Source organism: Aestuariivirga sp., assembly GCF_020252405.1.
GTDB lineage: Bacteria > Pseudomonadota > Alphaproteobacteria > Rhizobiales > Aestuariivirgaceae > Aestuariivirga.
Genome location: NZ_JADCDA010000041.1, coordinates 1 through 57007, shown reverse-complemented (window position 1 = coordinate 57007; position 57007 = coordinate 1). Strand labels below are relative to the sequence as shown.

Below are 57007 nucleotides of genomic sequence, written 5' to 3'. Positions count from 1 at the left end.
GGTCGACAAGATGGCATCGCGGGGCTTTCCCGCGATCGGGGGGCCATCATGGACACAGCACTTGCCGGCGTGCGGGAGGATTACGAGTTCACCAACAGCTGGTTCGACGTCGCCCGCGGCGTCTGGTCGGCGCTGATCCCGCAGATCAAGCCCAGGCGCATCCTTGAGATCGGCTCCTATGAGGGGGCCAGCGCCTGTTTCCTCATCGATCTTCTGGGCCAGACTCAGCCGCTCGATCTCCACTGCATCGATACCTGGGACGGCGGCATCGAGCACAAGAACTGGCAGATCGACATGCCGGCCGTGGAGAACCGGTTCCGCCGCAACATTCAGAAGGCCGTCGGGCGGGCCGCGCACCCGGTTGCGGTGAGAACCCTCAAGGGCTCCAGCCACCTCGAACTCGCCAAGCTGATTGCCGAGGCAAATTCCTACGACTTCATCTATATCGACGGCTCGCACCAGGCGGCGGATGTGCTGACCGACGCCGTGATGGCCTTCCGGCTTCTGCAAACCGGCGGGGTCATGGCGTTCGATGACTATCTGTGGGCCGAAGCCCTGCCCACCGGCGTCGACCCGCTGCGCTGCCCGAAGCCCGCGATCGACGCCTTCACCAATATCTTCTGCCGCAAGCTGAGAATCCTCAGCGCCCCGCTCTACCAGCTCTATGTCCAGAAGATCGCCGACTGAGAGATCTTCCGCACAGCGCATGTTCCGATCAGTTGGAATCACCTGATCGGGCGGAACATGCGCCAGATCATATGCCGGAGCATGAAGCCTTGCGGACCCCGCGGGCGGAGATGGTGACGGCGGTCACGCCGCGGATCGGCATGTGACGTCAGCGGATTCAGCCGAGGCGGCGGCCATCCGCGCCGAACAGGTGGAGGCGCGCGGGATCGAGCGCCACATGGGTGCGGTCACCTGTCTTCAGGCCTGTCTCGCCCCGGATTTCGGCGATCGCGACAGCACCGGAGGCAAGCCGCAGATGGACGAAGCCGGTCTCGCCAAGGCGCTCCACGAGATCGACCGTGGCGGGAAGGCGAAGCCCGCCTTCGCCCGCCGCAATCCTCATATGCTCCGGGCGGATCCCCAGCGTGACGTGCGCGCCTGGCGCCGTGCCGGGCGGGAGCGGCAGCGAGATGAGGCCATCAGCGCCGAGACCGACACCGCCGGCGACCGCCTCACCCTTCAGGAAATTCATGGCGGGCGAGCCGATGAAGCCCGCGACGAAGAGATTGGCGGGGCGGTAATAGAGGTCGAGCGGCTTTCCCTGCTGCTCGATGCGGCCGTGGTTCATGACCACGATCTTGTCGGCGAGCGTCATCGCCTCGACCTGGTCATGCGTGACATAGACGATGGTGGCGGCGAGCATCTTGTGGAGCCTGGCGATCTCGACCCGTGTGTTGACGCGCAGTGCCGCATCAAGGTTGGACAGCGGCTCGTCGAACAGGAAGACCTGGGGCTTGCGCACGATGGCGCGGCCGATGGCGACGCGCTGGCGCTGGCCGCCCGACAGCTCGCGCGGGCGGCGCTTCAAGAGCGGTTCGAGCTGCAGGATGCGGGCAGCCTCCTGGACGCGGGCCGCGATTTCCGCCTTTGGAGCGCCTGCGAATTTGAGACCGAAGCCCATGTTGGCGGCCACATCCATGTGCGGATAGAGCGCATAGGACTGGAACACCATGGCGATGCCGCGCTGGGCGGGTGCGAGGCCGTTCACCTCGCGGCCGCCGATCGAAATGGACCCGCCGGTGACGGGCTCCAGACCCGCGATGGAGCGCAGCAGCGTGGACTTGCCGCAGCCCGAGGGGCCGACGAGCACGACGAAGGACCCGTCCTCGACAGCCAGGTCGATGTCCTTCAGCACCTCGACGGCGCCGAAGGATTTGCTGAGCTTCCCGATCACGACTTCGGCCATGGGCGCCTCACTTGACCGCGCCCGAGGTGAGACCCCGGATCAGCTGGCGGGAGAAGATCACGTAGAGAAGAAGCACCGGCACGATGGCCGTCGACAGGGCTGCAAGCACGGCGTTCCAGTCGGTGATGTATTGCCCGAGGAACTGCTGGACGCCGAGCGTGATGGTCTGCCTGCCGCCGGCGGGGGCAAGCAGCAGCGGAAACCACAGGTCGTTCCATACCGGGATCATGGTGAAGACCGCCACGGTGGCCATGGCCGGGCGGATCAGCGGCAGGATGACGTGGAAGAAGATGTTGTATTCCGACAGCCCGTCGCAGCGCGCCGCCTCGCGGAGATCCTTCGGGATCTGGGCGATGAATTCGGAGAGGATGAAAATGGCGAGCGGAAGGTTCTGCGCGGTGTAGACGAGGATCAGCGCCGTGAGCGTGTTGATCAGGTTCAGTTCCGCCACCAGCTGGATGATGGCGACGGAACCGAGCCTGATCGGCACCATGATGCCGATGGACAGGAAGAGGGCGAGCAGCGTGTTCCAGCGGAACTTGTATTCGGTGAGCGCCCAGGCGGCCATGGCCCCGAAGAGGAGCGTGAGGATGATGGCGCCCGCCGTCACCGTGATCGAGTTCAGATAATAGAAGGCAAGCGAGCTGTCGCCGAACACACGCGCATAGCCGACGGGATCGAAATTCGCGGGCGACGGCGGGTGGAGCGGCGTGTTGAAGATGGCGCGCCTGGCCTTGAAGGAGTTCATCACCACCAGCACGATGGGGAACAGCGCCAGCAGCGTGTAGAGCCCCAGTATGGCGTGGACGGCGAAGGCTGAAAGGGGCTTCCTCATCAGAAGCTGTACCTCTGGATGCGGCGCTGCACGAGGAAGAGATAGGCCATGACGCCGATCAGGATGATGATCAGCATCATGGTGGCAATGGCCGAGCCCATTGCCGGATTGCCCAGCTGCAGCTGGTTGCCGAAGAAGGTGCGGTAGAACAGCGTGCCCATGATGTCGGTCGAGAAATTGGGCCCGGCAAGCGCCCCCTTCATCGCATAGATCAGGTCGAATGCGTTGAAGTTGTTGACGAAGGTGAGGATCGAGACAAGCCCGATGGTGGGCCAGATCAGCGGCAGCTTGACCCACATGAAGGCCTGGAACTGGTTGAGGCCGTCGACGGTCGCCGCATCGATCAGTTCATCGGGAATGGCGAGAAGCGCGGTGTAGATCAGGATCATCGGGATGCCGACGAACTGCCAGACGGAGATGAGCGAGACGGTGATGAGCGCCGATGATTCAACGCCGAGCCACGGCGCGAAGAGGAAGCCGAGGCCGAAGAAGTTCAGAAACATCCTGGCGATGCCCCAGAGCGGCGAGAGGATGAGCTGCCAGACGAAGCCGATGACCACGACCGAGAGCATGGTGGGCATGAAGATGAGCGTGCGGTAGGTGGCGCGAAACCTGAGGCGCGGCAGGCTGAGCAGCGCCGCGAGCAGCAGGCCAATGGGGTTCTGCACGCTCATATGGATGAGAAAGAAGATGACGTTGTTCTTCAGCGCGTTCCAGAAGGGGCCGGACCAGGTGGGGTCCAGCAGCAGCGTGTGGAAATTGCCGAGGCCCGCCCAGAGGTGGCTGCCGTCGGACTGGCGGCTGTAGAAGGAGTTGAGAATGGTGGCGAGCAGCGGGTAGATCGAGAACAGCGTGTAGACCAGCACCGCCGGACCGAGGAAGAACAGCAGAAGCCGCAGGTACGCGCCCTGCGGCATGCCGGCCGGTCCGCTGTGCTGTTCCTGCGCCATCCACGAAGACAGAGGGGCCGCGCGCCTGCCCGCGGCCCCTTGCGTCAGCCTACTTCTGCTGCGGGGCGTACCACTTGGCGAGGCCGTCCTGAAGCTGCCTGGCCGCGGCATCCGGAGTCATGGCGCCGTTGATGACCTGGGCCGAGACGTTCCACATCTCGTTTTCGAGGTTCGGCGTGCCGCGCGACAGGATCTGGTAGGAGTTGCGGATCGTCGACTTGCACTCAGCCCGCCAGTTGACGAAGGTCTGTGCCACGTCGTCGCTCAGCGTCACCTTGGCGTTGGAGAGCGGGAAGAAGCCCGGCAGCTCGTTGCCGAGGATGTTGGCGAACTCCTCCGAGCCGATCCATTCCAGGAACACCTTGGCGTCGCCCGGGTTCTTGGTCTTGGCGTTCATGCCGATGCCGATGTCGGTGTGGTCCGAGATGTAGCATTCGGCGGCCCCGGCGGGCAGCGGCGGCTTGAAGGCGCCCATGTTGACCTTCTGGGCGCGGAAGGTGGAGATGTCCCACGAGCCCGCCGCATAGATCGCGCCCTTGCCGAGGCCGAAAAGGTTCTGGCTGTCCGGATAGGTCTGGGCCTTGAAGCCGTCACCCAGATAGGGGGCCCATTTGGCGAGCGTGGCGAAGGTCGAGACATAGGCGGGGTCGGTGAGCCTGCCCGTGCCGGCGATCAGCGCCTTGCGGCCTTCCTCGCCCTTCCAGTAGTTGGGGCCGATGTTCTGGAAGCCCATGGTGGCGGCTTCCCACTGGTCGTTGGTGCCGAGCACGAGGGGCACATAGGCGCCATTGGCCTTGATCTTCTCGAGGACCGCGAAGAACTCCTCCTCCGTCCTGGGCTCGGTGAGGCCCAGTTCCTTAAAGATGTCCTTGTTGTAGATGAAGCCGTGGATCACCGAGGCCATGGGCACGCAGAAGGTGGTCTTGCCGTCATCCGTCGTCCAGGCGCTCCTGGCGACGTCCGAGAAATTGCCCATGGTCGATAGATCGTTGAGCGGGACGAGGAAGCCCTTGTTGAAGAGCTCGAGGGAGGCATCGAAGGGGCGGCAGGTGATGATGTCGCCCGCCGTGCCGCCTTCGAGCTTGGCGTTGAGCGCGGCGTTGTATTCCTTCGGCGCCGTCGGCGTGAACTCGATCTTGATGTCCGGATGCGCCTTCTCGAAGGCGGGGATGATCTTGTCCTTCCAGATCTGGGCATCGTCGTTGCGCCAGCTCTCGATGGTCAGCGTGCCGGCCGAGGCCGCACCCGAAAGTGCGATGGCGGCGGCGGCGCCAAGCAGCAGTGCCTTCAGTCCCTTGATGAGCATTTTGGTCCTCCCGTTTGAAGTTTTCTGGCGGTCATTATGCATCGCGAATGCGCGACATTGCCAGACGTAAGTTGCCGTTTGCGGCGGCGAGCAGCCGCTGCGCCGCAGCAATGCCTTTCGCACCCGCACACAGCAGCACGGCCGGCTTCACGTGGCCCTGGGCAGCTTCGAGCGCGGCCGCGGCGCGCGCCTCGTCCACCTGCGCAATCGTGGCGATTATCCCCGCCGCGCGGCGGCGGAGCTTGGTGTTGCCGGTCCCGACATTGACCATCAGGCCATCATGCACCGCACCCAGCTTGATGTGGGTGAGGGTGGAAAGAAGGTTCAAGGCCGCCTTCTGGGCCGTTCCGGCGCCGAGGCGGGTGGACCCGGCAATCACCTCCGGACCGGACGGCAGGAGAATTTCGAGGCTGGCAGCGGCGGCAAGCCTCGAGCCGGGATTGTTCACCACCGCGATGACGAAGACGCCCTTCTCACGCGCGCGCTTCGCGGCGGCGACCGTGAAGGGCGTGGACCCCGATGCGGCGACGGCGATCATGGTGTCGGCGGAGGTGAGGCCATCGGCCTGCGCGGCGCCGTCCGCAGCGTCATCCTCGGCATCGGCCAGCGTGTCGAACATGGCAGGCCGGCCACCGGCGATGAGATAGAGGATCTTCGCCTCCGGCATGCCGAAGGTGGCGGGAAGCTCGGCGCCGTCCTGCACCGCAACGCGGATCGAGGCGCCCGCACCCGCATAGGCGAGACGGCCGCCGGCGGCGAGGCGTTGCGCGAGCATGGTTGCAGCCCCGGCAATGGCGGGTGCTGCCTGCCGCACCGCGGCGATGGCGCGCGCCTGGCCGTCCGCCAGCGCATCGAGGATGCGCGCATCGGGCCAGGTGTCGATGCCGGTATAGCTGCCCGATTGCTCGGTCTGACGTTCTGCCATGCGCGCCATTAGAGGAGCGGATGGCCGTCCAGGTCAAGGCGCTTTGCCCCGGCATATGATCTGGCGCATGTTCCGATCAGGTGATTTCACCTGACCGGGACATGGGCTAGCATGGACCGCATGAGCACAGGTCCCTTCTTTCTCGGCATCGACGGCGGCGGCAGCCGCTGCCGGGCGCGCATCAGGTCCGCCGGCGGCGCGCTGCTGGGCGAGGCGGTGGGCGGGGCCTCCAACATCTACCAGGATTTCGCGGGCGCCCTCGGCGCCATCATGGAGACCTCACGCGAGGCGGCGAAGCTGGCGGGGCTGACAACCGGGCAGATCCATGCCGGCATGGGCATTGCCGGAATCGTGACCTCGGTGGGGGCGGAGAAGATCGTCGATGCCGCCCTGCCCTTCGCCAGCGTGACGGTCGACAATGACGCCTATGCGGCCTGTGTCGGCGCCTTCGGCGGCGGTGACGGCGGCATCGTGATCGCCGGCACGGGCTCGATCGGCTTTGCGCTGGTGGGGGATGAGCGGCACATGGTGGGCGGCTGGGGATTTCAGCTCGGCGACCATGGCTCGGGCGCCTGGATTGGGCACCATGCGGTGCGGCGCGCGGCCCTCGCCCTCGACGGCTTGCTGCAGCCGACGCGGCTTGTGACCGAGGTGCTGTCACGCACGGGGGCCAATCGCCTGGATCTCTCGCGCTGGTCGGAACAGGCGAAGCCGGTGGATTACGCGCAATTTGCACCGCTGGTGTTCGACTGCGCGGCACAGGGCGACGTGCAGGGCATGATGATCGTGATCGAGGGGGCGGCGGCGATCTCCAACCTCGGCCGGGCGCTGCTGGCGCGGGGGGCCCGCCACATCTGCCTGCTCGGCGGCCTGTCGAAGGTCTATCCGCCCTATCTCGACGCCGACGTGAAGCTGGCGCTCTCCGCGCCTCAGGCTGACGCCATGGACGGCGCCATCATGATGGCGCGCCGGACGCAAGGCCTGGCGGAGCGCTGGTCATGAGCCTGATGGCCGCGGAGGCGGCGGAGGCTCCGCAAGCCGTGGCGCGCTTCCTCGCGTGCAATGCCCGCGCGCTGCGGGAACTGGGCGCGGGACTGCGGCAGGCGCCGCCGCCGGTGATACTGACCTGTGCGCGCGGCAGCTCCGACAATGCGGCGGGCTATTTCAAGTATCTCTGCGAGATCGTGACGGGTGTGCCCTGCGCCTCCGTGGGAGCGTCGGTCGTGTCGGTCTATGGCGGCAAGCTGAGGGCCGAGGGTGCGCTGTGCCTCACCATCTCGCAGTCGGGCCAGAGCCCGGACATCGTGGCGCTGCAGGAGGCCGCGAGGCAAGCGGGCGCGGTGACGGTGGCGCTGGTGAATGTGGAAGACTCCCCCGTCGCGCGGAATGCGGGCATCCGCCTCGCCCTTCATGCCGGGGCTGAAAACAGCGTGGCGGCGACCAAGAGCTTCATCGTGTCCTGCGCGGCGGCTGCGGCGATCGTGGCGCAGTGGTCGGGCGATGCGGCGCTGCTGGCGGCGGTGGAGCGCTTGCCGCAGAGCCTCGATGAGGCCGTGCGCCTTGCATGGCCTGGCTTCACCGGCTTCGCGCGCGATGCCGCCTCGCTGTTCGTGCTGGGTCGCGGGCCCGCCTACCCGATTGCGCAGGAGACCGCGCTGAAGCTGAAGGAGACCTGCGCCATCCATGCCGAGGCCTGTTCGGTGGCGGAGGTGATGCATGGGCCGTGGGAGCTGATGGGGCAGGATTTTCCGGTGCTGATCTATGCGCCCGGCGATGCGGCGCGCGCCAACACGGCGGAGGCCGCCGCCAGGATGCGTTGCACGGGGGCGGAGGTGCGGGTGGTGGGCGACGACCTGCCCTTCGCCGCCACCGGGCACCCGCTGCTCGACCCCATCAGCATGATCGCCACCGCCTATATGGAGATCGAACGCCTGGCCGTGGCGCTGGGCCGCGACCCGGACAGGCCGCGGCTGCTCAGGAAGGTGACGGAGACGCTGTGATGGCCATAGCACTCACCGGCGCGCGTATCTTCACCGGCGACACGTTTCTCGATGGACATGCGGTGGTGATCGAGGGCGCGCGCATCCTGCGCGTGGCGCCCGAGGCGGAGACCGGACGTGCCGAACGGCGCGACCTCGGCGGCGGGCTGCTGGCGCCGGGCTTCATCGACGTGCAGGTGAATGGCGGCGGGGGCGCGCTGCTGAACGACGCGCCAACCGTCGGGACGGTGCGCACCATCGCCACCTCGCACCGGCGCTTCGGCACGACGGGAATGCTGCCGACGGTGATCACCGATGCGCCGCAGGTGATCGCCAGGGCGGTGACGAGTGTGGCGCGCGCCATGGCGGAAGCTGTTCCCGGCGTGCTCGGCATACACATCGAGGGGCCCTTCCTCGACGTTGCACGGAAGGGCGCGCATGCGGCGCGCTTCATCCGCGGCATGGAGGAGGCCGATGCCGATGCCATCGCCGGCTTTGCCATGTATTGCCCGGTGATGCTGACGCTTGCGCCAAACCGCGTGAAGCCCGCGCTGGTGCAGCGCCTGGCGCGGGCGGGCGTGCTGGTGAGCCTCGGCCATTCCGAGGCGAGCTACGCGGAGGCGGTGCAGGCGCTGGCTGTGGGCGCACGCGCCATCACGCATCTCTACAATGCCATGAGCCAGATGACGGGGCGCGAGCCCGGCCTGGTGGGCGCGGCACTGACGGATGCGGAGAGCTATGTCGGCATCATCGCCGACGGTTGCCATGTGCACGATGCGGCATTGAAGGCGGCATTCGCGGCGAAGCCCGCCTCCCGCATGATGCTGATCACCGATGCGATGCCGTCGGCGGCCGGCGGACCCGACTGCTTCGAGTTGCAGGGGCGCACCGTGAGACGCGAGAATGGACGGCTGTCGCTGGCCGATGGCACGCTCGCGGGCTCCGACCTCACCATGGACGCCGCCGTGCGCCATTGCGTGGAGGGGCTGGGGATGGAACTTGGCGCCGTGCTGCGCATGGCCTCGCTCAACCCGGCCTCCTTTCTGCGCTGCGAGCATGAACTGGGCCGCATCGCGCCCGGCCATCTTGCCAGCCTGGTGCTGCTGGGCGAAGACTTGCACGTCAGGCAAACGTGGATCAACGGACAATGAAGACCATAAAGGTGCTCGTCGTGGGGCTCGGCAACATGGGGCTGAGCCATGCGCGGGCCTACAAGGCGATCGACGGATTCGGGATCGCGGGGCTGTGCAGCCGCGGCATCGCCGAGCGGGAGGATTTGAAGGCGGAATTCCCCGACGTGCCCCGGTTCAACGACTGTGCGGAGGCGCTGGCGGCGCTGAAGCCCGATGCCGTGTCGATCAACACCTGGCCGGACACGCACGCGGCCTATGCGCGCATGGCGCTCGAAGCCGGGGCGCACGTCTTCATCGAGAAGCCGCTGGCCGAAACGGTGGCGGAGGCGGAGGAGATCGCGGCACTCGCCAGGCGCAAGGGCCTCAAGCTGGTGATCGGCTATATCCTGCGCGTGCACCCCTCCTGGGTGAAGTTCGTGGAGGTGGGGCGGACGCTGGGCAAGCCCCTCGTCATGCGCATGAACCTCAATCAGCAGTCTTCCGGCGCGCAGTGGCAGGTGCACCGGCACCTGATGAATTCGATCAGTCCCATCGTCGACTGCGGCGTGCACTATGTTGACGTGATGTGCCAGGTGACGGGGGCGAAACCGTTGAGCGTGCATGCGGTGGGGGCGCGGCTCACCTCCGAGATCGACGCCAGTATGTATAATTACGGCCACCTGCATGTGAGTTTCGATGACGGCTCGGTTGGCTGGTACGAGGCGGGCTGGGGGCCGATGATGAGCGAGACGGCCTTCTTCGTGAAGGACATGATCGGGCCCAGGGGCGCCGTCTCGATCGCCATGGAAGAGTCGAAGACGCCGTCGGCCGATGTGGACAGCCACACGAAGACCTCCGCCCTGCGCCTGCACCATGGACTGCTGAACCCCCAGGGCCAGTTCGTGACGCCCGACGAGATCATCCGCATGGATGACGAGCCCGGGCACCAGGAGCTGTGCAACCGGGAGCAGTCGCTCTTCCTCGACGCCATCCGCAATGACCGCAACATGGACCGGCATGTCGAGGACGCCATCAACTCGCTGCGTATCGTGCTGGCGGCGGACCACAGTGTCAGGACCGGCGAGGTGGTGAGGCTGTGAGGCTCATCGGCGCGGTGAGCGAGGGCAGCGGCGCCGTCAACGAGGACGGGCTCGGCTGGCTGGGACCGCGCGATGACGTGACCGCCGCGTGGATCTTCGATGGCGTCACCGGCATCAACCGGCGGAATTACCTTGGCGAGGACACGGATGCGCGCTGGCTGGTGTCGAAAGCCCATGCACGGCTGATGGCGCTGGCCGCTGAGGACATGCCGCCCGCTGCGCTGCTTGCGGCGCTGGTTGCGGGGCTGATCCGGGATTTCGGGGAGGCTTCGGCCGGCAAGGCGATCCCCGCCGACTATGACCCGCCCGCTGCCTGCCTCGTGCTGGTGAAGCGCTATGGGGCGGACTGGCAGGCGCTGCGGCTGGGCGACTCCTGCCTCATCGCGCGCGATGGCGCCGGTCAACACAGCATCCATGCAGCATCGCCCAACACTGTGCTGGACCGCTGGCTGACGCGCGAGGCGAAAAAGCGCCGCGATGCGGGCACGCCCGACGGCAAGGCGCTGCTCGCCGATTTCGCGCCGCAGCTGAAGCAAGGCCGGGCGAAGCGCAACAGGCCGGGCGGCTATTCGATCCTGGAAGCGAGCGCCGATGCGCTGGCCATGCCGGAGACCGTCGATCTCGGACGGCCGGACCGGATTCTCCTCTGCACGGATGGCTATTACCGTGCGGTCGATCACTATGGACTTCATGACGATGCGGGGCTTCTGGACGCCAGCCTGCGCGGCGTCGGAGAGGTTGTGGCCGCGTTGCGGGCGGCGGAGGCGGCCGATCCGGCCTGCGAGCGCTACCCGCGCTTCAAACCGGCGGATGACGCCACCGCCGTGATGCTGGCGCGCTGAGCCGGCCTGCCGATGGCGGCAGCAGGGGTTCACGAGACGAAGATTTCTGTGGATGGACGTGCTGCGACGCCTTTTCTGACGCGCACGGCATCCGGCGGCACTTTCTTTTGCGCGCGGTTCGGTCAAATTTGCTCGCGTGGACGAACAACCGGCAGACGATTCTTCGCCCCTGCTGAACCGCACCGAACTTGTCGGCGCGGCGGCGGCGGCGGCAGCGGTGGGCATTGCCGCCATGTTTCTGGCGCCGCCGCTGGCTGCGCTGGCCACTGCCGTGCTGGCTCTGCTGATGGGGCTGATCACGCTGATCGACTTCCGGCATTTCATCATCCCCAATGCGTTGTCCTACCCCGCCGTGCCGCTCGGCATCGCCGCCAATATTGCGCTGTTCCACCCCGGAGACTGGACGGCGGGGCTGACCGAGAGCCTGCTGGGAGCGGCGCTGGGGGGAGGCATCTTCTTCCTGATGCGCGCCCTGTGGTTCCGCCTGCGCGGCATTGAAGGCTTGGGACTGGGAGACGTGAAGCTGGCAGCCGTCGCGGGGGCATGGCTCGGCCCTGCCCTGTTGCCGACAGCCTGTCTCGTTGCATCCCTGGCTGGGCTTTGCGGCATCATGGTGATGAAATTGATGGGACGCCGTGTCGGGCTGACCGACGAGATCCCGTTCGGCAGCTTCATCGCGCCGGTCATCCTGCTCGTGTGGATCGGGCGGGTCGCAGCGGACGTGCCATTCTGGTGAACCGCACAACCCTTCATTAAGGGTTTGCTTACCGAATCGACGCATAGGATTCACCGATCATTAGGTTTTTCGTCACCGGTCAGGGCCAATGGACCCAGGCCGCAAGGAGTAACGCTTTGCCTCCGGTCGGCCTTCTTCAGGGACTGAGATTGCGCGCATCCGGCCTTCGAGGCGCCACCCTGCTGGGATGCGCCGGGCTTCTGCTTGCATCCTGCCAGGCGCCCACGGCCGGGCTCGAAAGCACGAACCAGATCGATCTCACCGCCAGATCGCCGCAGAAAGTCACCAACCGCGGCGGTGGCCCGGTGATGAAGCCAGCCGCCCAGGCGGCGCGCTATGAGGTGTTTCCCGGCGTCAGCCCCGCACCGGGTGAGGACGGCAGCGAACCGCCGGCGGGGGTGGGCGAGCAGAACGATGGCAAGTTCACCGTCAACCTCGACGGCGCCTCGGTGGCCGAGGCGAGCAAGCTGATCCTGGGCGAGACGCTGGGCTACAACTACACGATCGACCCCAACCTGCAGGGGTCCATCACCATGGTGAGCAACCGGCCGCTCAGCGCGCGCCAGTTGCTCGACGCCTTCGAGGCGTCGCTCAAGATGGCGAATGCCGCCCTCGTTCAATCCGACGGCAGCTTCAGGGTGGTGCTGCTGCAGGCCATGGAGAGTGACGCCAGCAACCTCGACATGGGCAGGAACGTCTCCGCGGGCTATGGCGTGAGCGCGGTGCCGCTGCGCCATGTGGCGCCTTCGGCAATGGTCAACCTGCTCGACGGTTTCATGCAGCAGCTGGGGTCCGCCCGGGCGTGGAACGTCGGCAACATGATTCTGATCCGCGGCCCCGCCTCGCAGCGCCGGTCGCTTGTGGAGGTGGTGACCAACTTCGACATCGACACCATGAAGAACCAGACCTTCGGCATGGCCGCGCTGGAGAATGGCCGCGCCGAGGACATTTCCGCCCAGGTGATGAAGGTCTTTGCCCAGGACAGTGCAAACGCGGGGCCGAACAGCCTCAAGATCATTCCCGTGCCAAGCCTCAACAGCCTGATCATCATCGCCAACGACCAGGCCAAGGTGCGGCGCGCCATCACCTGGGTGAAGCGGCTCGACCGCGAGAACCTCGATGCGCCGAAGTCCTATGTCTATGCCGTGCAGAACGGCAATGCGACGGAGCTGGCGAAGATCCTCAGCGCCACATACGGCGCGGGGGGCGGGGGCGGCACGACGGCGGAGGTGGCGCCCGACAGCCAGCAGATGGACGTCTCGATCGACAGCGGTGGCCAGGACCAGCAGGGACAGAATCAGCAGCCGGGCGACATGGGCGGCATGCCGCCCCAGCCGCCGATGCAACCTGGTCAGCCGGAAAGCGACCCCACCGCAACCTCCAGCACCGCGCAAACCGCGGCCCCGGGATCCGCCAGCACGGGCGGCGCCACGGGTTTTTCCGGCAGCGGCATCCGCATCACGCCGATTGCGGCCAACAACACCCTGCTGATCCGCGCGTCGCCGAAGGACTACCGGGAGATCCTCTCGACCCTGGCGCAGATCGACCAGCCTTCGACGCAGGTGCTGATCAGCACGACCATAGCCGAGGTGCAGCTGAACGACACCCTGCGCTATGGCGTGCAGGCCTATTTCGAAAGCGGAAACTTCAGCTTCATCCTGACCGACCAGACCTCGACCACCGGGCCTGTGATCAGCCCCAAGCTGCCGGGCATGAATTTCGTGGTGGGCGGCATCTCCAGCCCGCAGCTGGTTGTGGACGCGCTGTCGAAGGTCACCAATGTGCGCGTCGTCTCGTCGCCGTCGCTGCTGGTGATGGAGAACGAGACCGCCACCATCAAGGTGGGCGACCAGGTTCCGATCCAGACCCAGACGGAGACCACGCAGGGCGGCCAGACGGTGAATTCCTTCGAATACCGCGACACCGGCGTGGTGCTGAAAGTGAAGCCGCGCGTCAGCGCCAACGGCGCGGTGATGATCGACCTGGGCCAGGAACTCTCCGCCGTGCAACAGGAAACCGGCATCGGCGGACAGCCGAAATTCACCCAGCGCACCATCAACAGCAAGGTTTCGGTGAACGACCAGCAGACGGTGCTGCTGGGCGGCCTCATCAATGGCACGGAGGACCGCAGCCGGGTGACGGTGCCGGGCGCCAACCAGCTGCCGCTGCTGGGCCGCCTGATCGGCACCACGGGCGGCATCGCCACGCGCAACGAAATGCTGGTATTCATCACGCCCACCATCGTGCGCAATGGCCAGGAGGCCTCGCGCATGTCGCAGGACCTGCGCGCCAAGATGAAGAACCTCAACTTCGACTGAGGCCCCGTTGCGCGACAGCATCGTGCGCGCAGGTGGAACCGCTTGCGCCGCGAAAGATGCTCGAACATATGATCCGGCGCATGTTCCGACCGGGTGCTTCCAACTGATCCGAACATGCGCCAGCGGGCTTCTGTAAACGCTTCGATTTGGAATATGGTCTCGTCGTAAAACCGGTTCCAGTTTTGCGACAAGACCATGCTCTATGGAGCGATTGTTCCTGTCCCGCGGGTGTCCGCCGCGCGAAGTTTCCGGTAGGACCGTACGCTGACCGGTATCAGCGCCAGATAGGCGATGCTGACGATCGTAAGAAATTCCCACGGATAGGACATCAGCATCACCACCGCCAGCACCGTGAGGCCGAGCACGGGGAGCACCATGTCGCCCCTGATGCGGCCCATGTGCTTGCCGGAGAAGGTGGGAACGCGGCTGATCATCAGCATGGCAATGACCACCACATAGGGCCCGACTGCGAGCGCCCAGCCATGGCCCTCGTCGATAATGCCGAGGAAGCCGAGGTAGAAGGGCAGCAGGGCAAGCCCCGCGCCGGCCGGCGCCGGCGCCCCGGCGAAGAAACGGTTGGCCCAGGCGGGCTTGTCCGGGTCGTCCAGCGTGACATTGAAGCGGGCAAGCCGCAGCGCGCAGCAGATGGCGAGGACGAGACAGATCACCCAGCCCAGCGTGTGCAGCGCGTTGAGCGACCAGACATAGAGCAGGACGGCCGGCGCCACGCCGAAATTCACGAAGTCGGCGAGCGAATCAAGCTCGGCGCCGAAGCGCGAGGTGCCCTTGAGCAGGCGCGCCAGGCGGCCGTCCACCGCATCGAGGATGACGGCGAGCATGACGCTGGCCACGGCGAGCTCATAGCGATCCTCGAGGGCGAAGCGGATCGCGGTGACGCCGCTGCACAGGGCGAGCAGCGTGATCATGTTGGGCAGCAGGTAGCGCACCGGCACCATGCGGAAGCGGCGCTGGTTCCCGCCGGAGGCCACCGCCTTGTCCAGGCCGCCAGGCGCGCGTTCCATCAGCTGATGCGCCCCTGGCGCTCAGGCTCGCGGGCATCGAGGTCGGCCAGCACGGTCTCGCCTGCGACGGCGCGCTGGCCAAGGCAGGCGAGCGCCTTCACACCGCTTGGCAGGTAGACGTCCACCCGGCTGCCGAAGCGGATCAAGCCGAAGCGCTGGCCGGCGGAGAGGTGTTCGCCCTCGTTGACGAACTTCACGATACGGCGCGCCACGAGGCCCGCGATCTGGACAACGCCGATGCGTAGGCCATCGGCGCGCTCCAGCGTGAAGGCCTGGCGCTCGTTGTCGAGCGAGGCCTTGTCGAGATCGGCATTGAGGAAGAGGCCCGGCACATAGCCGATGCGGCGGATCGCGGCATCGACCGGCGCACGGTTCACATGCACGTCGAAAACGTTCATGAACACCGAGATGCGGGTGACGGGCTCACGCGGGAGATCGAGCTCGACGGGCGGGATCACGTCCTCGATGGCGCTGATGCGGCCGTCGGCGGGGGAGACCACGAGGCCGTCGCGCAGCGGCGTCACGCGTTCGGGATCGCGGAAGAAATAGGCGCACCACAAAGTGAGGATCACCCCCGCCCAGGCCAGCGGCCCGGCATGGAGCCAGAACAGCACCAGCGTGACGGCGGCGAAGATGGCGATGAGGCGGTAACCCTCGCGGTGGATGGGGACCAGGACTTCGGACACGGACTTGGCGATCGACATGGGCCTTCGTCTAGCGAGTTAGCGGGGCATTGTCACGGCATGAGGTTGGCAACCTTTCTGGCAGCCTCCTCCTTCAGTTCGATGACATGGTGACCTTCCGCTTCGGCCTCCTTGAGGATTTCGCGGGCCTGCTCCACCTGGCGCTGGCGGTTCCACATGGCGGCATAAATGCCGTTCCCGGCAAGAAGTTCGTCATGCGTGCCGCGCTCGGCAACCTGGCCGCGCTCCAGCACGATGATCTCGTCGGCGTCGACCACGGTCGACAGGCGATGCGCGATGACCAGCGTGGTGCGGTTCTCGGACACCTTGCGGAGAGCCGCCTGGATCTGGTGCTCGGTGAAGCTGTCGAGCGCCGAGGTCGCCTCGTCGAGGATGAGGATGGGCGGTCCCTTCAGGATCGTCCGGGCGATGGAGACGCGCTGCTTCTCGCCGCCCGAGAGCTTGAGGCCGCGCTCGCCGACGAGCGAGTCATAGCCCCTGGGCAGGCTCATCACGAAACCGTCGATCTGCGCCATGCGGGCGGCCTCCACCACCTCGGCGTCCGTCGCATCCGGGCGGCCGTAGCGTATGTTGTAGCGGATCGTGTCGTTGAACAGCACCGTGTCCTGCGGCACCATGCCGATGGCCGCGCGCAGCGACTCCTGCGTCACGTCAGCGATGTCCTGGCCGTCGATCAGGATGCGGCCGCCATTCACCTCATAAAAGCGGAAGAGAAGGCGCGAGATCGTCGACTTGCCCGCACCGGAGGGACCGACGATCGCCACCGTCCTGCCCGGCGGCACGCGCAGCGACAGGTTCTTGAGGATGGGCCGCTCCGGATCATAGGCGAAGGAGACATTCTCGAAGACGACCTCCGCCGGACCGGCGCGCAAGGGCCTGGCGCCCCGCTTGTCCTCGATCTCGGCATTCACCTTCAGCAGCGTGAACATCTGCTCGACGTCGATCAGGCCCTGCTTGATCTCGCGGTAGGACGAGCCGATGAAGTTGAGCGGCATATAGAGCTGGATCATCAGCGCGTTGATCATCACGAAATCGCCCACGGACGCCTGCCCTGCCCGCACCGCCAGCGCCGACATGACCATGACGATGGTGAGGCCGATCGAAAAGACCACCGCCTGGCCGGAGTTCAGCACGGAGAGCGACACCCAGGTCTTGATGGCGGCCTCCTCGTAAGTCTCCATCGAGCGGGCGTAGCGCTTCACCTCGTGTTCTTCATTGCCGAAGTACTTCACGGTCTCGAAATTGAGCAGGCTGTCCACCGCCTTGGTGTTGGCCTCGGTATCGGCGGCATTCATGTCGCGGCGGATGTTGATACGCCACTCCGTGGCGGCATAGGTGAACCAGATATAGGCCACCACGGTGCCCAGGATAACAGCCGCATAAGCCCAGCCATAGGACCAGGCGAGGATGCCGGCGACGAGGGCAATCTCGAGAATGGTGGGGAAGGTGTTGAACAGCGAGAAGCGCAGCACCGTGTCGATGCCCATGGTGCCGCGCGACACGATGCGCGAGAGCCCGCCGGTGCGGCGCTCGAGATGGAACTTCAGCGACAGCGCATGCAGGTGGCGGAAGGTGCGGACGGCGAGCTCCTTCACCGCGCGCTGGCTGACCCTGGCGAAGACTGCATCGCGGATCTGCGCCAGCACCACCATCATGATGCGGCCCACGCCATAGGCCAGCACGAGGAACACGATCGCCGTGACGGCGGTGGCGGCGATGTCCGCCGTGCCGGTCAGCGCGTCGGTTGCATGTTTGAAGGCATAGGGGGTCGCCACGGTGACGACCTTGGACAGCACCAGCGCCACCAGTGCGAGGACGACGCGCGCCTTCAGGCCCGGATGACCCTTGGGCCAGAGATAGGGAAACATGTCGCGCAGGATGGACCATTCGTCTCCATCCACGTTGAGAGGCCTGTCCTGGCTTTGGGGCGTCCTGCGGCTCATCAAGGCAGCATATAGTTGGCGGGCGCGCCCTTGCGAAGCGGAAACTGGGCGGAGGCTACTGGCCGGTGGCGGCGTTCTCCTCAGGCCTCAGCGGTTCGCGGCGCCTGGGATCGATCGATTCCGAAGTGGGCGCCACGTTGGGAGTCTTGAAGATCTGGCCCGGATAAATGCGGTTCGGATCCCGGATCTGATTCTTGTTGGCCTCGTAAAGCGTGGTGAACTTGGCGCCGCTGCCATAGAGCACGCGGGCGATCGTCCAGAGGTTGTTGCCGGGCTGGATGACCACACGGCCATCCTTCGGCCTGGCAGGCGTGGCGGCGGGCTGCTGCTGGCTCTCAGGCTGCTGGCTCTCCGGCGGCTGGCTCTCCGGCGGCTGGCTCTCCGGCGGCTGGCTCTCCGGCGGCTGGGCGGCGGGCTGCTGGCTCGCCTGCTGGGTGGTTTCTATATCGGACTTGGCGGAACCGTCGGGCTGCGCCCCCTGCGTGGCGGCAGGCTGCTGGCTGGCGTCCACCACCTTATTCGGTTCTTCCCGGACGAAGGGCACCTCGATGCGGTTCAACACCGTGCCAGCCGAATCGAGACCATCGACACGCAGCGTGTGGGGGCCGGGCTTGACCTCGGCCTTAGCCGAGAAGGTCCAGCGGCCATCGGCCCCCACCGGCGCATCGCCAATGAAATTGTTGTCGATGTAGAGGCGGGCCGTGTTGCCCTCATTGCCCTGACCGGAGAACACGATGTTGCCGGCGGAGTCATAGTCAACCGCATCGATGGAGACGAGCTTGGCCGGCTTTTCGGCTTCGGGGACGGGTGCCGGGCCGTCCTGCTTCACTTCGGGCTTCTGCAGCACACGGGTGGGCTGGTCCGGGCTAACGACGGCGACAAGGGCCCCCTTGGACTGATCGGCGGCGGGAACGATGACGGCAACGCTCTGCTGGGAGGCCGTCGCTTCCGTTGCGCCAGGGGCCTTGGATTCGAGCGTGAGGGCGCCGCTGCCGGCGGGGAGCGGCGCCATGGGCACGAGCACGAAGGCGCCATCGCTGTTGGCGGTGGTCTCGCCGATCACCTTGCCGTCGAGCTTCACCACCACATCGGCTCCGGGCGTCGCCGTTCCGGCGATCACGGCCTCGCCGGTCTTTTCGACCCGCACCGTGTCGAAGGCGGGAACCTTGGCGCTGGCGGCGGCGTTGCCCGGCGGCTGCACGACCGGGGTTGCAGGCGGGGATTCAGGCTGTGCCATGGCGGTCTGCTGGCTGGCGCCGGTGTCCTTCGGTGGCTCGGTGGCGGCAGCAGGGGCCGTCGCCGCCGGTTGCTCGGTCGTGGCCGGGGCGGGCGCCGCCGGTTGCTCGGTCGTGACCGGGGCGGTCGTCGCCGGTTGTTCGGCGGTGGCTGGGGCGGTCGTCGCCGGTTGCTCGGCCGTGGCCGGGGCCGTCGCCGCCGGTTGCTCGGCCGTGGCCGGGGCGGGCGCCGCCGGTTGGTCGGTCGTGGCCGAGGCGGGCTTGGCAGCCCCGGCGGTGGTGGCGGGCGCCTGGTCCGGGGTCTTGGGGGCCTCCGTCGATGCGGGGGCGGTGGCCACGACCTCGGGCTTGTGGCCCAGCCACTGGTCACGCGTCAGGCCAGCGACGATGGCCGCGGCGACGATGCCGAGGCCCGTCAATACCAGGATGAGAGTCTTGTTTTGCATGCTTTTGCCGTTCCCAATAACGTGCCGCCGACCGCGGATGTGCCCCTGCCCGGGGAGGTTTTCTTGCCCTTCATAGGGCGCTGTTCCAATTTAGGCAAAGATTTGCAAAGGGAACAACCAGCCTGCGGCGGTATCAACCCCCGTGATTCGGACGATGTCAGGAGACCATACATGAGCCCAGCCCGTAAACTTTGCGTCTACTGCGGTTCCGGAAGCGGCCGGAATCCTGCCTATATGGCCGCCGCGCGGACGCTGGGGAAGGCCATGGCGGATACTGGGATCGGGCTGGTCTATGGCGGCGGCAGCCTGGGGCTGATGGGCGAAGTGGCCCGGTCGGTGCTGGAGAACAGCGGCCACGTGACCGGCATCATCCCCGAGTTCCTGGCCAACCGCGAGCGCATGCTGACAGAGGTGAACGAACTCGTCGTCACCGCCGACATGCATGAGCGCAAGATGACGATGTTTGCCCGCTCCTCCGGCTTCGTCGCCCTGCCCGGCGGCCTGGGCACGCTGGAGGAGCTGGCCGAAATCTCCACCTGGGCGCAGCTCGGCCAGCACCATAAGCCGATCATCCTGTGCAATATCGAGAATTACTGGCAGCCGCTGGTGACTCTGTTCGATCACATGCGGGCCGAGCGCTTCATCCGCGAGGGGCTGGAATTCGGCATGGACGTGGTGAAGCGCGCCGAGGACGTGGTGCCGGCCTTCGAACACCGGCTCAAGACCACGGCCGAACCGGCGCCCGATCGGCCGCTGCTGAACAAGATGTAGTCACGTCCGTGGGCATCATCTTGCCGCAAAACCGGTTCCCGGTTTTGCGGATCATGCCCAGTCCGCTTGGCGGCGCTTCCAGTCATCGCGGATCGCGGCGGCGGAGAAGATGGCGAGAGCGGCCCAGATGATGATGAAGGACACGAGCTTCAGCGGGCTCATCGGCTCGTGGAAGATGAACACGGCGGTGAGGAAGACCAGCGACGGCGAGATGTATTGCAACAGGCCCGCCGTCGAATAACGGATGCGGCGGATCGAGGCGGTGAACAGGATCAGCGCCGCCGCCGTCATGGCGCCGCAGCCCATGAGCATCAGGGTGGAATAGGCATCGGCGCCGAAATGCGCCTGGCCCCGTGACACCAGCCACCATTCGGCCATCAGCAGCGGCGGCGTGACGATGGCGGTCTCGACCAGGAAGCCCTGGGTGGGGCCGACCGGAATGGTCTTCCGCAGGAAGCCATAGAGGCAGAAGGTGGCGGCGAGCATGAGGCCGAGCCACGGCACATGGCCCAGCGCCCAGGCCTGAATCAGCACCGCGACAGTGGCGAGGGCCAAGGCAAGTTTCTGGGCCATGGTGAAGCGCTCGCCCAGGAAGAGATAGCCCATCACCACATTCAAAAGCGGGTTGATGAAATAACCGAGGCTCGATTCCAGCGTGCGGCCCTCCTGGATGGACCAGACATAGAAGCCCCAGTTGAAGACGATGAGGCCGGCGGTGAGAGTGAGGATGGCGAGGTGCTTCGGAGTCCTCACCGCGCGCCAGACGTCGCCCCATTGGCCCATATACCAGACCACGGCGGCGGCAATGGGCAGCGCCCACACCCCGCGGTTGACCGCAATCTCGATGGGGGAGATGTAGCGGATCTGGCCGAAATAGACGGCCATGCCGCCCCACACGAGATGCGCGCCGATGGCCAGCAGAACGCCGGTTTCGGCGCTGCTCAGCGCGCGGGAGGCGGGCTTCTCATGGGTGGCGGTCATTGGGGCCGTTTAGACCCCTCTGACGGTGTTGCGCAAACCCCGGCAGGGCCTTGGCCGCATGTGCAGGGCGCATGACTTAAGCCGCGGAGACACCCTCGCGCACCAGCTTGTAAACCAGCGCGTCGGACAGCGCCTGGAAGGAGGCGTCCACGATATTGGGGGACACACCGACGGTGAACCAGCGGTTGCCCTTGCCGTCGCGGCTCTCGATCAGCACGCGGGTGGTGGCCCCCGTGCCGCCGTTCAGGATGCGCACCTTGAAGTCGGCAAGCTCCATGTCGTCGATGAAGCGCTGGTACTTGCCCAGGTCCTTGCGCAGCGCCACGTCCAGCGCGTTGACGGGGCCGTTGCCCTCGCCGGCATTCAGGTAGACCTGGCCGTCGACCTTCACCTTGACCACGGCTTCCGACACCATCTCCTTGTCGCGCTCCTCGACGATGACGCGGAAGGACAACACGTCGAAATATTTTGGCACGCTGCCGAGCGCGCGGCGGGCGAGGAGTTCGAAGGAGGCGTCCGCCCCGTCATAGGCATAGCCCTGCGCCTCGCGCTCCTTCACGTCACGCAGCAGACCGTCAAGGCGTGGGTCATCCCTGGAGACTTCGAGGCCGGTGCGCTGGAGCGCCGCGATGAGGTTGGACTTGCCGGCCTGGTCGGACACCAGAACCTGGCGGCGGTTGCCGACCGATTCTGGCGGTACGTGCTCGTAAGTCTCCGGCTCCTTGGCCAAAGCAGAGGCATGGATGCCCGCCTTGGTGGCGAAGGCGCTCTTGCCAACATAGGGCGACTGCTTGTTGGGCGAGCGGTTGAGCAACTCGTCAAAGGCGCGCGAGATGTGGGTGAGGCGCTTCAGGCGCTCCGCATCGATGCCCGTCTCGAAACGTTCCGCGAAATGCGGCTTGAGAACCAGCGTGGGGATGATGGAGACAAGATTGGCATTTCCGCAGCGCTCGCCGATGCCATTGAGCGTGCCCTGAATGTGGCGCACGCCCGCGTCCACGGCGGCCAGTGAATTGGCCACCGCCTGTTCGGTGTCATTATGCGCATGGATGCCGAGATGACTGCCGGGCACGCGGCTGGCGACGTGGCGCACGATGGCGCCGACCTCGGAGGGCAGCGTGCCGCCATTGGTGTCGCACAGCACCACCCAGCGGGCGCCGGCTTGGTAAGCCGTCCCGGCGCAGGCCAGGGCATATTCGGGATTGGCCTTGAAACCGTCGAAGAAATGCTCGCAGTCGATGAGCACTTCCTTGGCCGAAGCCTTCGCGGCCTCGACCGTCTGGCGGATCGACTCAAGGTTCTCCTCGTTGGTGCAGCCCAGCGCCACGCGCACGTGATAATCCCACGACTTGGCCACGAAGCAGGCGGCCTTCGACTTCGCCTGCAGCAGCTGCTGGAGACCGGCATCGTTGGAGACGGAGCGCCCTGCCCGCTTGGTCATTCCAAAGGCGGTGAAGGTGGCGCGGGTGTTGCGCTCGGCCGCGAACAGCGCGGTGTCGGTGGGGTTGCCGCCGGGATAGCCGCCCTCGATATAATCGACGCCCATTTCGTCCAGGAGGCCCATGACGACGAGCTTGTCCTCAAGCGAAAAGTCGATGCCCGGCGTCTGCTGCCCGTCCCGCAAGGTCGTGTCGAACAGGTAGATGCGTTCGCGGGCCGGGTTTTGGTTACTCATGACACGTGTCCTGCACTGTTGCCGTCATCCCGGCGAAAGCCGGGACCCCGCTTTGGGCGGCAACCTGGCGGAAAGCTGGGCCCCGGCTTTCGCCGGGGTGACGGAATTTGGGGGTGATCGTCGGCGAGGACACGGGAGAAGAATACGTCACCGCTTCACCTCCCAGCTCGTCGTGCCGTCCTTGTCATCCTTGATGGCGATGCCCATGCCTGCGAGCTGGTCGCGGATACGGTCGCTCTCCGCCCAGTTCTTCGCCTTGCGGGCGTCGAGCCGGGCGGCGATGAGGGCTTCGACGAATGTATCGTCAACCGCATCGCCACCATGGGGTGACGCGAGATTGCCGGTGAAACCGAGCGCCTTCAGCGTTTGACCGAGTTCATTCTGCGCACTTGGGCGGTCAAGCGCATGAAGCCCGGCTATGGCCTTGGGCGTGTTGAGATCATCCGACAAGGCTTCGAGCACGGGCGTAGCGAAGCCCCCCTGCTCCGCATGCAGGGTGCCGACGTTATTGAAGAAGCTTTCCAGCGTGCGCCGACTTTCCTCCAGGCTCTTAATCGTCCAGTCGATGGGTTGCCGATAATGCGTGCGCAGCATGTTGAATCGCAAAACTTCACCCGGCCAGTCGGCCAGGAGCTCGTTGATGGTGAGGAAATTCCCCAGGCTCTTCGACATCTTCTGGCCTTCGACTTGCAGAAAGCCGTTGTGCATCCAGATGTTCGCCATCACCGGCGTGCCGAAGGCGCAGCGGGTTTGGGCGATTTCGTTCTCGTGGTGCGGGAAGATGAGGTCTAGCCCGCCGCCATGGATGTCGAAGACTTCGCCCAAGTAGCGGTTGCTCATGGCGGAGCATTCGATGTGCCAGCCGGGGCGGCCGCGGCCCCATGGGCTGTCCCAGCCGGGCTCGTCATCAGACGAGAGCTTCCACAGCACGAAGTCCGCCGGGTTCTTCTTGTGCGCATCGACCGCGATGCGGGCGCCGGCCTGCTGGTCCTCGAGGTTGCGCTGCGAGAGGCGGCCATAGTCCGGCATGGAGTCGACGCTGAACAGGACCTCGCCCGCCGCCTGATAGGCGTGGCCGCGCGTGAGGAGCATCCCGATCAGCGTGATCATCTGCGGGATGTTGTCGGTGGCGCGGGGCTGCACGGTGGGCTCAAGGCAGCCGAGCTTTGCCACGTCCGCGAAGAACTGGTTCGCCGTCTTCTCCGTGACGTTCCGGATCGCTTCATTGAGCGGAAGATTGGGGAAGTCGCGCAAGGCCCGTGCGTTGATCTTGTCGTCGACGTCGGTGATGTTGCGGACATAGGTGACATGGGCCTCGCCATAAACCTGGCGGAGCAGCCGGAAGAGAAGATCGAAGACAATGACCGGCCGCGCGTTGCCGATATGGGCGAAGTCGTAAACCGTGGGCCCGCAGACATACATGCGCACGTTTTGTGGGTCGCGCGGGACGAACTCTTCCTTGGTGCGGGTCAGCGTGTTGTAGAGACGCAAAGACATGTCGGTTCTCAGGCTTGCCGACCCGGGTACGCTTTGTCTTGGATTTAGGTCAAAGGGCGCCCTGCCAGCGGTTTTCGGCTAGCTGCAAATAATGCCGCAAATGGCGGCGATGGCGGGGCGGTGGATCATTTCGGACCGTAACATGCTTCAGGAGGGGCTTGCGGTCAAGGGTTTGGGCAATTTGCGGGCGAGCCATGCCGTTTCCGCCCTACCGGCGCAGGCTTCACATGGTTAATGCTCTCGTCTGGAATCAGGGCGGGGCCGTGGCACATTTCGGAACGAGACAGACGCCGGAGCGGGGGCAATGACCCACGCCGAACACCGGCAGCACCGGAACGGACTGCTGCTCGTCGCCGCAGCGGCGCTGTGCTGGTCCACCTCGGGCCTGTTCGTGCGGAGCATCAGCGCTGACCTGACAACCATGCTGTTCTGGCGCGGCATCTTTTCCGGCTGCGCCGTCTTTGCGCTGTTCCTGCTGATGGAGCGCGGGCGGAGCCTCTCGATCCTGCGCCGCTTGCGCTGGCCGGCGCTTGCCGTGGCGCTGCTCTCCGCCGTCGGCATGATCACCGGCATCGCGTCGCTGCGCTACACCACAGTAGCCGATGCCATGGTGATCTACGCCACCGTGCCCTTCATGACGGCGGCCCTCGCCTATGTGGTGATCGGCGAGAGGCCCTCACGCTCCACCCTGATCGGCAGCACCGTGGCGCTCCTGGGCGTGGGCGTGATGCTGTGGGGGGCGAGGATGGGCGGCAGCCTGTTCGGCCAGTTCCTCGCCGTGCTGATGACGCTGTCGATGGCGGGCTTCACCACCATCATGCGCAAATACCGCGACGTGCCGATGCTGCCCGCCATGGCGGCCTCCGCCTGGATATGCTCGCTTGCCTGTTTCTGGTTCGCAGCACCCATGTCGATCAGCATTCACGACTTCTGGCTCTGCGCGGCCTTCGGAATCGTGCAGAATGCGGCCGGGCTGGCGCTCTATACCTTTGGATCGAGGCGCGTGCCGGCGGCGGAGGCGACATTGCTGGCCGCCCTCGAAGTGCCGTTTACGCCGCTCTGGGTCTTCGTGTTTCTGGGGGAGACGCCGTCAGTGCAGACGCTGGTGGGCGGCGGCATCGTGCTCGCCGCCCTGTTCATGCACATCGTCTCCGAGTTCCGTCGCAGGCCCGCCGCAATGGCGATGCCGGCGTCGGTTTAGGACACCGACCTGGCGGTCTGGCCGAAAAGCACCTTCTTCTCCTCATCCGTCATCGGCTTCTGATAGGATGGGTTCGCCGCGGCATAGACCTTGGCCACGGCGGGGCGCGCCCTGATCGCCTCGAACCAGCGCTTGAGGTTTGGGAAGTCGTTGAGGTCCTGGCTGTAGCGCTCGTAAGGAACGACCCAGGGGTAGGACGCCATGTCGGCGATCGAATAGTCGCCCGCGAGGAATGGCCGGTCGGCAAGGCGTTTGTTCATGACGCCATAGAGGCGGTTCACTTCCTTGGTATAGCGCTCGATGCCGTAGGGGATTTTCTCAGGCGCATAGATGGCGAAGTGGCCTGCCTGGCCGGACATGGGGCCAAGCCCGCCCATCTGCCAGAACAGCCATTGCAGGACTTCCACCCGCCCGCGCAGGTCCTTCGGAATGAAGAGCCCGGTCTTTTCCGCAAGATAAAGCAGAATGGCGCCGGATTCGAACACCGAAACGGGCTTGCCGCCATCGGCGGGGGCGGTGTCGATGATGGCCGGCATGCGGTTGTTGGGCGAGATCGCCAGAAAATCCGGCTTGAACTGGTCACCCTTGCCGATGTCGACCGGGTGAATGGTGTAGGGAAGACCCGCTTCCTCCAGGAAGATCGTGATCTTGTGACCATTCGGTGTTGGCCAGTGATAGAGTTCGATCATCGGCGCTGCCTTTCTGTAATTGGCTCGATTACCGAATTAGGCACAGGAGACCGGACCTTCAAGGAGAGTTTCTGCTCCTGCAGCCATTTGCTTGGGCTTGCACCCTTCACCCGCAAAAACTCACGATTGAAGTTGGATTTTGTGTTGAAGCCGCTCTCGAGCATGGCGGTGGTGACCGTTTGCCCCGCGAGCAACAGTGCACACGCTTCGTCGATACGCCGCCGGTTGATGTAGCGCGAGACGTTCTCGCCGGAGGTCCTGTTGATTGCCGCCGAGAGTTGCTTTGCGGGAACCAGAACCCGGCGTGACAGCCGATCCAGCGTCAGATCCGGATCCTTGAAGGGCTTGTGGGTCGCAAGATAGGCGTCAAGCGTGGCGAGGATCGAACGATCCCGGTCAGCGTCAACCGGCGTCGGACTGATCGTCTCCTGCGGTTCATCCCGTTGGCTTTCCATGGACTGCGACAGGCCCAGCACGCCGAGACTGAGAAGCGACAGCGACGAAAGAAGGCTCGGCAGCCAATACAACGCCACCGAAGACCCCCGGGAAAGTCCGAAGGCTATGGCGACATCGCATGCCGCCGAGGCGATGAGGGACAGCGCGATGATGCGCCAGGCAAGGAGCGGTATGCCGCCGCTCTGCAGGCGGCTGTGCGGCAGGCTGACCTCGCCGCTGCCGAGGCGAAGCAGCATCGCGGCGCCATAGGCTGCAAAACTGAGAGGAATCAGCACGTCGAGCAACATCGGGATCGTGACGAGAACGAGAATCGCCAGGACCGGACCAACGGCGTGCAGCGCCCAGCGTCGAATTCCGCCATCATCTCCGGCCGCATGTGCAAAGGCAATCCAAACGGCTGGGGGAACGACGGTAGCTCCCAGCACCTGCAGCGGCTTGAGCTCCATGACGCCATAGTACTGCACGAGGGACAAGATCGCGCTTTGGAAGGAACAAATCGCGACGAGCGCCAGCAGAGACGGGTGGGTCTCCCGCAGGACGAGGCGGTAAATCAGGAAGCCCGCCAGAAGCAGGGCTATGAACATCGGAACAGGCAGGACGGGCATCAAGGACTCTCTGGAGCAGCGTCAGCACTGTCCATTTAGGTCCTTTTTCCCGTTCCGCGCGTCCTTTTTCCGGTTTGAGGTCGTCCCGGCGGGGCCAGCCATGGATCATCGGCCTTGCAATCCAACGAAAGGACCCGCCATGAAACGCTCCCTGCTTGCACTCGCCCTCCTGGCCTCAGTTTCGGCAACCGCGGTCGCGGAACCGCCTGGCCTGATCACCCGAGATATCTCAGCGCCCCATCATGGGCGGGCGATGGATATCGCAGTCTGGTACCCAGCCGAAAACGGACAGGAGACGACCTTTGCCGAAAGCCCCGTGTTCAAAGGTGGTCCGGTCCGTGAGGGCGCAGCCCCCAGGGCTGGAAAGCATCCCGTCGTTCTTCTCTCTCACGGCATGGGGGGCAGCTTTTTGAGCCTGAATTGGCTGGCGACGGGGTTGGTATCCCATAACGCGGTGGTGATTGCAGTGAACCACCCAAATGGGTCCTTCCATGACAGGCACCCGAAGAAGATGTTCGATCACTGGACCCGCGCGCAGGATCTCGAGGTAGCGTTGGAGGACGTCCTCGCCGACAAGACCCTCTCTGCGGTCATTGACCCCTCACGGGTCTATGCCGCTGGTTTCTCCTTCGGCGGCTGGACGGTGCTGTCGCTTGCCGGTGTCAGAGGCAGGCTGGAGAACAGTTTATCCTACTGCGCGGACGCCCCCAAACGCGCGACCCCCTGCACAGATCTCTCGACATTCGGTGTCAACCGGCAACAGACAAACCATGCCGCATGGTCAGCGAGTTACAAGGACGCGCGCATCCGCGCGGTGGCGGCTATCGACCCCGGCCTCACACACGGGCTTACACCGGATGATGTCCGTGACGTCGATCAGAAGGGTTTGCTGCTGATCGGCCTTGGTCAGGGCGAGGACCGCCTCTATGCGACCGACACAAGCGACGACGGATCTGGCTTCGAAGCGCTGGTGCCAGGCGCCAAGGTCGAAAACCTGGTGCCCGCCAGCCATTTCACGGCCATGCCCATCTGCAAGCCCGAAGGGGCACACATTCTCGTCAAGGAAAAGGATGACCCTGTCTGCACTGACCCGGCGGGTGGCAACCGGCAAGACGTCCATGACAGAATCATCGCCCTGGTGGCCCAGCACTTCGGACTCGACTGACTACGGGCAGTGAGGCGGCGAAACCTTACTCCGCCGCCTCAACCATGTCATCGTCGTCCGGTTTCGGGCGGGAGGCCATTTCCTTTTTGATTTCCTCGGCAACGAGGAAGGCCAGTTCAAGGGCCTGGGCCGCGTTGAGGCGCGGGTCGCAGAAGGTGTGGTAGCGGTCGTTCAGGTCCTCGTCGCGGAGTGCGCGCAAGCCCCCCGTGCATTCGGTAACGTCCTTGCCGGTCATCTCCACATGGATGCCGCCAGCATGGGTGCCCTCCGCCTGGTGCACGCCCATGAAGCGGCGGACTTCGCCCAGCACCGCCTCGAAGGGACGCGTCTTGTAACCGCTCGTCGACTTGATGGTATTGCCGTGCATCGGGTCGCAGGACCAGACAACGACCTTGCCCTCGCGCTTCACGGCGCGAATGAGATCCGGCAAATGCTTCTCCACCTTGTCGGCGCCGAAGCGCGCGATGAGGGTCAGCCGACCCGGCTCGTTCTCGGGGTTCAGCGCATCGATGAGGCGGATGAGTTCATCCGGCTTCAGCGAAGGGCCGCACTTGAGGCCAATGGGGTTCTTCACGCCGCGCATGAACTCCACATGGGCATGGTCCGGCTGGCGGGTGCGGTCGCCGATCCACAGCATGTGACCTGATGTCGCGTACCAATCCCCGCTCGTCGAATCGACACGGGTCAAAGCCTGCTCATAACCCAAGAGCAGCGCCTCGTGGCTGGTGAAGAAATCGGTGGTGCGGAGCTGCGGCGCGGTATCGGCATTGATGCCGCAGGCGCGCATGAAACCCACGGCTTCGGTGATGCGGTCCGACAGCTCCTGATAGCGCTCATAGGCGGGCGAATCCTTCAGGAAATCGAGGGTCCATTTATGGACATGCTCAAGGTTCGCATAGCCCCCCTGGGCAAAGGCGCGGAGCAGATTGAGCGTGGCGGCCGACTGGCGGTAGGCCATGATCTGGCGCTCCGGGTCCGGCCGCCGGGATTCGATTGTCGCCTCGGCACCGTTGACAATATCGCCGCGGTAGATCGGCAGCTCCACTCCACCGATCGTCTCGGTGGGCGAGGAACGTGGCTTGGCGAACTGGCCGGCGATACGGCCCGCCTTCACCACCGGCTGGCCGCCGGCGAAGGTGAGCACAACCGACATTTGCAGGAAGACGCGGAAAAAGTCGCGGATGTTGTCGGCCGAATGCTCGGCGAAGCTCTCGGCGCAATCGCCGCCCTGCAGCAGGAATCCCTTGCCCTCGGCGACGCGGGCAAGCTTGCGCTTCAGCTTCCGGGCCTCGCCGGCGAAGACCAGCGGCGGGAAGCCCGCGAGCTGCTGTTCCACGGATTGGAGCTTGGCCAGGTCCTGGTAAGCGGGCACCTGCACGACCGGGAAATTCCGCCAGCTGTCAGGTGTCCAGTTTGTCATCATTTCGTTTACTCCAGTTCTACAAAAGGGATTGGCCCTAACCAATCCAAAAACTGTCTTTGCCAATACACTGCCTGCTGGAAAGGTTCCAGCCTGTGCTGATGGCCCGGAGGGGCAATGCTGAGGGACTATTATTTTGCGAGATGGGACCAGGCATATGAGGTCCTTGCCGCCGGCCATCCACCGATGTACGTCCGTCTCCTGGCGCTGAACGCATTATTTCTCGCCATTTATGCCTTCCGCAGAGTCTCCGGTGCCCGGCCCATGCCGGTGGCCTCCGCCCTGTTCGTCCAGTTGGCCGCAGTGGCCGCCAGCATTGTCGTCCTCTACCAGCGGGAAGTGCAGAACTATCTGATCTCTCTCATGGACCGGCTTTGAGGAGTCCTGAAAAGGCGGCCTTCGCCGAGCCATAAGGCTGCTGCAGTTCAACGTTCCAATAGCGAAGGCTGACAAGCGGAATCGGATCGCCCGTTGCGGCGCAGCGCACGAACTCCCCTTCCCGAAGGACCCGGAAATCGGCATCAAGGTAGCGGATTACCGCCTCTTGGCGAGGCTTATTCGTTTCGAGACTATTCATGGAGCGGAATCTAGCCGGATTTGTGCCCATTTGAAGGCGCCGAAACCTTGGACAAAGCCGGTCCGATGCGCTTAGGTTCAACGCCATGAGCGAAAAATCCAGCCACGAACAGCTCCTCGACACCTATGCCAAACTCGCTGTGCGCACCGGCCTCAACCTGCAGAGCGGTCAGCAGCTGGTGATCACGGCGCCGCTCGATGCGGTGGCATTGGTGCGCCGCATCACCGAGCACGCCTATAAGGCCGGGGCCAGCCTCGTGACCACGGTCTACGCCGATGACGAGACCACCCTTGCCCGCTATCAGCATGCCCCAGAGGACGCTTTCGACGTGGCGCCCGCCTGGCTGTTCAACGGCATGGCAGAGGCCTTCCGCGGCGGGGCCGCGCGGCTGGCCATTGCCGGCGAGAACCCGGCCCTGCTCGCGGGGCAAGACCCGGACAAGCTGTCACGCGCCAACAAGGCGCGCTCCATGGCTTATCGCCCGGCCCTCGAGCTGATCACCGGCTTCGCCATCAATTGGTGCGTGATTGCAGCGGCAACGCCTGCATGGGCCCGGTCGGTGTTTCCCGGAATTCCCGGGGCCGAGGCCATGGACCGTCTGTGGCGGGCGATCTTCACCTGCACCAAGGCCGACCTGCCGGACCCGGTCGCGGCCTGGGAAAGGCACAACGATGACCTGCGCCGCCGCACCGAGTTCCTGAACCGGCGGCGCTACCGCGCGCTGAAATACGCAGGACCCGGAACCGATCTTATGCTCGGCCTTGCGGAGGAGCACAACTGGAAGGGCGGCGGCGGCAAGGCGCTGAACGGCGTGTTCTGCAATGCCAACATTCCGACCGAGGAGGTGTTCACCGCGCCCCACAAGGACATGGTGGAGGGCGTGGTGCGTTCCTCGAAGCCGCTGTCCTATCAGGGTTCGCTGATCGACGGCATCCGCGTGCGCTTCGAGCGCGGAAAGATTGTGGAGATGACGGCGGAGAAGGGTCAGGATGCCTTTCGCAGTCTCATCGACACGGATGAAGGGGCGGCGCGGCTCGGCGAAGTGGCCCTCGTGCCGCATTCCTCGCCGATTTCGAGGAGCGGCCTGATCTTCAACAACACGCTGTTCGACGAGAATGCCGCAAGCCACATTGCGGTGGGCCAGTCCTACACCGAAAACATCCGCGACGGCTCCACGCGCTCCAGGGAAGAACTCGCGGCGCTGGGCGCCAATTCAAGCCTCGTGCATGTGGACTGGATGATCGGCTCTGGCGATCTCGACGTCGACGGCATCCTGGCGGACGGCACATCCGAGCCGCTGATGCGCAAGGGCGAATGGGCGATCTGATGCGCTACAGAAACTGGCCTTGCCGGGGGCTGTCTTCGCGCACCTTCACCTCGCCATCGGCGAATTCAAGGCGCAGCGTTTCCCATTGCTTGACATCTGCCGCGGCGTGCACGGGCTTGCCCTTGTCATCGCGCACCAGGGCGAAGCCCCTGCGCAGCACCGATTTGTAGGACAGCGTGCCCACGAGCTTCGCCAGCCCGTCAAAGCGCTGGCGCTGGAAGGCGACGAGACGTGACAAGGCCCGCGCGGCGCGCCTTCCCGAAAGTTCGAGCGAGCGGCGCTCATTGGCGATCATGGTCCGCATGGGGGCCAGCGTAAGGCGCGGCGCAACGCGGCCGAGGCGCGCGGTCTGCTCGCGCGTGTTGGCCTTCAGTGCCCGGAGGAGGCGGCCCGAGGCGGAATCGAAGCGCTGGCGGACCAGGGCGAGCAGTTCGTCGGGACGGGGCAAGGCGCGGGCGGCGGAGCGAACACGGGTCTGGCGCTCGTCCATGTAGCGGCTGAGGCCGCCCTGCATGCGGGCATCGAGGCGGGCCACCTCCGCCACGAGGTCGGCGCGCACCGGAACGGCCTTCTCGGCGGCGGCCGTGGGAGTTGGCGCGCGGAGGTCGGCGGCATAATCGATCAAGGTCGTATCGGTCTCATGGCCGATGGCGGAGATCAGCGGGATGGCGCTGGCCGCGGCGGCGCGCACCACGATTTCCTCGTTGAAGCCCCACAGGTCCTCCAGCGAGCCGCCGCCGCGGGCGACGATGATCACGTCCGGCTTCCGCGCCATGCCGTTGAATCCTGCGATGGCGGCGGCCACTTCCGCCGCGCAGGTCTCGCCCTGCACGCGCACCGGCCAGACCATGACGTGGCGCGGAAAGCGGTCGTTGAGGCGGTGGAGGATGTCGCGGATCACAGCGCCGGTGGGCGAGGTGACGACGCCGATGAGTTCCGGCAGGTAGGGAATGGGCCGCTTGCGCGCGGCATCGAACAGGCCTTCGGCCGCGAGCTTCTTCTTGCGCTCCTCCAAGAGCGCCATCAACGCGCCGGCGCCGGCGGGCTCGACCGACTCGATGACGATCTGGTAGGCGGACTTCATCGCATAGGAGGTGATCTTGCCGGTGGCGATGACCTCAAGCCCCTCCTGCATCCTGGAGCGCAGCCGGTTGAAGCTGCCGCGCCAGATCACCGCATCGAGCTTGGCGCCCTCGTCCTTGATCGAGAAATAGCAATGGCCGGAGGAGGAGGGCCCACGATAGCCCGAAATCTCGCCCCGCACGCGCACATGGCCGAAAGCGTCCTCCAGCGTGCGCTTCAGCGCATTGGCAATCTCCGAGACCGAATATTCCCCGGCATTGGCGCCGCCGGTCTCGATGATCTCGCCGGTTTCCGGGTCATGGTCCCAGATCGTGGACATGGCACATTCCGCGCTTTGATTCATGCGCATCAAATGCGAGAAGGCGGGCGAAAGCAAGGACGGGTGTGGCCATGAACATTCTTCTGATCGGGTCCGGCGGCCGGGAACATGCGCTGGCCTGGGCGATTGCGGCGAGCCCGCTCTGCGACAGGCTGTTCGTGGCGCCCGGCAACCCCGGCATCGGCCAGATCGCCCGCAACCTGGCCCTGAACGTGATGGACCATGCCGCCGCCATCGCCTTCTGCCGCGACGAGACCATCGGCCTCGTCGTGGTAGGCCCCGAGGCGCCGCTTGTGGCGGGGCTGGCGGATGACCTTGCCGCCGCCGGCATCAAATGCTTCGGGCCGAAGAAGTTTCCCGCCCAGCTCGAAGGTTCCAAAGGCTTCACCAAGGACATCTGCGCCACATACGGCATTCCCACCGCGGCCTATGGGCGCTTCAAGGACAAGGCAGCGGCACTTGCCTATCTCGACCGGCAAGGCGTGCCCATCGTCATCAAGGCGGACGGGCTTGCGGCGGGCAAGGGCGTTGCCGTGGCGATGGACATGGGCGCGGCGCGCGCCGCCATCGAGGATATCTTTTCCGGCAGATTCGGCGGGGCAGAATGCGTGATCGAAGATTTTCTCGAAGGCGAGGAGGCAAGCTTCTTCGTGCTCAGCGACGGGCGGAACGCCCTGCCGCTCGCCACCGCGCAGGACCACAAGCGCGCGGGTGATGGCGACACAGGCCCCAACACCGGCGGCATGGGCGCTTATTCCCCTGCCCCCTGCATGACGCCCGCACTCTGCGATGAGGCCCTCGAAAGGATCGTCAAGCCCACAATCCGCGCCTTGCGGGAGATGGGGCACCCATATGTTGGCGTGCTCTATGCCGGACTGATCCTGACCAAGGACGGCCCCAAGCTCATCGAATACAACTGCCGCTTCGGCGACCCGGAAGCCCAGGTGCTCATGATGCGGCTGAAGGACGATCTCGTCACCCTGCTGCTCGCTTGCTGCGACGGCACGCTGGACAAGGTGTCGGTGCGCTGGCTTGACGACGTGGCGCTCACCGTCGTCATGTGCGCGAGGGGCTATCCCGGCGAGGTGGTGAAGGGCGCCGAGATCCGCGGCCTCGAAGGCGCGTCCGCCATGGAGGGGATCGAAATCTTCCATGCGGGCACGGCGGAGAAGGATGGCCGGATCGTGGCCAGTGGCGGACGCGTGCTGAACGTGACGGCGCGCGGCGCCACGGTGCGCGAGGCGCGCGACCGGGCCTATGCCGCCGTGGACCGCATCGACTGGCCGGAGGGCTTCTGCCGCCGCGATATCGCCTGGCGGGCGCTGGCACGGGAGGAGCGGCAGTGATTCATGGCTTTCCGCAGACCCACGCCATGTGGCACAAGGCGGCGCCCGCGCTGATGCAGCGCTTCACCCGCGTGATGCCGGACCTGCTCTGTCTCTTTGTTTGGCCGCTTTTTCGACGGTCAACCGCTGTCCGCTTGACCTGAAAATGCTGTATGGCCATTCCTCCTGCCCGGAGAACGATACGAAGAACGACGCCTGTTCCAGGCGCGCCATGGCGCAGGACATGATGGCGCTGATGAGGAGCCCAGGGCACGACCGCTTTGCTGTGGCGGGCCATGACGGTGGCGCAGGCATTGGCTATCGCATGGCGCGGGGTCATCCTCAAGCCGTCTCCTGCCTCGCCGTGCCCGACATCGTGCCGACCCATGCGATGTGGCACAATTTCACCGTCCGGCTGGCGATGAGGGCCTGTCACCGGCTGTTCCTCGCCCAGCCGCATCCGCTCGATCCCCTGGCCCCCGGACTTGGCGGCATCGACAAACCGCAAGGCTGTGTGGCGCGCCAGATCAGGCGCTGGAGCGGGCAATATCGCGCGTCCGAGACCCGCGCGGGTGTCGCTTCGCTGCTGGGGCGCGAGCGGGACCTTGGCGTTCCAGCCGTCGACAGCTACATTGAGGGCTGTCGCCGCCGCACCGGGCGGATCGGCTTTGCTGAGCTTTCGATCCATATGGCTTACGACTTTTTCCGTCTCGCGGCGATCCTGCAGGGCATTCTGGGCCGGGTTCGGGACGGCAGCGCGGCCAATGCGGATGCAGCGGCCGTGGCGCGGCAGGTGCGGCCGCTGGCCGAAACGGCATGGTGCTTCGCACGCAAGGCGGGCGCATGAGCGAGCCATCGATTGGCCTTGCGCTGGGCGGCGGCAGCGCGCGCGGACTTGCGCATATTCCGGTGCTGGAGGTGTTCGACGAGCTGGGCATCAAGCCGAAGGTGATCGCCGGTTGCTCCATCGGCGCGCTGCTGGGGGCGGGTTATGCCGGGGGCCTGACCGCGAAGGAGATCCGCGAGCGCGCCGAGCTGCTGCTGTCAGGCCGCATCGGGGCGCTGAAATTCGCCTTCGGGCAGAAGCGGGTCAATCCCTTCGAGCTCCTGGCGCTGCGCGGCCTCGCTTCGCTGCATGTGCATGGCGAGAAGCTCGCCTCGCTGGTGCTGCCGGAAACCTTGCCGGAGATGATCGAGGACCTGGCAATCCGCTTCAAGGTGATCGCCACCGACTTCGATGCGATGGAGGAACGCGTCATCGAACGCGGGTCCCTGGTGAGGGCGTTGGGCGCCTCGATTGCCATTCCGGGCGTCATCCTCGGCCCGCAATATGACGGGCACAGCTATGTCGATGGCGGCGTCACCAATCCGGTGCCGTTCGACCATGTGCGCGACGGCGTGGACATCGTGGTCGCCGTCGACGTCACCGGGCGGCCGCGCGAAGCCAGCCGCAGGAACCGCACCAACATGGATCTGGCGGTGGGGTCCATCCTCATCCTGTTCAACCAGGTGGCCAGCCTGCGGCGGCAGATCAGCCCGCCGGACATCTATGTGCGGCCGGCGATCGACTCGTTTTCCGCCGGCGACTACTTCCGCATCGGGGAGGTGCTGGAGCAGGCCCGGCCGGCGAAGGACCAGCTGAAGCGGGAACTCGAAAAGCGGCTCAGGGCCGCCTCGACTTGAAGAAGTCCTTCAGCATTGCCTTTGCCCGCTCACCGCCCAGCCCGCTGTAGACGTCCGGCGCGTGGTGGCAGGTGGGCTGGCCATAGAAGCGGACGCCGTGCTCCACCGCCCCCATCTTTTCGTCTCCCGCCGCGAAATAGAGGCGGCGGATCCGCGCGAAGGAGACCGCCGCCGCGCACATGGCGCAGGGTTCGAGCGTGACGAAGAGATCGTAGCCGGCGAGGCGCTCGGAGCCGAGGACTTGGGCGGCGGCGCGGATCGCCAGCATCTCGGCATGCGCGGTGGGGTCCCTCAGTTCCAGCGTGCGGTTTCCGGCCCTTGCGATGACGTTGCCCGCCTTGTCGGCCACCACGGCGCCCACGGGAACCTCGCCGCGCAGCGCGGCGGCTTCGGCCTCCTCGAAGGCCGTCGCAAGGGGGGCTGGCAGATTCAGTCGCATCGTGCCAATTGGGGCATTGATGAGTGACGGGTCAAGATGAGCGAATTCGAGGGGGAACGCATCGCCAAGGCGGTCGCGCGGGCAGGCGTCTGCTCGAGGCGCGATGCCGAGCGGCTGATCGGCGAGGGCCGGATCAAGGTGAACGGCAAGGTGCTGGCCTCCGCCGCCACCAATGTCACGGCCCGGGATGTGATCCTGATCGACGGCCAGCCGCTGCCGCGGACGGAGGCGACCAGGCTGTGGCGCTATCACAAGCCGGCGGGCCTCGTCGTCTCGAACCGCGATCCGCAGGGGCGGCCGACCGTGTTCGAGAAGCTGCGTGAGCAATTGCCGCGTGTGGTCTCCATCGGGCGGCTCGACATCAATACCGAGGGACTGCTGCTGCTGACCAATGACGGCGCGCTCGCCCGCTTCCTCGAACTCCCCGCGACGGGCTGGACGCGGAAATATCGCGTGCGCGCCTTCGGGCACATCGGCGAGGCTTCGCTCAGCAAGCTCGCGAAGGGTGTGGAGGTCGAGGGCGTGCGCTATGGCCCCATCGAGGCGCGGATCGAGCGCGTGCAGGGTGACAACACCTGGCTGACGATTGCCATTAAGGAAGGCAAGAACCGCGAGGTGAAGCGCATCTGCGAGCATCTGGGCCTGCAGGTGAACCGGCTGATCCGCACCGCCTTCGGCCCGTTCCAGCTGGGCGAGCTGCCACGCGGCGGCATCGAGGAGGTTCCGGCACGGGCGATGAAGTCCTCGATCGGGGAAAAATTCTTCAAAAAGGAAGATGATGCGCATCGTCGGCGGAAAGTTCAAAGGCCGTAGCATCGCGCCGCCGTCCGGCCCGGCGACGAGGCCCACCACCGACCGCGTGCGGGAGTCGGTGTTCAATATTCTGGCGCACGGCGTTGAGGGGCTCCCGCTCGGCGGCATTCGGGTGCTGGACCTGTTTGCCGGCACGGGCGCCATGGGGCTTGAGGCCGTGTCGCGCGGCGCGCGCTTCTGCCAGTTCGTGGAGGACAGCGCGGAGGCGCGCGGGCTGATCCGCAAAAACGCCGATGCGCTCGGCGTGATCGGGCTCGTGAAAATCTGGCGGCGCGATGCGACCTCGCTCGGCCCCTGCCCGCCGCAGCCGCGCTTCGACCTCGTCTTCGCCGATCCGCCATATGGCAAGGGGCTGGGCGAGAAGGCGCTGGCTTCGCTCATGGCCGGAGACTGGCTCAACCCCGGCGGCACCGTCGTGCTGGAAGAGTCGCAGAAGGCCGAGGTCAGGGACATTGCCGGGCTCGCACTGATCGGCGCGCGCGACTATGGCGACACCAAGATAAGATTTTACAGGAGAGACTGACGTGAAGATCGCGAAGCTTGAGACCTTCTGCAACGAGTTCGTCGGCTTCGTGCGGGCGACGGCCGACACCGGCCATCAGGGATGGGGCCAGGTCTCGACCTATAATTCCGACATCACCTGCGAAATCTTCCACCGCCAGGTGGCGCGCCACGCGCTGGGTGCCGATGCGCTGGACTTTGCCGACACGCTGGCCCTCATCGGCGAGCGCGAGCACAAATATCCGGGTTCCTATCTGCGCCGCGCCATGACGGGGCTCGATACGGCGCTTCTCGACCTGCGCGGCAAGCTGGAAGGAAAGCCCGTCACCGTCCTGCTCGGCGGCACGCCGGGCAAGCTCCGCGCCTATGCCTCCTCGATGAAGCGCGATATTACGCCCGCGGACGCAGCGAGGCGCCTGTGCCGCCTGCGTGACGAGAAGGGCTTCGACGCCTTCAAGTGGCGCGTCGGCTCCGAATGCGGGCGCGACAGGGACGAGTGGCCCGGCCGCACCGGGGAAATCGTGCCCACCGTTTCGCGCGCGCTGGGCGATGGCGTGGCGAAGCTCGTCGACGCCAACAGCTGCTATTCGCCGAAGCGCGCCATCGAGGTGGGGCGGCTGCTGGAGGCCGAGGGCATCTCTCACTTCGAGGAGCCCTGCCCCTACTGGGAATTCGCCTGGACAAAGGAGGTGACGGATGCGCTGTCCATCGACGTCACCGGCGGCGAGCAGGATTGCGAGTTCACGGCCTGGGAAACGATGATCGGCATGCGCGCGGTGGACGTGGTGCAGCCGGACGTCATGTATCTGGGCGGCATGCTGCGCACGCTGCATGTCTGCAAGATGGCCGAGAAGGCCGGCCTTCCGGTGACGCCACATGCGGCGAACCTGTCGCTTGTCACCATGTGCACCATGCATTTGCTGAGGGCCATTCCGAATGCCGGCAAGTATCTCGAATTCTCGATCGAGGAGGCGGATTATTATCCCTGGCAATATGATCTGTTCCTCGGCGAGCCCTACCGGATCGAGGACGGCAAGGCGACCGTCACGGAGGCGCCGGGCTGGGGTGTCGAGATCAACCCGGCCTGGCTCGACAAGGCGCAGTACAAGGTGAGCGAAGTCTGAAGTCAGCTAACCCTTTTTACCGTCTCCCGAACAGCTTTTCGATATCCGCCAGTTTCAACTCGATGAAGGTCGGTCGCCCGTGGTTGCATTGGCCGGAATTGGGGGTCGCTTCCATCTCGCGCAGCAGGGCGTTCATTTCCTCGGGGCGGAGCTTGCGGCCGGAGCGCACGGAGTTGTGGCAGGCCATGGTTGCCAGCACGTGATTGATGCGGTCCTCAAGCCCGGTGGCGACACCGAGTTCGGCGAGCCCGTCCGCCACATCGCGAACGATGCCGGAGACATCCGCACCGCCGATGGCGGCGGGAACCTCGCGGATGATGACAGCGCCATCGCCGAAGGCTTCGAGAACGAGGCCTCCCCGGGCCAGCATCTCCGCGGCCGCGGCGAGGCGTTCGACTTCGACCGGATCGAGATCGACGACCTCGGGCACCAGAAGCGGCTGGGTTTCGATGCCCCTGTCCGCGCGTTCCCGCTTCAGGCGCTCATAGACAAGACGCTCGTGGGCGGCGTGCTGGTCGACGAGGACGAAGCCGTCCATCGTCTGGGCAACGATGTAATTGTCATGGATCTGGGCGCGCGCCTGGCCAAGAGGATAATTGGGCTGCGCGGCGGCAGGCTCCGGCATGGGGGCTGATGCCGGCGGCATGGCCATGGCAAGCGCCGCCTGCTTCTCCTCCTCATCGAAGCCGCGGTGGTTGAAGGGGCGCGGCATGACGTTCCGGAAGGACGAGAGGGTCTGGCGCGACAGCCGCGTATCGGGGGCGCGCCTGCCCGCCAGCGCATCGCGAATGGCGCTGACGATGAGGCCGCGCACCAGTCCGCCGTCGCGGAAGCGCACTTCCGCTTTTGCCGGGTGCACGTTCACGTCCACCCGCTCCGGCGGGCAATCGAGAAACAGCACGAGGGCGGGGAAGCGGCCAGATGGCAGCACATCGGCATAGGCGCCGCGGATGGCGCCGGAGATGAGCTTGTCGCGCACGCTGCGGCCGTTGACGAACATGTATTGCTGGTTGGAATTGGCGCGTGCCGCGGTGGGAAGGCCGGCATGGCCGCGCACCCGCACGCCTTCGCGCTCAAGTTCGAAGGATACCGCATTCTCCATGAACTCCGCGCCGAGGATGCGGCGGATGCGCGCCTCCTCGCCCTCATCCTTCAGCACGTCGACCAGGCGGCGCTCCTCGGTGACGAAGGAGAAGCCGGCCTCCGGATGGGCCAGCGCCATGCGGCGCACGACCTCGGCCGCTTCGACCGTTTCGGTGCGGTCGGCCTTGAGGAACTTGAGCCGCGCAGGCGTCGCGAAGAACAGATCCCTCACGTCGATCTCCGTGCCAAGCTTGAGCGCCGCGGGGCGCGGCGGCGTGAGATGGCCACCCTCCACCGTGATCTGATGGGCAACGCCGCCACTGCGCGGCCGCGAGGAAATGGCCAGCCTGCTCACCGCCCCGATCGAGGGCAGCGCCTCGCCGCGGAAACCGAGGAAGCGGATGTCGATCAGGTCGTCATCGGCGAGCTTCGAGGTGGCATGGCGTTCGATGGCAAGCGCCAGGTCATCCGGCCCCATGCCGATGCCGTCATCCGAAACGCGGATCAGGCTCTTGCCGCCGCCGCGGAAGGCGATGTCGATCTGGCTGGCGCCGGCATCGATGGCGTTTTCGACAAGCTCCTTCACCACGCTCGCGGGGCGTTCGATCACCTCGCCCGCCGCGATGCGGTTCACCGTTCCTTCTGAAAGCCGCCGGATTCGCATCGGGCCAGCTTAGCGCATGTTCCGATGAGGCCGGGAGGCGAAAACTGCATCTGTCTTCTGCCCACAGCCGCCGGGCACCGGCAGGGCGAGCCTTACTTAACGCCCTGCGGCTTGCCGACCACCGTGACGATCAACCGGTCCGGATGCAGCAGGCGCCTGGCCTGGGACCTGACCTGGTCCAGCGTCACGGCCTCGACCAGCGAATTGCGCTTCTGGATATAATCGATCCCCAGATTCTGTTGCTGGAGCCCGAGCAACTGGCTGGCGATGGCGGAATTGGAGGAGAAGCGCAACCCATAGGAGCCGGTGAGGAAGGTCTTGGCCTCGTCGAGGTCTTTCTGGGACGGCCCCTGCTCGGCATATTTCCTGATCACCTCGCGGGCGGCATCCAGGGCCTCGGCGGCCGACTCATTCTTGGTCTGGAGCGCGCCGGCATAGAGGCCGGTGCGCCCCATGGGCGAGAGGCCATAGCTAACGCCATAGGTGAGGCCGCGCCTCTCGCGGATTTCCTCCGAGAGCAGCGAGGTGAGCGCGCCGGAGCCGAGAATTTCAGACATCACATAGGCCGGAATGAAATCCGGATCGTCGCGCTTGATGCCCTCGGTTCCGAAGGCGATGACGCTCTGCGGCATGTCGCGCTCGATGACCTTGAGCTTTGGGCCCATGGCGGGCTTCGCGTCAGAAAGCCTGGGCCGGTCGGCCGCCTTGGCGGGCAGGCTGCCGAAGACTTTGTCGAGCAAGGGCCCGAGTTCCTTCGCCGAGATGTCGCCCACCACCGCGACCTGCAGCGTGTCGCGGTTGAAGATGCGGCGGTGTGCTGCGCGGAGGTCGTCGGCGGAGATGGCGGCAATGCTGGCCTCGGTGCCTTCGTCGGGGCGCGAATAGGGGTCGCCGGGCAGGATCTCGTCCATCCAGGCCTGCCAGGCCATGGACTGCGGGTCCTCGCTCTTGTTCTTGACGTTCAGCAGGAACTGCTGGCGCATGCGCTCCAGCGGTTCAGCATCGAAGCGCGGCGAGGTGATGGCGAGCTTCAGAAGTTCCGCCGAGGCATCGCGGTTCCTGGTGATGGTCTGGAAACCGCCCTCGAAAAAGTCGCTGCCGGCATCGAAGGACATGCGGAAGGCGAGCTCGTCGCGCTTGTTCTGGAACTCAGCGGAGAGCATGTCGCCCGCGCCCTCATCCATCATGCCGGAGAGGAATGTCGAGACGCCCTCCTTGCCGGCGGGCTCCAGCTCGGTGCCGCCCTTGAAGGAATAATTCATGGCCATCAGCGGGATGGCGTGTTCCTCGACAAGCCAGGCCTTGATGCCGCCGGGGCTCGTCACCTCCTGGATGGCGAAGGCATTGGCATGGACGGCTGAGGCGAGGAACAGGCCGGCGAACAGCAGCAGGCCGCGAAGGGCGTTGGGCATCGTCATCATCTTTTCTCTCACTGGCTCTTGGCTTCCGGCAGCAGCACGCCTGTCACCGAGGCGCGGCGGTCCAGCATGGCGCGGGCGGCCTTGTTGACGTCCTCCACCGTGACGGTGACGAGGTCCTTGTCCCAGTTCAGAACGTCGTCGATGCTCTGACCGGTGGCCAGCGCCACGCCGAACAGCCGCGCCAGCTTGTCCTGCGAGTCGAGCAGATAGACGGAACTGGCGATCATGTTGTTGCGGCTGCGGTCGAGTTCTTCCTGGGTCACGCCTTTCGCAACCACTTCGGCGAGGATGGCGTCAATCCCGGATTCGACCTGCTCGATGCTGACGCCTGGGTTGGGCGAAGCGTAGAGGCCGAAACCGCCGTAGTCGAGCTGGTCGGCATCGAACCAGGCGCCGGAATAGGCGGCGAGCTTCTTGTCGAGGCTGAGCGTCTGGTGGAATCGGCTCTGGTTGCCGCCGCCCACGATCTCGGCCAGCAGGGAAAGGGCGAGTTCTTCGCGCTGCGACATCTGGCGCGCGGCTGGCGTCAGATATTGGCGCTGCCAGCTGGGCGAGCTGACGCGCGGGTCCGTCATGGTGACGCGGCGCGCGGCATTGGGCGGCGGCTCCTCGGCGCGCACACGCTCCGACGCCGGACGCTTGTTCACGAGCGGACCGTAGTGGCGCTCTGCGAGGATCTTCACCTCCTCAGGCGTCACATCGCCGGCGACGATGAGGATGGCGTTCTCCGGCTCGTAATGCGCGGCGTAGAAGTCCATCGCGTCCTGGCGGGTGAGCTTCGAGACCTGGTTCATCCAGCCGATCACCGGCTTGCCATAGGGGTGCGCGGCGTACATGGCGGCGTCCATCTGCTCGTTGAGCAGGCCCGCGGGTTCGTTGTCGGTGCGCTGGCGGCGTTCCTCAAGCACGACGGAACGCTCCGGCAGAACCGTCTCGTCGGTCAATTCGAGGTTCTGCATGCGGTCGGCCTCGAGTTCCATGACCAGCGGCAGGCGGTCCTTCATCACCTTCTGGAAATAGGCGGTGTAGTCCTGGGTGGTGAAGGCGTTGCCATTGCCGCCATTGGCGCGGAGGATGCGGTCGAACTCGCCATCGGGGTGCTTGGTCGTGCCCTTGAACATCAGGTGCTCGAGAAGGTGGGCCACACCCGCCTTGCCCTCAGTCTCGTCGGCTGCGCCGGTCTTGTACCAGACCATGTGGGTGACGACGGGGGCGCGGTGATCGGGGATCACCACCACCTGCATGCCATTGGCGAGCTTGAAGGAGGTCACGTCGATGTCGAGCGCGCGCGCGGGGCCGGCAGCGGCCAGCACGGCGAATACGACGGGAAGCAGTCGCTTGAACAGTCTCATGGAACTCCTCGGGGATCTCGGGGATGATGAAAGCCGCGCCATAAGCCCGGCCGGAGGACGGCTATTCGTCCTTGAAAATGTTGCCGATATTCATGATGCTCCCGTAGTTCGGGTTCTTCGCCTTCTTCTGGGCAATGTAGTAGTCCTGCAATTCCTCGCGCAGCTGCTGATCGGTCTTGCGCGTGCCGTCGGGGTTGTTAACCGAGATGCCGACATTGGTGTAAATCGCGTCCTTGGGATCGCCGGTGGTGACGGCGGCGGTCTTGACGGCGGGAGCCGCGGCTTTGGGAGCGGCATAGGCGGGCGTGCTGGCCACGCCGGGATCGGGCAGCGCGGTGGCGGCGCCGGGGGGCGGCAGGCGCAGGTCCGGCGGCATGGTGAGGTCCTGCCGGGCATTGAGAGACTCGGTCGGAGTGTCCTTTTCGAGGTAGCTGCGCATTGAGGCGCCGCAGCCAGCAAGGCAGAGGCCCATCATGCAAAGCAGCACGGTCACACCGGCACGATTCATCCAGATACCCTTGTCAAACCGGCCCTTCAAATGCCGTCGAAATCAGGCTTTTCCGCGGCGGTTGCCGCGGTCGCCGATTACAACCGATTCATACATCAGAAGCGCCACGCCGACAACGATGGCGATGTCCGCCACATTGAAGACATACCAACTAAAACTCTGATAATGAAAGTGAAAGAAGTCCGCCACCGCGCCCCTCGTCAGGCGGTCGGAGGCATTGCCCAGGGCGCCGCCGATGACCATGCCGAGTGCTGCCGCGGCAATGGCGCGGCTGGCCCCGCAGGCCCAGATCCAGAGCAGGATCACAATCGCCAGGGTGAGCGCCACCAGCCATTCCTGGAGATGGGTGGAGAACAGGCCGTAGGACACGCCGGTGTTCCACACCATCACCAGATCGAAGAAACTGGTGATGCGGACGGGTGCTTTTTCGATGATGCCGTAGACATCCAGCATCCAGTATTTGTGCAACTGGTCGACGCCGAAAACGACAACGGCGAGACCCAGCGTCAGCGGTGCAAGCGGACCCCAGAACCTCGCCTTCATCAGACGGTCTTTTCGAAGCGGACCTGCCACTCGCGCACCGCTTGCGCATCGCGCGGGGTGATGTCGGGAAATTGCGGGTCGCTGCCGACGTCGGGCGAGATCTTCCAGGACCGTGCACAGCGCCGGCCCTCCGCCGGCTTGACGACCACGGCCACACCCTTGACGGTGTCGAGCCGAAACCCATCCGCCGGACCTTCGCCCGCGATCAGCTTCGCCGCCGAGGTGATGGAGATTTCGGCGAGGTCGACGCCGTCCAGCGGGGCCAGCAGGTTTTGACTCGATACATAGACCTCGGGTGCTGCTTCCAGCGCCGAGCCGATGGTCTTCTTGACCTGGCGCTCGATCTCCAGCGCGCCGGTGACGACCGAGCGGACCTCGCGGATCTTGTCCCACCTGGCGGCGAGCTCCGGTGCGGCCCATTCGTCCGGGCAATGGGCGAATTGCATGAGGTGGACGCAGGAGCCCTCGCCGGGGAAGCGCGACAGCCAGACCTCGTCCATGGTGAAGGCCAGCACCGGCGCCCACCAGGTGACGAGGCAGTGGAAGAGCTGATCCATCACAGTGCGGCAGGAACGCCGCCTGAGGCTCGACCAGGCGTCGCAATAGAGCGAGTCCTTGCGGATGTCGAAATAGAAGGCCGAGAGATCGACCGTCATGAAGTTGGTCAGGAGCGCGAAGAGGCGCTTGTAGTCGAACACCTCGTAGGCCTGGCGAACCTGGCCACCGAGCTCATGCAGGCGGTGGAGGATGTAGCGGTCGAGCTCCGGCATATCCTTGGCCTGCACGAACTCCCGGTCCTGGAAATCATCCAAAGCACCCATGATGTAGCGCATGGTGTTGCGGAGCTTGCGGTAGGCCTCGATATTGGTCTTGAGGATTTCCGGCCCGAGACGAAGGTCCTCGGCATAGTCCGCGGAGGCCACCCACAGGCGCAGGATGTCGGCGCCCGACTGCCTGATGACCTCCTGCGGGGTGACGATGTTGCCCAGGGACTTCGACATCTTGCGGCCGTCCTCCGCGACGACGAAGCCATGCGTGAGCACCGCGTCATAGGGCGCCCGACCGCGCGTGCCGCAGGCCTCGAGCAGCGAGGAATGAAACCAGCCGCGATGCTGGTCGGAGCCTTCGAGATAGATGTCGGCCGGCCACTTCAGGTCTGGCCGCTGCTCCAGCACGAAGGCATGGGTGGAGCCCGAATCGAACCACACATCGAGAATGTCGCGCACCTGCTCCCACTCGAGGATGGAGCGGTCAGGCCCGAGGAAGCGCTGGGCCGCGCCTTCGGCGAACCACGCATCCGCCCCTTCCGCCGAAAACGCATCGACAATGCGCTGGTTGACCTCGGCGTCGTTCAGGATCTCGCCCGTCGCGCGGTTGACGAAGACGGCGATGGGCACGCCCCAGGCGCGCTGGCGCGAGATGACCCAGTCCGGCCGCTGCTCGATCATGGCGCGCAGGCGGTTCTGGCCGCCCGCGGGGAAGAACTTCGTCCCGTCGATGGCCTTCAGCGCAGTGTCGCGCAGGCCGTGGCTCGACATGGAAATGAACCACTGCGGCGTGTTGCGGAAGATGATGGGCTTCCTGGAGCGCCATGAATGCGGATACTGGTGCTTGAGGCGGCCGCGCGAGATCAAGGCACCGGCTTCGCTCAGAGCACGGATGACGGCGTCATTGGCGTCGCCCTTCTCGCCCGTGCCGGTGATGACGCGCTTGCCGGTGAAGCCCGGCGCCTCCCTGGTGTAGAAGCCATCGGCATCCACCGTGAAGGGGATGGTTGTATCGACACCTTTGTGTTGGGCCTGCTGCATCCAGATAGCATAGTCATCAGCGCCGTGACCCGGAGCCGTGTGGACAAAGCCCGTGCCAGCGTCGTCAGTGACATGATCGCCATCAAGCAGCGGCACCGCGAAGCTATAGCCGAGGTGCGCGAGTGGATGGCTGCATCCAATCCATGCTGGGTCGACATTCCCCAGACGCTCAAAGGACTCGACCTTGGCCGCTTTCATCACCTCCTCAGCGAGGCGATCGGCAAGAATGTACTTGTCCCCAGCCTTGGCCCAGTTTCCTTCCGGCGCAGCGGTCACGCGATAGAGGCCGTAAGCAATTTTAGATGAGAAGCTGATCGCCCGGTTACCGGGAATGGTCCACGGCGTTGTCGTCCAGATGACAACACTGGCGTCAAGCAGGCCGCTCAACTCCGCGCCGTCCCGAACGGCGAACCGCACAGGAAACTTCACGAAGATCGTGTCCGACTGATAGTCCTGATATTCGACTTCCGCCTCGGCCAACGCGGTCTTTTCGACGACGGACCACATGACCGGCTTCGAGCCGCGATAAAGCTGGCCGGACCCGGCGAATTTCAGAAGTTCCTTCGCGATCAGCGCTTCGGCGCGGAAATTCATGGTGAGGTAGGGATTGTTCCAGTCGCCCGTGACGCCCAGGCGCTTGAACTCTTCGCGCTGGACATCGATCCAGTGCGCGGCGAAGGCGCGGCATTCCTTGCGGAAGTCGTTGATGGGCACCTCGTCCTTGTTCTTGCCCTTGTCGCGGTATTGCTCCTCGATCTTCCATTCGATGGGCAGGCCGTGGCAATCCCAGCCCGGAACGTAATTGGAATCGAAGCCCTGCATCTGGCGGGAGCGGGTGACGATGTCCTTGAGGATCTTGTTGAGCGCGTGGCCAATATGGAGGTGGCCATTGGCGTAAGGAGGCCCGTCATGCAGCACGTATTTGGGCCGGCCGGCGGACTGCCGGCGGAGCGTGCTGTAGAGGTCCATCGCCTCCCAGCGCTTCAGCAGTTCCGGCTCGCGCTGCGGCAGGCCGGCCTTCATGGCGAAGCTGGTCTTGGGCAGGAACACGGTGTCGCGGTAGCGGTCGGTCTTCTGCGGCTTGTCGTCGGACATCTGGCTTGGGGGTCCAAATCAAGGGTTTGGCGGGCTTCTAATGCATGATCCGCAAAAGTGGAACCGGTTTTGCGACAAGATCATGCTCAAGCTCTTGATCTGGCGCATGTTCCGACCAGGCGATTCCGCCTGAACGGAACAAGCGCTTGCAGGTTTTGGGCGGCGATGACGGGTGATGGAATTCGACTGCCGGCCAAGCCTGATGCTGCTGGAGAGGGCGTCAAAAGCAGGAGAGGCGGGAGGCGGGACGGGCTTTGTCGTCATCTGGCTGGTTTCAACACAATCCTGATGCTAGAGGGGGCTGTGAAACGCATCGGACATTGGCTTGGGAAGACGGGTCTGGCCGTGTTGCTGGCGCTGCTGGCATCGGCTTGTCTGGCGCTTGCGCAGGCCCCGGCGACGCCCGTGCAACTGAGCGACGAGCAGGTGAACCAGATCGTCAAGGCGGTGACTGGCGCCGTGCTGAACGATCTGAAGGCCTCCGCGCAGGCTCCGGCGCCAGCCGCGCCCGCTCCGCCTCCGGCCCCCGGCTCCGACGCGGCAAGCGCGGAGGAGTTTGCCGAATATTTGCAGCAAAAGCAGCTTGCGTTTTTTGAGCAGTTCAACGCCACGCTGCGCGCCTACCCCGCGCTGGCCGATCACGTCGGCAGCATCATCGAGCGGGTGGATGGCGGGCCCACGGGGCGCAGCACGCTTGCCTTTCTGGGGTTTGTAGCGGCCATCATCGCCGCGGGCGTGGCATTGGCCTATGGCGCCACGGCGGCAGCGCGGCGGCTGCTGCCGGGCACGGAGCCAAAGTCCGGCCCGGCCAGCATCGCCCAGACGCTGCGGCGCGCCGCCGCAAACCTGATCGGTCTTGCCCTGTTCTGGATGGTCACGGCCTATTGCTCCGCCAAGTTCTTCCACGGATTGGGGATGCAGGGCACGGTTGGGCAATGGATGCTGATGGGAGCCGGGCATTTTGCCCTGTACTATACCGTGCTGCTGATCTGGTTCCGCCCGGCGGAGCCCGAATACCGGATCGTGCCGCTGGAGGGGGCTGATACAAAGCCGACGATGCGCCTGTTCGTAACGGTGATGGCGGTGGTGGTGCTCCGGTCGTGGATCGCCATCCCGATCGCCAACCACCAGCCGGCGCCGGTTATCGCGGCGGGCCTGCTGATCAACAACCTGATGTTCGTTTCAAGCTTCTTCGCGGCAGCGCTGCCCGCGCGCGATGCCATGCGGCGCTGGATCGAGACCACCGCCGTCGGCGTGCAGGCCTCGCCGTTGCGGCGCTGGTTCGCGGCGAACTGGCTGGTCCTGGCGGGAACCGGGGTGCTGACGATTTCAGCCGTGCATGCCTATGGCGCGGTGACCAACCATGTGAGCGTTGTGGCGGGCCTCACCAGCACGGTGCAGGCGGTGGTGGCGATGGTGCTCGTCTGCGCCCTTGTGGAGTTTGTGGGCCGGCGCAGCGAGCGCGCCGAACAGGCATCGAGGCGGGCAGTCCCCAGGCTGCCGAGCCTGGTGAGCAGAATGCTGCGCGTGCTCATCCTGCTGAGCGCCGCGGTCTATTTCATCAGGCTGTGGGCCGTTGACGCGCTGCAGGTCATGACGCCCGCGCAGTGGGGCAAACTCGCCGACTTCGCCATCGAACCGCTGGCCGCCGTCTTCGCCGGTTATCTTGCGGTGTCCTATGTCAACTATTACGCCGTCCGCTACCTCGCCACGCACCCCGTGACGGTGACGTCGATCAACGAGAATGGCGACCTCGTTTCGAAGGCGGACGGTTCCTCGCGGCTGCGCACGCTCATTCCGATCATCCGCGTCACCGCCAACGTGCTCATCGTCATCATGATCGCGCTGCTGGTGCTCTCCCAGCTTGGCTTCAACATCACGCCGCTGCTGGCCGGCGCCTCGGTGATCGGCCTTGCCATATCCTTCGGCAGCCAGACGCTGGTGAAGGACATCGTGACCGGCGTGCTGTTCCTGGCGGAGGATGCCTTCCGCATCGGCGAATACATCGTGTGCGGCAATTCGAGCGGCACGGTGGAGGGTTTCACGCTGCGCTCGGTGCGGCTGCGCCACGCGGACGGGCAAATCTTCACCGTGCCCTTCGGGCAGATCGGCGAGATCGTGAATTTCAGCCGCGACTGGGCGACCGTGAATTTCAACATGAGCCTCGACCGCGACGCGGATCTCGACGACATTCGCCGCGTGACGGCGCAGGTGGCCGACAGCCTCAAGGCGGATTTCAGGAGCCGCCTGCTCGACCCGCTCAAGGTGCAGGGCGTGAAGGACGTGACCGACACGGCCATCGTGGTGCAGTTCAAGTTCACCGCCCTGCCCCATGACCCCGGCGAAATCGAGCGTGTGGCGCGAAGCCGCCTGCTGAAGGCCTTCAGGGACAACGGCATCGCCCTTTCGCGCCCCACATGGTTCAGCGCGGGAACGGCCGCCCAGCCGGCGTGAGAGGCGTGAACAAGGCGGGCTGACAGGGGGGCCAATCCCGATTATGGATGGTTTCACAACGTCAGGAGGAAGACCCCGTGAGCAGCGCCCTTCAGCTTATTCCCGCCCGCCGCGGCAAGGCCGTTCGCATCAACAAGGGCCAGTCGGTGAAGGTGATCAACACCCATGGCAACCAGGTGGTGGATTTCTGGGCCTTCAACGCCGGTGACCTGCGCGAGTATATGGGCATGGAACATTGCCGGGCGTTCTGGACCAGGCTTTTCCCGGTGGAGGGCGACAAGATGGTGACCAACCGCCGCCGCCCGATCCTGACCCTGACGAAGGATGCAAGCCCCGGCCGCCACGACACGCTGATCGCGCCCTGCGATAACGAGCGCTACGGTCTCCTCGGCTGCACGCATTATCACGACAACTGCCGCGACAATATGCACGCGGGGCTGGCCGGGCTCGGCCTCCACATTCCCCACACGCCCGGCTCGCTCAACCTGTTCATGAATATTCCGTGGGCGGATAATGGCGGTCTCGAATGGGGCAACTGCCTGTGCAGGCCCGGCGACTATGTCGTCTTCCGCGCCGAGATGGATGCCATCGTGGTGTTTTCCGCCTGCCCGCAGGACATGCTGCCGATCAACAACGGCGTCACCGCCGAGGCTCATTTCGAGGTGCTGGACCAATAGGCCGGGCCTCCCCGCCTTCAGCCCGTCCACTTCTCCCGCATCGTCACCAGCTCCTCCGCCGCCGTGGGGTGCACCGCCATGGTGGCGTCGAAGTCGGACTTCTTCGCGCCGAGCCTGACGGAAATGCCGAGGAGCTGGGCCATCTCGCCGGCGTCCGGCCCGCAGATGTGGCAGCCTAACACGCGGTCGGTCCCGCCATCGACGACGAGCTTCATCAGCATGCGCCCGTCACGACCGGACAATGTGTGCCTCATCGGGCGGAAGCTGGTCTTATAGATATCGACAGCGGGACACTGCCCGCGCGCCTGCGCCTCGGTCAGGCCCACCGCGCCGATCTCGGGCTGGGAAAAGACCGCGGTGGGGATGAGGCTGTGGTCAACTTTCACCGGCTTGCCGCCGAACACCGTGTCAGCGAAGGCATGGCCCTCGCGGATGGCCACGGGCGTGAGGTTGACGCGGTTGGTGACGTCGCCCACGGCGTAGATCGAGGGCACGCCGGTCTGAGAGTAATCGTCCACCTTCACCGCATGATGCGGGGTGAGCTCCACGCCCGCCTTTTCGAGGCCAAGGTCCATCACATTGGGGATGCGGCCGGTGGCGAACATGATCTGGCCCGCGCCGAAGCTGACGCCATCATTCAGCGTGACGCGCACGCCCCCGCCGGAGCGTTCGATCGAAGACACGCCCGCCTGGGTGCGGATCTCGATGCCCTTTTTCCTCATCTCGGCGGCAAGGTGGTTGCGGATGTCGTCGTCGAAGCCGCGCAGAATCTGACCGCCGCGACAGACCAGAACCGTCTCGACGCCGAGGCCGGAAAATATGCCGGCGAACTCCACCGCAATGTAGCCGCTGCCAACAATGACGATGCGCGCGGGCAGGCTTTCCAGATTGAAGGCCTCGTTGGAGGTGATGGCCAGCTCGTGGCCCGGCAGATGCCGCGGCACGAAGGGCGTGGCGCCGGTGGCGATGAGGATGTAGCGCGCGGTGATGCCGCGGCCTGACGCGAGGCGCACGGCGTTGGGGCCCTCCAGCGTCGCGCGCCCGGGGATCAGCTCCGCGCCCGCCGCTTCGAGGTTGCGGATATAGGCCTTGTTGAGGCGGTCGATCTCCCTGTTCTTGTTCTCGACCAGCGTCCACCAGTCGAAGGAGACCTTGCTCGAGGTCCAGCCGAAGCCCACCGCATCCTCGAACTCCTCGGCGAATTTCGAGGCCTGGACGAAGAGCTTCTTCGGCACGCAACCCCTGATCACGCAGGTGCCGCCGACGCGGTATTCCTCCGCCACCGCCACGCGCGCGCCATGGCGCGCCGCGATGCGGCCGGCGCGGACCCCGCCGGAGCCCGCGCCGATGACGAAGAGATCATAGTCGAAGCCGCTCATCCCTTGCGGAAGGTCCGCACCCCGTCATCGGTGCCCATCAGCACGATGCCGCAGATGTCGATGAACAGGCCATGATCGGCAACTCCGGGGATCGACTTCAGCAAGCCGTCCAGCCGGCGCGGCTCCGGAATGTGGCCGATGGCGACGTCGATGATGGCGTTGCCGCTGTCGGTGACGAAGGGCTTGCCGTCCTTCAGGCGCAGCACCTGCTTGCCCTTGAGATCGCAGATCCGCAGCGCGCGGTCGATCTTCCAGGCGGTCGCGTTGACGCCGAAGGGCACGACCTCGACGGGCAGCGGAAAGCGGCCCAGCGCATCGACCTTCTTCGACCGGTCGGCGATCACCACCATATAGCGCGACGAGGTGGCCACGATCTTCTCGGCCAGCAGCGCGCCGCCGCCGCCCTTGATGAGCTGCCAGCTGGCGTCGAACTCGTCCGCGCCATCCACCGTCACGTCGAGGTGCGGCTGCTTCTCGAGCGTGGTCATCCTCAGGCCGAGGCTCTGGGCCAGCTGGAAGCTCGCCCGCGAGGTGGCGACGCACTCGACGTCAAGGCCCTCGCGCGCCTTATGGGCCAGCGCCTCGATGAAGAGGCTGGCGGTGGAACCCGTGCCCAGGCCCACCTTGGCGCCGGGCTTGACGTATTCGAGCGCGGCAATGGCCGCGGCTTTCTTCTGTTCGTCCGCGGTCACGTGTTGAGCCCACCCATCAGCATATATTTCATTTCCAGATATTCCTCGACGCCGTGGTGGGAACCTTCGCGGCCGAGCCCCGATTCCTTGACGCCGCCGAACGGCGCCTCGGCCGTCGAGATGATGCCCTCGTTGATGCCGACCATGCCGTATTCGAGGCCTTCCGCCACCCGCCAGACGCGGCCGATGTCACGCGAATAGAAATAGCAGGCAAGGCCGAATTCGGTGGCGTTCGCCATCTCGATGGCCTGCTCCTCGGTGTGGAACCTGAACAGCGGCGCCACCGGGCCGAAAGTCTCCTCGCGGGCCACGGCCATGCCGGCGGTGACGTCGCGCAGCAGCGTGGGCTCGAAGAAGTTGCCGCCCAGCGGCTTGCCGCCGCTGACGATTTTGGCGCCCTTGCTCACCGCATCGTCGATGTGCTCCCGCACCTTGGCGACGGCGGCCCTGTTGATGAGCGGGCCGGTGGTGACGCCCTGCTCCGTGCCGTCGCCCACCCGGAGGGTCTTCACCGCGGCGGCGAGCTTTTCGGCGAAGGCGTCATAGACGGCGTCCTGGACGAGGATGCGGTTGGCGCAGACGCAGGTCTGGCCGGCATTGCGGTACTTGGACAGCATGGCGCCCTGCACCGCGGCGTCGAGGTCGGCGTCGTCGAACACGATGAAGGGCGCGTTGCCGCCCAGCTCCAGGCCCACCTTCTTGATGGTCGGCGCGCACTGCGCCATGAGCACGCGGCCGACTTCCGTCGAACCCGTGAAGGTCAGGGCACGGACGATCGGGCTTGAGGTCATCTCGGCGCCGATCTCGCGCGACACGCCGGTCAGCACCGAGAAGACGCCCGCCGGAATGCCGGCCCGTTCGGCCAGCTCGCACAGGGCCAGGGCGGAGAACGGCGTCTCGTTGGCGGGCTTGCAGACGAAGGCGCAGCCGGCGGCCAGCGCCGGGCCTGCCTTGCGGGTGATCATGGCATTGGGGAAGTTCCACGGCGTGATGGCGGCGACGACGCCGACCGGCTGCTTGATCACCACCATGCGGGCGGCGGGCCAGGGCGAAGGAATGGTCTCGCCATAGATGCGCTTGCCCTCTTCGGCGAAGAATTCGATGAAGGACGCGCCATAGGCCACCTCGCCGCGCGACTCCGCCAGGGGCTTGCCCTGTTCGGCCGTCATGATCTGGGCCAGGTCCTCCTGATTGTCCATGATCAGGTTGAACCATTTGCGCAGGATCGCCCCGCGCTCCCTGGCGGTCTTCTTCGCCCAGCCCTTCTGGGCGCGGCCTGCGGCTTCGATGGCAAGCCGGGTTTCCGCAGCACCCAGCTTCGGCACGGCCCCGATCACGCTGTCGTCAACCGGGTTGGTGACGTCGATGACCGCGGAGCCCGAGACCCACTTGCCGTCGATATAGCATTTTTCCTTGAGGAGGGACGTGTCCTTCAGTAAGCCGCGCAGGGCCTGGGTTTTGCGGATATCCATTGAGTCTCCTGTCATTCGGGTGGCGGCCTCCTGGCGCATGTTCCGTTCGGGCGGAGTCGCCTGGACGGAACATGCGCCAGATCAGAAGCTTGCGCATGATCTTGTCGCAAAAGCGGTTCCACTTTTGCGGGTCATGCTTTAGCACGGGGTTCCGCCCGGAACCAAATGCCAGTTTAAGGAGGCAGACTTGCCCGATCATGCGGTGATTTTCGACCTCGACGGCACGCTGGTGGACACAGCACCCGACCTGATGCGGGCCACCAATTTCGTGCTCGGCGGAATGGGCCGCCGCCCGCTCGATATGGCGGAGGTGCGCGCCTTCGTGGGCCATGGCGCGCGCGCGCTGCTCACCCGCGGGCTTGCCGCCACCGGCGGATTGCCGGACGGCTATGACGTCGAACCCGACTACCGCCGCTTCGTCGACTTCTATTCCGCCAATATCGCGGAGGACAGCGCCCCCTTCCCCGGCCTCGTCCGCCTGCTCGACCGGCTGAAGGCGGAGGGCTTCGGCCTCGGCGTCTGCACCAACAAGCTGGAAGGCCTTTCGGTGCAGCTGCTCGGCGCGCTGGACCTTGCGAAATATTTCGGCGCGGTGGTGGGCCCGGACACGCTGGGCATCGCCAAGCCGGACCCCGCCCCCTTCTACGAGGCGGTGAACCGCCTCGACCTCGAAAGCCCGCGGGCCATCATGGTGGGTGACAGCGAAACCGACATCCTCACCGCCCGCAATGCCGGCGTGCCGGTCATCGCCGTGCCCTTCGGCTACACCCCGCGGCCCGTGGCGGACTTCGGCCCGGACCGGCTGATCGGCCATTTCGACGAAGCCTATGACGCCATCCAGGAGCTTTTCGCCGAGGCCTGAACCCTTGCCTTGACTTGAACGGAGCCTTCCGCCTATACCGCAGCCAACCCAAAGGCACGGGCGATCGGCGCAGCTTGCAGCGCGGTGTGTTCACATCGCAGGATCACTTTGTCTCATGCGCCATGTTTTTTACTCACAAAAACAGGCGCTTGCAGCCAGAAGCGCGGAGGGTGCCTGGTTCGGTTGAACCATGGGAGCGTAGCTCAGCGGTAGAGCACTCCGTTCACATCGGAGTGGTCACAGGTTCGATCCCTGTCGCTCCCACCATCCTCTTCTGACCACTCAACTGCCAAACTGATGTCGTTTTCAAGCACCCGGAACTGCTTGACGGCATTGGCAACCTGGTGAAAGTTCCCGTTCCAAAAGCCGTTCGCCCAATCGAAACAAATCCTCTCCATGAGTGACGCACCGCCCCCACCTGAGTTCCACCTTCACTTCGGGGGCGAGAACGCGTTGGTGCGCGCTCACAAGGTTCCAGCGGTCACGCTTCTTCAAGCGGTTCAAGCACTCCAACGGGTCGTTCATCTGCTTGCCGTGAATTACGAAGGTGGAGAGATCAAGCAGCGTCTCCGGGTGAGCCGCCAGATGGAACGCAAATACGCGGTTGTCTGTGGTGTGCCACAAGATGGAGGCTATGATCTTCCCTACAGCATAGGGGATCCTTCGCATGGCCTGCTTGACGCGCAAGATCTCAAGGCAGTCGTCGGCATCTTCACTGACGTACTGAACGCGGTGGAGGCCGAAGATGTTGCCGGTTTTCGACGGGCCGTTCCCACCGCTTCCGTCCGCCGGGCAATCGCCGCGGAACTCAAGAAGATGCAGCCCCCACCACGCACGGGTCTGTATGTCACCATCGAAGCAACTGGTGGTGTAACCTTGTTGAACGGCAAGACCGCCATCGAACGTCTTAACCCGCTGATTTCGGAAGCCGCGCCCACCATTATCCACCCCATGGTCGTAACGGGCCGTCTCGATGCACTCGAATTTCAAACCCGGACCCTCAGAATTCAACTACCCAACGGTCGCCTGCTGTTCGGGGCGTATGGAGAAGACTTCGAACCGGTTCTCGTTGAAAACCGCCGTGAATGGATACAGCTGCGCGGCGAGGCAATTCTCAACGATGACGATACATTGAAAACGCTGAATAACATATCAGAGATAATCGAGGTCGATGAGTCCCCCATTGAGGTGACGACCTTTGGCTTCAGCGGTCAAACACTTGAGGCGGCGAGGCCTGTGAGTGTCCGGGTCTCTTTCAATCCTGAAGACGGCCTTTACGTGGCAGAGGGTGATTTTCACTTGTTCACGAGTGCGGAAACCCGTGATGAGCTGGAGGAGGCGGTCAATGAAGCTCTTGCATTCCTCTGGCGGGAGTACGCAGAGGCCGATCCCCAAACCCTCAGCTCAGACGCGAAGTTGCTGCAGAAGGAACTTCGCAACGCGTTCGGTGTTCGGTAATGCCCTTAGACCGCAAGGATATTGAGGCGTCACTGGAGAAGAAGGGTTTCGCCGCTGTAGAGGGCGACCATACGTTCTACATCTATTGGACAACATCGGGATTGAAGACTTCAGTTTTCACCAAGACCTCCCACGGAAGCCGCTACAAGACGTTGTCTGATGCACTGGTGGGTCAGATGGCGCGGCAGTGCAAGATGACTACTGGCCAGTTCAAGAACTTCGTTAAGTGCACTTTGTCGAGAGAAGCATACGAAGCCATTTTGATCGAGGCAAAGCACATCTCATTGTGCCCGTGAGAGCTATGTTCTGACGAACAAGACCCAGAGGCGAACTGTTGCCACTGGCTCCACCGCCTGCCTCAGCTCTCGGCAGCTCGACGGGGCTTAGAGTATCCGTGATGATCAAGCGATTTTTTTCTGCCAGGTGGCGCGTTTTTTGAGGAGTGCGTTGGCGAGGACGACGAGCTTTCGCATGACGGCAGTGATGGCCTGCTTGGGAGCTTTTCCGATGGCGATCAGCTGTT

50 protein-coding genes and 1 tRNA gene are annotated in these 57007 nt (G+C 65.1%); 24 read left to right on the top strand and 27 right to left on the bottom strand.

The annotated features are described in order from the left end of the window. Positions 1-48: 48 nt before the first annotated feature. Entirely contained in the window at positions 49-687 is a 639-nt protein-coding gene (locus IOC69_RS07735; RefSeq protein WP_290542970.1) for a class I SAM-dependent methyltransferase, read from the top strand. Positions 688-844: 157 nt separating this feature from the next. On the opposite strand, the gene ugpC is transcribed toward IOC69_RS07735, so the two are convergent. The 5 genes from ugpC to IOC69_RS07710 form a co-directional block, all read right to left on the bottom strand. Next, positions 845-1912: a sn-glycerol-3-phosphate ABC transporter ATP-binding protein UgpC gene (gene ugpC, locus IOC69_RS07730; protein WP_290542969.1), complete on the bottom strand. Its 1068-nt coding sequence runs from the start codon at positions 1910-1912 to the stop codon at positions 845-847. A gap of 7 nt (positions 1913-1919) precedes the next feature. Further along, a complete protein-coding gene (locus tag IOC69_RS07725) occupies positions 1920-2747 on the bottom strand; it encodes a carbohydrate ABC transporter permease (RefSeq protein ID WP_290542968.1) in 828 nt (275 codons plus the stop codon). Then, on the bottom strand, positions 2747-3664 hold the full coding sequence (locus IOC69_RS07720; RefSeq protein ID WP_290542967.1) for a carbohydrate ABC transporter permease: 918 nt from the start codon (positions 3662-3664) through the stop codon (positions 2747-2749). Before IOC69_RS07720 ends, IOC69_RS07725 begins: the two co-directional genes overlap by 1 nt. 82 nt (positions 3665-3746) lie before the next feature. Further along, positions 3747-5003, bottom strand: a complete 1257-nt coding sequence (locus IOC69_RS07715) for an ABC transporter substrate-binding protein (protein ID WP_290542966.1) — start codon at positions 5001-5003, stop codon at positions 3747-3749. Positions 5004-5037: 34 nt separating this feature from the next. After that, on the bottom strand, positions 5038-5928 hold the full coding sequence (locus IOC69_RS07710) for an N-acetylmuramic acid 6-phosphate etherase (protein ID WP_290542965.1): 891 nt from the start codon (positions 5926-5928) through the stop codon (positions 5038-5040). Positions 5929-6048: 120 nt separating this feature from the next. On the opposite strand from IOC69_RS07710, the gene IOC69_RS07705 reads away from it, so the two are divergent. From IOC69_RS07705 to gspD, 7 genes are all read left to right on the top strand, one after another. Next, positions 6049-6930 carry a BadF/BadG/BcrA/BcrD ATPase family protein gene (locus IOC69_RS07705; RefSeq protein WP_290542964.1) on the top strand — a complete coding sequence of 294 codons (882 nt, stop codon included), beginning with the start codon at positions 6049-6051 and terminating at the stop codon, positions 6928-6930. Then, the gene (locus tag IOC69_RS07700) at positions 6927-7928 is read left to right on the top strand and encodes an SIS domain-containing protein (protein ID WP_290542963.1); all 1002 of its coding nucleotides are present in this window, start codon (positions 6927-6929) and stop codon (positions 7926-7928) included. The genes IOC69_RS07705 and IOC69_RS07700 overlap by 4 nt, the downstream gene beginning before the upstream one ends. Beyond that, positions 7928-9058, top strand: coding sequence for an N-acetylglucosamine-6-phosphate deacetylase (gene nagA, locus IOC69_RS07695; RefSeq protein ID WP_290542962.1), 1131 nt, complete (start codon positions 7928-7930; stop codon positions 9056-9058). Before IOC69_RS07700 ends, nagA begins: the two co-directional genes overlap by 1 nt. After that, positions 9055-10119, top strand: coding sequence for a Gfo/Idh/MocA family oxidoreductase (locus IOC69_RS07690; protein ID WP_290542961.1), 1065 nt, complete (start codon positions 9055-9057; stop codon positions 10117-10119). Before nagA ends, IOC69_RS07690 begins: the two co-directional genes overlap by 4 nt. Further along, positions 10116-10961 (top strand): protein phosphatase 2C domain-containing protein, encoded by an 846-nt coding sequence (locus tag IOC69_RS07685; RefSeq protein WP_290542960.1) that lies wholly within the window; start codon positions 10116-10118, stop codon positions 10959-10961. Before IOC69_RS07690 ends, IOC69_RS07685 begins: the two co-directional genes overlap by 4 nt. A gap of 136 nt (positions 10962-11097) precedes the next feature. Beyond that, positions 11098-11697: an A24 family peptidase gene (locus IOC69_RS07680; RefSeq protein WP_290542959.1), complete on the top strand. Its 600-nt coding sequence runs from the start codon at positions 11098-11100 to the stop codon at positions 11695-11697. 149 nt (positions 11698-11846) lie between these two features. Continuing rightward, the gene (gspD, locus tag IOC69_RS07675) at positions 11847-14015 is read left to right on the top strand and encodes a type II secretion system secretin GspD (protein ID WP_290542958.1); all 2169 of its coding nucleotides are present in this window, start codon (positions 11847-11849) and stop codon (positions 14013-14015) included. Positions 14016-14215: 200 nt separating this feature from the next. On the opposite strand, the gene IOC69_RS07670 is transcribed toward gspD, so the two are convergent. The 4 genes from IOC69_RS07670 to IOC69_RS07655 form a co-directional block, all read right to left on the bottom strand. Continuing rightward, positions 14216-15037 (bottom strand): phosphatidylcholine/phosphatidylserine synthase, encoded by an 822-nt coding sequence (locus tag IOC69_RS07670; protein WP_290542957.1) that lies wholly within the window; start codon positions 15035-15037, stop codon positions 14216-14218. Beyond that, entirely contained in the window at positions 15037-15741 is a 705-nt protein-coding gene (locus tag IOC69_RS07665) for a phosphatidylserine decarboxylase (RefSeq protein ID WP_290542956.1), read from the bottom strand. Before IOC69_RS07665 ends, IOC69_RS07670 begins: the two co-directional genes overlap by 1 nt. Positions 15742-15773: 32 nt before the next feature. Continuing rightward, the gene (locus IOC69_RS07660) at positions 15774-17609 is read right to left on the bottom strand and encodes an ABC transporter ATP-binding protein/permease (RefSeq protein WP_290542974.1); all 1836 of its coding nucleotides are present in this window, start codon (positions 17607-17609) and stop codon (positions 15774-15776) included. 130 nt (positions 17610-17739) lie between these two features. Beyond that, positions 17740-19365, bottom strand: a complete 1626-nt coding sequence (locus tag IOC69_RS07655; RefSeq protein ID WP_290542955.1) for a LysM peptidoglycan-binding domain-containing protein — start codon at positions 19363-19365, stop codon at positions 17740-17742. Between the two features lie 171 nt (positions 19366-19536). On the opposite strand from IOC69_RS07655, the gene IOC69_RS07650 reads away from it, so the two are divergent. Further along, positions 19537-20136 (top strand): TIGR00730 family Rossman fold protein, encoded by a 600-nt coding sequence (locus IOC69_RS07650; protein WP_290542954.1) that lies wholly within the window; start codon positions 19537-19539, stop codon positions 20134-20136. Positions 20137-20187: 51 nt separating this feature from the next. On the opposite strand, the gene rarD is transcribed toward IOC69_RS07650, so the two are convergent. The 3 genes from rarD to cysS form a co-directional block, all read right to left on the bottom strand. After that, positions 20188-21117, bottom strand: a complete 930-nt coding sequence (gene rarD, locus IOC69_RS07645) for an EamA family transporter RarD (RefSeq protein WP_290542953.1) — start codon at positions 21115-21117, stop codon at positions 20188-20190. A 76-nt stretch (positions 21118-21193) separates the two neighbouring features. Next, the gene (gene cimA, locus IOC69_RS07640) at positions 21194-22792 is read right to left on the bottom strand and encodes a citramalate synthase (RefSeq protein WP_290542952.1); all 1599 of its coding nucleotides are present in this window, start codon (positions 22790-22792) and stop codon (positions 21194-21196) included. A gap of 147 nt (positions 22793-22939) precedes the next feature. Beyond that, entirely contained in the window at positions 22940-24289 is a 1350-nt protein-coding gene (gene cysS, locus IOC69_RS07635) for a cysteine--tRNA ligase (protein ID WP_290542951.1), read from the bottom strand. Between the two features lie 304 nt (positions 24290-24593). On the opposite strand from cysS, the gene IOC69_RS07630 reads away from it, so the two are divergent. Further along, positions 24594-25490, top strand: coding sequence for a DMT family transporter (locus IOC69_RS07630; protein WP_290542950.1), 897 nt, complete (start codon positions 24594-24596; stop codon positions 25488-25490). Here IOC69_RS07630 and IOC69_RS07625 read toward each other — a convergent pair. Then, positions 25487-26179 (bottom strand): glutathione S-transferase N-terminal domain-containing protein, encoded by a 693-nt coding sequence (locus IOC69_RS07625; protein ID WP_290542949.1) that lies wholly within the window; start codon positions 26177-26179, stop codon positions 25487-25489. The genes IOC69_RS07630 and IOC69_RS07625 overlap by 4 nt on opposite strands. Next, positions 26176-27240: a helix-turn-helix domain-containing protein gene (locus IOC69_RS07620; RefSeq protein WP_290542948.1), complete on the bottom strand. Its 1065-nt coding sequence runs from the start codon at positions 27238-27240 to the stop codon at positions 26176-26178. The genes IOC69_RS07625 and IOC69_RS07620 overlap by 4 nt, the downstream gene beginning before the upstream one ends. A 139-nt stretch (positions 27241-27379) precedes the next feature. On the opposite strand from IOC69_RS07620, the gene IOC69_RS07615 reads away from it, so the two are divergent. After that, entirely contained in the window at positions 27380-28405 is a 1026-nt protein-coding gene (locus tag IOC69_RS07615; protein ID WP_290542947.1) for an alpha/beta fold hydrolase, read from the top strand. Positions 28406-28430: 25 nt separating this feature from the next. Here IOC69_RS07615 and IOC69_RS07610 read toward each other — a convergent pair whose 3' ends face one another. Continuing rightward, the gene (locus IOC69_RS07610) at positions 28431-29828 is read right to left on the bottom strand and encodes a class II 3-deoxy-7-phosphoheptulonate synthase (RefSeq protein ID WP_290542946.1); all 1398 of its coding nucleotides are present in this window, start codon (positions 29826-29828) and stop codon (positions 28431-28433) included. Positions 29829-30011: 183 nt separating this feature from the next. Between IOC69_RS07610 and IOC69_RS07605 the strand changes: the two genes are divergently transcribed. Further along, the gene (locus IOC69_RS07605) at positions 30012-30203 is read left to right on the top strand and encodes a hypothetical protein (protein WP_290542945.1); all 192 of its coding nucleotides are present in this window, start codon (positions 30012-30014) and stop codon (positions 30201-30203) included. On the opposite strand, the gene IOC69_RS07600 is transcribed toward IOC69_RS07605, so the two are convergent. Then, entirely contained in the window at positions 30187-30402 is a 216-nt protein-coding gene (locus IOC69_RS07600; RefSeq protein WP_290542944.1) for a DUF2093 domain-containing protein, read from the bottom strand. The genes IOC69_RS07605 and IOC69_RS07600 overlap by 17 nt on opposite strands. An 85-nt stretch (positions 30403-30487) precedes the next feature. Here IOC69_RS07600 and IOC69_RS07595 point away from each other — a divergent pair, with 85 nt between their 5' ends. Further along, positions 30488-31729: an aminopeptidase gene (locus tag IOC69_RS07595; RefSeq protein WP_290542943.1), complete on the top strand. Its 1242-nt coding sequence runs from the start codon at positions 30488-30490 to the stop codon at positions 31727-31729. A 4-nt stretch (positions 31730-31733) separates the two neighbouring features. On the opposite strand, the gene xseA is transcribed toward IOC69_RS07595, so the two are convergent. Further along, positions 31734-33131, bottom strand: a complete 1398-nt coding sequence (gene xseA, locus IOC69_RS07590) for an exodeoxyribonuclease VII large subunit (protein WP_290542942.1) — start codon at positions 33129-33131, stop codon at positions 31734-31736. Positions 33132-33202: 71 nt separating this feature from the next. On the opposite strand from xseA, the gene purD reads away from it, so the two are divergent. The 3 genes from purD to IOC69_RS07575 all read left to right on the top strand — a co-directional run bounded on the left by purD (position 33203) and on the right by IOC69_RS07575 (position 36139). Next, positions 33203-34477 (top strand): phosphoribosylamine--glycine ligase, encoded by a 1275-nt coding sequence (gene purD / locus IOC69_RS07585; protein WP_290542941.1) that lies wholly within the window; start codon positions 33203-33205, stop codon positions 34475-34477. 145 nt (positions 34478-34622) lie between these two features. Continuing rightward, a complete protein-coding gene (locus IOC69_RS07580) occupies positions 34623-35303 on the top strand; it encodes a hypothetical protein (protein ID WP_290542940.1) in 681 nt (226 codons plus the stop codon). Beyond that, positions 35300-36139, top strand: coding sequence for a patatin-like phospholipase family protein (locus IOC69_RS07575; RefSeq protein WP_290542939.1), 840 nt, complete (start codon positions 35300-35302; stop codon positions 36137-36139). The genes IOC69_RS07580 and IOC69_RS07575 overlap by 4 nt, the downstream gene beginning before the upstream one ends. Here the strand turns inward: IOC69_RS07575 and IOC69_RS07570 are convergent. Beyond that, positions 36120-36578: a nucleoside deaminase gene (locus IOC69_RS07570; protein ID WP_290542938.1), complete on the bottom strand. Its 459-nt coding sequence runs from the start codon at positions 36576-36578 to the stop codon at positions 36120-36122. The two genes, IOC69_RS07575 and IOC69_RS07570, sit on opposite strands and share 20 nt — an antisense overlap. A gap of 36 nt (positions 36579-36614) precedes the next feature. On the opposite strand from IOC69_RS07570, the gene IOC69_RS07565 reads away from it, so the two are divergent. Genes IOC69_RS07565 through IOC69_RS07555 form a run of 3 tightly spaced genes read left to right on the top strand, consistent with a single transcriptional unit; the run spans position 36615 to position 39016 of the window. Beyond that, positions 36615-37391 carry a pseudouridine synthase gene (locus IOC69_RS07565; protein WP_366935505.1) on the top strand — a complete coding sequence of 259 codons (777 nt, stop codon included), beginning with the start codon at positions 36615-36617 and terminating at the stop codon, positions 37389-37391. After that, a complete protein-coding gene (gene rsmD / locus IOC69_RS07560; protein WP_290542973.1) occupies positions 37357-37914 on the top strand; it encodes a 16S rRNA (guanine(966)-N(2))-methyltransferase RsmD in 558 nt (185 codons plus the stop codon). The genes IOC69_RS07565 and rsmD overlap by 35 nt, the downstream gene beginning before the upstream one ends. A 1-nt stretch (position 37915) precedes the next feature. Continuing rightward, the gene (locus IOC69_RS07555; protein WP_290542937.1) at positions 37916-39016 is read left to right on the top strand and encodes a mandelate racemase/muconate lactonizing enzyme family protein; all 1101 of its coding nucleotides are present in this window, start codon (positions 37916-37918) and stop codon (positions 39014-39016) included. 16 nt (positions 39017-39032) lie between these two features. Here IOC69_RS07555 and mutL read toward each other — a convergent pair whose 3' ends face one another. From mutL to ileS, 6 genes are all read right to left on the bottom strand, one after another. Then, entirely contained in the window at positions 39033-40763 is a 1731-nt protein-coding gene (mutL, locus tag IOC69_RS07550) for a DNA mismatch repair endonuclease MutL (protein WP_290542936.1), read from the bottom strand. 92 nt (positions 40764-40855) lie between these two features. Continuing rightward, positions 40856-42175 carry a pitrilysin family protein gene (locus tag IOC69_RS07545; protein WP_290542935.1) on the bottom strand — a complete coding sequence of 440 codons (1320 nt, stop codon included), beginning with the start codon at positions 42173-42175 and terminating at the stop codon, positions 40856-40858. A 17-nt stretch (positions 42176-42192) separates the two neighbouring features. Next, positions 42193-43536 carry a pitrilysin family protein gene (locus IOC69_RS07540; protein ID WP_290542934.1) on the bottom strand — a complete coding sequence of 448 codons (1344 nt, stop codon included), beginning with the start codon at positions 43534-43536 and terminating at the stop codon, positions 42193-42195. A 61-nt stretch (positions 43537-43597) separates the two neighbouring features. Continuing rightward, positions 43598-44044 (bottom strand): hypothetical protein, encoded by a 447-nt coding sequence (locus IOC69_RS07535; protein WP_290542933.1) that lies wholly within the window; start codon positions 44042-44044, stop codon positions 43598-43600. Positions 44045-44086: 42 nt separating this feature from the next. Then, a complete protein-coding gene (gene lspA / locus IOC69_RS07530) occupies positions 44087-44587 on the bottom strand; it encodes a signal peptidase II (RefSeq protein ID WP_290542932.1) in 501 nt (166 codons plus the stop codon). Beyond that, on the bottom strand, positions 44587-47490 hold the full coding sequence (gene ileS / locus IOC69_RS07525) for an isoleucine--tRNA ligase (protein WP_290542931.1): 2904 nt from the start codon (positions 47488-47490) through the stop codon (positions 44587-44589). Before ileS ends, lspA begins: the two co-directional genes overlap by 1 nt. Before the next feature lie 303 nt (positions 47491-47793). Here ileS and IOC69_RS07520 point away from each other — a divergent pair, with 303 nt between their 5' ends. Together IOC69_RS07520 and IOC69_RS07515 are read left to right on the top strand one after the other, a co-directional pair. Next, positions 47794-49944 carry a mechanosensitive ion channel family protein gene (locus tag IOC69_RS07520; RefSeq protein ID WP_290542930.1) on the top strand — a complete coding sequence of 717 codons (2151 nt, stop codon included), beginning with the start codon at positions 47794-47796 and terminating at the stop codon, positions 49942-49944. Between the two features lie 77 nt (positions 49945-50021). After that, positions 50022-50621, top strand: a complete 600-nt coding sequence (locus tag IOC69_RS07515; protein ID WP_290542929.1) for an urea carboxylase-associated family protein — start codon at positions 50022-50024, stop codon at positions 50619-50621. A 17-nt stretch (positions 50622-50638) separates the two neighbouring features. On the opposite strand, the gene gor is transcribed toward IOC69_RS07515, so the two are convergent. Genes gor through IOC69_RS07500 form a run of 3 tightly spaced genes read right to left on the bottom strand, consistent with a single transcriptional unit; the run spans position 50639 to position 54164 of the window. Further along, positions 50639-52000, bottom strand: a complete 1362-nt coding sequence (gor, locus tag IOC69_RS07510; protein ID WP_290542928.1) for a glutathione-disulfide reductase — start codon at positions 51998-52000, stop codon at positions 50639-50641. After that, the gene (gene rpiA, locus IOC69_RS07505; protein WP_290542927.1) at positions 51997-52692 is read right to left on the bottom strand and encodes a ribose-5-phosphate isomerase RpiA; all 696 of its coding nucleotides are present in this window, start codon (positions 52690-52692) and stop codon (positions 51997-51999) included. The genes gor and rpiA overlap by 4 nt, the downstream gene beginning before the upstream one ends. Beyond that, positions 52689-54164: an NAD-dependent succinate-semialdehyde dehydrogenase gene (locus IOC69_RS07500; RefSeq protein WP_290542926.1), complete on the bottom strand. Its 1476-nt coding sequence runs from the start codon at positions 54162-54164 to the stop codon at positions 52689-52691. The genes rpiA and IOC69_RS07500 overlap by 4 nt, the downstream gene beginning before the upstream one ends. A 187-nt stretch (positions 54165-54351) precedes the next feature. On the opposite strand from IOC69_RS07500, the gene gph reads away from it, so the two are divergent. From gph to IOC69_RS07485, 3 genes are all read left to right on the top strand, one after another. Further along, the gene (gph, locus tag IOC69_RS07495) at positions 54352-55026 is read left to right on the top strand and encodes a phosphoglycolate phosphatase (RefSeq protein ID WP_290542925.1); all 675 of its coding nucleotides are present in this window, start codon (positions 54352-54354) and stop codon (positions 55024-55026) included. 192 nt (positions 55027-55218) lie between these two features. Further along, positions 55219-55293, top strand: a tRNA-Val gene (locus tag IOC69_RS07490). Positions 55294-55482: 189 nt separating this feature from the next. Continuing rightward, positions 55483-56484, top strand: coding sequence for a hypothetical protein (locus IOC69_RS07485; protein WP_290542924.1), 1002 nt, complete (start codon positions 55483-55485; stop codon positions 56482-56484). The last annotated feature ends 523 nt before the right edge of the window (positions 56485-57007 follow it).

Excerpts from the sequence above, each read along its gene's own strand:
- cimA (WP_290542952.1), bottom strand. The coding sequence starts at position 22,792 with ATGAGTAACCAAAACCCGGCCCGCGAACGCATCTACCTGTTCGACACG.
- ugpC (WP_290542969.1), bottom strand. The coding sequence starts at position 1,912 with ATGGCCGAAGTCGTGATCGGGAAGCTCAGCAAATCCTTCGGCGCCGTC.
- IOC69_RS07630 (WP_290542950.1), top strand. The coding sequence starts at position 24,594 with ATGACCCACGCCGAACACCGGCAGCACCGGAACGGACTGCTGCTCGTC.
- IOC69_RS07720 (WP_290542967.1), bottom strand. The coding sequence starts at position 3,664 with ATGCCGCAGGGCGCGTACCTGCGGCTTCTGCTGTTCTTCCTCGGTCCG.
- IOC69_RS07665 (WP_290542956.1), bottom strand. The coding sequence starts at position 15,741 with ATGTCGATCGCCAAGTCCGTGTCCGAAGTCCTGGTCCCCATCCACCGC.
- IOC69_RS07625 (WP_290542949.1), bottom strand. The coding sequence starts at position 26,179 with ATGATCGAACTCTATCACTGGCCAACACCGAATGGTCACAAGATCACG.
- IOC69_RS07705 (WP_290542964.1), top strand. The coding sequence starts at position 6,049 with ATGAGCACAGGTCCCTTCTTTCTCGGCATCGACGGCGGCGGCAGCCGC.
- mutL (WP_290542936.1), bottom strand. The coding sequence starts at position 40,763 with ATGCGAATCCGGCGGCTTTCAGAAGGAACGGTGAACCGCATCGCGGCG.
- IOC69_RS07650 (WP_290542954.1), top strand. The coding sequence starts at position 19,537 with ATGAGCCCAGCCCGTAAACTTTGCGTCTACTGCGGTTCCGGAAGCGGC.
- IOC69_RS07710 (WP_290542965.1), bottom strand. The coding sequence starts at position 5,928 with ATGGCAGAACGTCAGACCGAGCAATCGGGCAGCTATACCGGCATCGAC.
- rarD (WP_290542953.1), bottom strand. The coding sequence starts at position 21,117 with ATGACCGCCACCCATGAGAAGCCCGCCTCCCGCGCGCTGAGCAGCGCC.
- IOC69_RS07500 (WP_290542926.1), bottom strand. The coding sequence starts at position 54,164 with ATGGATATCCGCAAAACCCAGGCCCTGCGCGGCTTACTGAAGGACACG.
- IOC69_RS07600 (WP_290542944.1), bottom strand. The coding sequence starts at position 30,402 with ATGAATAGTCTCGAAACGAATAAGCCTCGCCAAGAGGCGGTAATCCGC.
- nagA (WP_290542962.1), top strand. The coding sequence starts at position 7,928 with ATGGCCATAGCACTCACCGGCGCGCGTATCTTCACCGGCGACACGTTT.
- lspA (WP_290542932.1), bottom strand. The coding sequence starts at position 44,587 with ATGAAGGCGAGGTTCTGGGGTCCGCTTGCACCGCTGACGCTGGGTCTC.
- IOC69_RS07655 (WP_290542955.1), bottom strand. The coding sequence starts at position 19,365 with ATGCAAAACAAGACTCTCATCCTGGTATTGACGGGCCTCGGCATCGTC.
- IOC69_RS07670 (WP_290542957.1), bottom strand. The coding sequence starts at position 15,037 with ATGGAACGCGCGCCTGGCGGCCTGGACAAGGCGGTGGCCTCCGGCGGG.
- cysS (WP_290542951.1), bottom strand. The coding sequence starts at position 24,289 with ATGTCTTTGCGTCTCTACAACACGCTGACCCGCACCAAGGAAGAGTTC.
- IOC69_RS07700 (WP_290542963.1), top strand. The coding sequence starts at position 6,927 with ATGAGCCTGATGGCCGCGGAGGCGGCGGAGGCTCCGCAAGCCGTGGCG.
- IOC69_RS07575 (WP_290542939.1), top strand. The coding sequence starts at position 35,300 with ATGAGCGAGCCATCGATTGGCCTTGCGCTGGGCGGCGGCAGCGCGCGC.
- rsmD (WP_290542973.1), top strand. The coding sequence starts at position 37,357 with ATGCGCATCGTCGGCGGAAAGTTCAAAGGCCGTAGCATCGCGCCGCCG.
- ileS (WP_290542931.1), bottom strand. The coding sequence starts at position 47,490 with ATGTCCGACGACAAGCCGCAGAAGACCGACCGCTACCGCGACACCGTG.
- IOC69_RS07580 (WP_290542940.1), top strand. The coding sequence starts at position 34,623 with ATGCTGTATGGCCATTCCTCCTGCCCGGAGAACGATACGAAGAACGAC.
- gor (WP_290542928.1), bottom strand. The coding sequence starts at position 52,000 with ATGAGCGGCTTCGACTATGATCTCTTCGTCATCGGCGCGGGCTCCGGC.
- xseA (WP_290542942.1), bottom strand. The coding sequence starts at position 33,131 with ATGTCCACGATCTGGGACCATGACCCGGAAACCGGCGAGATCATCGAG.
- purD (WP_290542941.1), top strand. The coding sequence starts at position 33,203 with ATGAACATTCTTCTGATCGGGTCCGGCGGCCGGGAACATGCGCTGGCC.
- IOC69_RS07725 (WP_290542968.1), bottom strand. The coding sequence starts at position 2,747 with ATGAGGAAGCCCCTTTCAGCCTTCGCCGTCCACGCCATACTGGGGCTC.
- IOC69_RS07535 (WP_290542933.1), bottom strand. The coding sequence starts at position 44,044 with ATGAATCGTGCCGGTGTGACCGTGCTGCTTTGCATGATGGGCCTCTGC.
- IOC69_RS07715 (WP_290542966.1), bottom strand. The coding sequence starts at position 5,003 with ATGCTCATCAAGGGACTGAAGGCACTGCTGCTTGGCGCCGCCGCCGCC.
- IOC69_RS07595 (WP_290542943.1), top strand. The coding sequence starts at position 30,488 with ATGAGCGAAAAATCCAGCCACGAACAGCTCCTCGACACCTATGCCAAA.
- IOC69_RS07545 (WP_290542935.1), bottom strand. The coding sequence starts at position 42,175 with ATGCCCAACGCCCTTCGCGGCCTGCTGCTGTTCGCCGGCCTGTTCCTC.
- IOC69_RS07615 (WP_290542947.1), top strand. The coding sequence starts at position 27,380 with ATGAAACGCTCCCTGCTTGCACTCGCCCTCCTGGCCTCAGTTTCGGCA.
- IOC69_RS07565 (WP_366935505.1), top strand. The coding sequence starts at position 36,615 with ATGAGCGAATTCGAGGGGGAACGCATCGCCAAGGCGGTCGCGCGGGCA.
- IOC69_RS07620 (WP_290542948.1), bottom strand. The coding sequence starts at position 27,240 with ATGCCCGTCCTGCCTGTTCCGATGTTCATAGCCCTGCTTCTGGCGGGC.
- IOC69_RS07540 (WP_290542934.1), bottom strand. The coding sequence starts at position 43,536 with ATGAGACTGTTCAAGCGACTGCTTCCCGTCGTATTCGCCGTGCTGGCC.
- IOC69_RS07610 (WP_290542946.1), bottom strand. The coding sequence starts at position 29,828 with ATGATGACAAACTGGACACCTGACAGCTGGCGGAATTTCCCGGTCGTG.
- IOC69_RS07735 (WP_290542970.1), top strand. The coding sequence starts at position 49 with ATGGACACAGCACTTGCCGGCGTGCGGGAGGATTACGAGTTCACCAAC.
- IOC69_RS07570 (WP_290542938.1), bottom strand. The coding sequence starts at position 36,578 with ATGCGACTGAATCTGCCAGCCCCCCTTGCGACGGCCTTCGAGGAGGCC.
- IOC69_RS07660 (WP_290542974.1), bottom strand. The coding sequence starts at position 17,609 with ATGTTTCCCTATCTCTGGCCCAAGGGTCATCCGGGCCTGAAGGCGCGC.
- IOC69_RS07690 (WP_290542961.1), top strand. The coding sequence starts at position 9,055 with ATGAAGACCATAAAGGTGCTCGTCGTGGGGCTCGGCAACATGGGGCTG.
- IOC69_RS07605 (WP_290542945.1), top strand. The coding sequence starts at position 30,012 with ATGTACGTCCGTCTCCTGGCGCTGAACGCATTATTTCTCGCCATTTAT.